This is a genomic window from Streptomyces tubbatahanensis (assembly GCF_022699385.1).
GTDB lineage: Bacteria > Actinomycetota > Actinomycetes > Streptomycetales > Streptomycetaceae > Streptomyces > Streptomyces diacarni.
Genome location: NZ_CP093846.1, coordinates 3,546,537 through 3,601,610 on the forward strand (window position 1 = coordinate 3,546,537; position 55,074 = coordinate 3,601,610).

56 protein-coding genes (2 of these 56 running past the window's edge) are annotated in these 55,074 nt (G+C 73.1%); 32 read left to right on the top strand and 24 right to left on the bottom strand.

Annotated features, from left to right (window positions below; all coding sequences use genetic code 11):
* From MMF93_RS15145 to MMF93_RS15165, 5 genes are all read right to left on the bottom strand, one after another.
* Positions 1 to 916 carry the 5' portion of an ABC transporter substrate-binding protein gene (locus MMF93_RS15145; protein WP_242751810.1) on the bottom strand. 689 nt of this gene lie to the left of the window's left edge, so only the first 916 of its 1,605 coding nucleotides appear in the window; its start codon is at positions 914 to 916; the stop codon falls past the left edge of the window.
* Between the two features lie 27 nt (positions 917 to 943).
* The gene (locus tag MMF93_RS15150; protein WP_242751812.1) at positions 944 to 1,537 is read right to left on the bottom strand and encodes a GNAT family N-acetyltransferase; all 594 of its coding nucleotides are present in this window, start codon (positions 1,535 to 1,537) and stop codon (positions 944 to 946) included.
* Positions 1,538 to 2,282: 745 nt separating this feature from the next.
* Positions 2,283 to 2,756: a 2-C-methyl-D-erythritol 2,4-cyclodiphosphate synthase gene (gene ispF / locus MMF93_RS15155; protein ID WP_242757582.1), complete on the bottom strand. Its 474-nt coding sequence runs from the start codon at positions 2,754 to 2,756 to the stop codon at positions 2,283 to 2,285.
* 55 nt (positions 2,757 to 2,811) lie between these two features.
* Complete coding sequence (gene ispD / locus MMF93_RS15160; RefSeq protein ID WP_242751814.1) at positions 2,812 to 3,591, bottom strand: 2-C-methyl-D-erythritol 4-phosphate cytidylyltransferase; 780 nt, start codon at positions 3,589 to 3,591, stop codon at positions 2,812 to 2,814.
* A 374-nt stretch (positions 3,592 to 3,965) separates the two neighbouring features.
* Positions 3,966 to 4,448, bottom strand: a complete 483-nt coding sequence (locus MMF93_RS15165) for a CarD family transcriptional regulator (protein ID WP_016472332.1) — start codon at positions 4,446 to 4,448, stop codon at positions 3,966 to 3,968.
* Positions 4,449 to 5,132: 684 nt separating this feature from the next.
* On the opposite strand from MMF93_RS15165, the gene MMF93_RS15170 reads away from it, so the two are divergent.
* Entirely contained in the window at positions 5,133 to 5,843 is a 711-nt protein-coding gene (locus MMF93_RS15170) for a copper chaperone PCu(A)C domain-containing protein (protein WP_242751816.1), read from the top strand.
* A gap of 101 nt (positions 5,844 to 5,944) precedes the next feature.
* Here MMF93_RS15170 and phoP read toward each other — a convergent pair whose 3' ends face one another.
* Positions 5,945 to 6,616: a two-component system response regulator PhoP gene (phoP, locus tag MMF93_RS15175; protein WP_479685630.1), complete on the bottom strand. Its 672-nt coding sequence runs from the start codon at positions 6,614 to 6,616 to the stop codon at positions 5,945 to 5,947.
* Positions 6,617 to 6,621: 5 nt separating this feature from the next.
* Complete coding sequence (phoR, locus tag MMF93_RS15180; protein WP_242751818.1) at positions 6,622 to 7,929, bottom strand: two-component system sensor histidine kinase PhoR; 1,308 nt, start codon at positions 7,927 to 7,929, stop codon at positions 6,622 to 6,624.
* A 221-nt stretch (positions 7,930 to 8,150) separates the two neighbouring features.
* Between phoR and phoU the strand changes: the two genes are divergently transcribed.
* From phoU to MMF93_RS15200, 4 genes are all read left to right on the top strand, one after another.
* Positions 8,151 to 8,945 carry a phosphate signaling complex protein PhoU gene (phoU, locus tag MMF93_RS15185; protein ID WP_242751820.1) on the top strand — a complete coding sequence of 265 codons (795 nt, stop codon included), beginning with the start codon at positions 8,151 to 8,153 and terminating at the stop codon, positions 8,943 to 8,945.
* A gap of 169 nt (positions 8,946 to 9,114) precedes the next feature.
* Entirely contained in the window at positions 9,115 to 9,279 is a 165-nt protein-coding gene (locus MMF93_RS15190) for a hypothetical protein (protein WP_242751822.1), read from the top strand.
* A gap of 186 nt (positions 9,280 to 9,465) precedes the next feature.
* The gene (locus tag MMF93_RS15195; RefSeq protein WP_114024327.1) at positions 9,466 to 9,663 is read left to right on the top strand and encodes a hypothetical protein; all 198 of its coding nucleotides are present in this window, start codon (positions 9,466 to 9,468) and stop codon (positions 9,661 to 9,663) included.
* A gap of 26 nt (positions 9,664 to 9,689) precedes the next feature.
* Positions 9,690 to 10,061 (top strand): type II toxin-antitoxin system death-on-curing family toxin, encoded by a 372-nt coding sequence (locus MMF93_RS15200; protein ID WP_341483329.1) that lies wholly within the window; start codon positions 9,690 to 9,692, stop codon positions 10,059 to 10,061.
* Between the two features lie 110 nt (positions 10,062 to 10,171).
* Here the strand turns inward: MMF93_RS15200 and MMF93_RS15205 are convergent, their stop codons facing one another.
* Positions 10,172 to 10,933 (bottom strand): phosphoglyceromutase, encoded by a 762-nt coding sequence (locus tag MMF93_RS15205; protein ID WP_114024329.1) that lies wholly within the window; start codon positions 10,931 to 10,933, stop codon positions 10,172 to 10,174.
* Positions 10,934 to 11,060: 127 nt separating this feature from the next.
* Between MMF93_RS15205 and MMF93_RS15210 the strand changes: the two genes are divergently transcribed.
* A complete protein-coding gene (locus MMF93_RS15210; RefSeq protein ID WP_242751824.1) occupies positions 11,061 to 12,527 on the top strand; it encodes an MFS transporter in 1,467 nt (488 codons plus the stop codon).
* Here MMF93_RS15210 and MMF93_RS15215 read toward each other — a convergent pair.
* From MMF93_RS15215 to MMF93_RS15225, 3 genes are all read right to left on the bottom strand, one after another.
* Positions 12,489 to 14,597 carry a helix-turn-helix domain-containing protein gene (locus tag MMF93_RS15215; RefSeq protein WP_242751826.1) on the bottom strand — a complete coding sequence of 703 codons (2,109 nt, stop codon included), beginning with the start codon at positions 14,595 to 14,597 and terminating at the stop codon, positions 12,489 to 12,491. The two genes, MMF93_RS15210 and MMF93_RS15215, sit on opposite strands and share 39 nt — an antisense overlap.
* Before the next feature lie 10 nt (positions 14,598 to 14,607).
* Complete coding sequence (locus MMF93_RS15220; RefSeq protein WP_242751828.1) at positions 14,608 to 15,525, bottom strand: 3-hydroxybutyrate dehydrogenase; 918 nt, start codon at positions 15,523 to 15,525, stop codon at positions 14,608 to 14,610.
* A 95-nt stretch (positions 15,526 to 15,620) separates the two neighbouring features.
* Positions 15,621 to 16,619 (bottom strand): alpha/beta fold hydrolase, encoded by a 999-nt coding sequence (locus MMF93_RS15225; protein ID WP_242751830.1) that lies wholly within the window; start codon positions 16,617 to 16,619, stop codon positions 15,621 to 15,623.
* Between the two features lie 178 nt (positions 16,620 to 16,797).
* Here MMF93_RS15225 and MMF93_RS15230 point away from each other — a divergent pair, with 178 nt between their 5' ends.
* A complete protein-coding gene (locus tag MMF93_RS15230) occupies positions 16,798 to 17,856 on the top strand; it encodes an extracellular catalytic domain type 1 short-chain-length polyhydroxyalkanoate depolymerase (protein ID WP_242751832.1) in 1,059 nt (352 codons plus the stop codon).
* Between the two features lie 157 nt (positions 17,857 to 18,013).
* On the top strand, positions 18,014 to 19,363 hold the full coding sequence (locus tag MMF93_RS15235; protein WP_242751834.1) for an MDR family MFS transporter: 1,350 nt from the start codon (positions 18,014 to 18,016) through the stop codon (positions 19,361 to 19,363).
* A gap of 104 nt (positions 19,364 to 19,467) precedes the next feature.
* Here the strand turns inward: MMF93_RS15235 and MMF93_RS15240 are convergent, their stop codons facing one another.
* Positions 19,468 to 19,671 (bottom strand): hypothetical protein, encoded by a 204-nt coding sequence (locus MMF93_RS15240; RefSeq protein ID WP_242751836.1) that lies wholly within the window; start codon positions 19,669 to 19,671, stop codon positions 19,468 to 19,470.
* 82 nt (positions 19,672 to 19,753) lie between these two features.
* Between MMF93_RS15240 and MMF93_RS15245 the strand changes: the two genes are divergently transcribed.
* The 6 genes from MMF93_RS15245 to MMF93_RS15270 all read left to right on the top strand — a co-directional run bounded on the left by MMF93_RS15245 (position 19,754) and on the right by MMF93_RS15270 (position 23,815).
* Positions 19,754 to 20,179, top strand: coding sequence for a phage holin family protein (locus MMF93_RS15245; protein WP_242757584.1), 426 nt, complete (start codon positions 19,754 to 19,756; stop codon positions 20,177 to 20,179).
* A complete protein-coding gene (locus MMF93_RS15250; protein ID WP_242751838.1) occupies positions 20,176 to 20,514 on the top strand; it encodes a DUF3618 domain-containing protein in 339 nt (112 codons plus the stop codon). Before MMF93_RS15245 ends, MMF93_RS15250 begins: the two co-directional genes overlap by 4 nt.
* Position 20,515: 1 nt before the next feature.
* Complete coding sequence (locus MMF93_RS15255) at positions 20,516 to 20,782, top strand: DUF4235 domain-containing protein (RefSeq protein ID WP_242751840.1); 267 nt, start codon at positions 20,516 to 20,518, stop codon at positions 20,780 to 20,782.
* 791 nt (positions 20,783 to 21,573) lie between these two features.
* Positions 21,574 to 22,089 carry a hypothetical protein gene (locus MMF93_RS15260; RefSeq protein ID WP_242751842.1) on the top strand — a complete coding sequence of 172 codons (516 nt, stop codon included), beginning with the start codon at positions 21,574 to 21,576 and terminating at the stop codon, positions 22,087 to 22,089.
* 17 nt (positions 22,090 to 22,106) lie between these two features.
* Complete coding sequence (locus MMF93_RS15265; protein ID WP_242751844.1) at positions 22,107 to 23,360, top strand: DUF6973 domain-containing protein; 1,254 nt, start codon at positions 22,107 to 22,109, stop codon at positions 23,358 to 23,360.
* Positions 23,357 to 23,815, top strand: a complete 459-nt coding sequence (locus tag MMF93_RS15270) for a hypothetical protein (protein WP_242751846.1) — start codon at positions 23,357 to 23,359, stop codon at positions 23,813 to 23,815. The genes MMF93_RS15265 and MMF93_RS15270 overlap by 4 nt, the downstream gene beginning before the upstream one ends.
* A 15-nt stretch (positions 23,816 to 23,830) precedes the next feature.
* On the opposite strand, the gene MMF93_RS15275 is transcribed toward MMF93_RS15270, so the two are convergent.
* Entirely contained in the window at positions 23,831 to 24,334 is a 504-nt protein-coding gene (locus tag MMF93_RS15275) for a type III secretion system chaperone family protein (RefSeq protein ID WP_242751848.1), read from the bottom strand.
* Positions 24,327 to 25,697, bottom strand: coding sequence for a D-inositol-3-phosphate glycosyltransferase (mshA, locus tag MMF93_RS15280; RefSeq protein ID WP_242751850.1), 1,371 nt, complete (start codon positions 25,695 to 25,697; stop codon positions 24,327 to 24,329). Before mshA ends, MMF93_RS15275 begins: the two co-directional genes overlap by 8 nt.
* A gap of 154 nt (positions 25,698 to 25,851) precedes the next feature.
* On the opposite strand from mshA, the gene MMF93_RS15285 reads away from it, so the two are divergent.
* Entirely contained in the window at positions 25,852 to 26,691 is an 840-nt protein-coding gene (locus MMF93_RS15285) for a class I SAM-dependent methyltransferase (RefSeq protein ID WP_242751852.1), read from the top strand.
* A 177-nt stretch (positions 26,692 to 26,868) separates the two neighbouring features.
* On the opposite strand, the gene MMF93_RS15290 is transcribed toward MMF93_RS15285, so the two are convergent.
* From MMF93_RS15290 to MMF93_RS15325, 8 genes are all read right to left on the bottom strand, one after another.
* A complete protein-coding gene (locus MMF93_RS15290; protein WP_242751854.1) occupies positions 26,869 to 28,062 on the bottom strand; it encodes a CHAD domain-containing protein in 1,194 nt (397 codons plus the stop codon).
* Between the two features lie 163 nt (positions 28,063 to 28,225).
* Positions 28,226 to 30,436 (bottom strand): RNA degradosome polyphosphate kinase, encoded by a 2,211-nt coding sequence (locus MMF93_RS15295; RefSeq protein ID WP_242751856.1) that lies wholly within the window; start codon positions 30,434 to 30,436, stop codon positions 28,226 to 28,228.
* Between the two features lie 210 nt (positions 30,437 to 30,646).
* Positions 30,647 to 31,546, bottom strand: coding sequence for a mycothiol synthase (mshD, locus tag MMF93_RS15300; protein WP_242751858.1), 900 nt, complete (start codon positions 31,544 to 31,546; stop codon positions 30,647 to 30,649).
* A gap of 10 nt (positions 31,547 to 31,556) precedes the next feature.
* On the bottom strand, positions 31,557 to 33,023 hold the full coding sequence (locus MMF93_RS15305; protein ID WP_242757585.1) for a HAMP domain-containing sensor histidine kinase: 1,467 nt from the start codon (positions 33,021 to 33,023) through the stop codon (positions 31,557 to 31,559).
* Between the two features lie 134 nt (positions 33,024 to 33,157).
* Positions 33,158 to 33,940 carry a response regulator transcription factor gene (locus MMF93_RS15310; RefSeq protein WP_242751860.1) on the bottom strand — a complete coding sequence of 261 codons (783 nt, stop codon included), beginning with the start codon at positions 33,938 to 33,940 and terminating at the stop codon, positions 33,158 to 33,160.
* Between the two features lie 248 nt (positions 33,941 to 34,188).
* Entirely contained in the window at positions 34,189 to 35,286 is a 1,098-nt protein-coding gene (locus MMF93_RS15315) for a S1C family serine protease (protein WP_274709465.1), read from the bottom strand.
* 178 nt (positions 35,287 to 35,464) lie between these two features.
* Positions 35,465 to 36,508 carry a LacI family DNA-binding transcriptional regulator gene (locus MMF93_RS15320; protein WP_242751862.1) on the bottom strand — a complete coding sequence of 348 codons (1,044 nt, stop codon included), beginning with the start codon at positions 36,506 to 36,508 and terminating at the stop codon, positions 35,465 to 35,467.
* A gap of 134 nt (positions 36,509 to 36,642) precedes the next feature.
* Positions 36,643 to 37,431 (bottom strand): winged helix-turn-helix transcriptional regulator, encoded by a 789-nt coding sequence (locus MMF93_RS15325; RefSeq protein ID WP_242751864.1) that lies wholly within the window; start codon positions 37,429 to 37,431, stop codon positions 36,643 to 36,645.
* A gap of 416 nt (positions 37,432 to 37,847) precedes the next feature.
* Here MMF93_RS15325 and MMF93_RS15330 point away from each other — a divergent pair, with 416 nt between their 5' ends.
* The 11 genes from MMF93_RS15330 (at position 37,848) to ygfZ (ending at position 47,727) form a co-directional block, all read left to right on the top strand.
* Positions 37,848 to 38,900 carry an alpha/beta hydrolase family protein gene (locus tag MMF93_RS15330; protein ID WP_242757586.1) on the top strand — a complete coding sequence of 351 codons (1,053 nt, stop codon included), beginning with the start codon at positions 37,848 to 37,850 and terminating at the stop codon, positions 38,898 to 38,900.
* Between the two features lie 12 nt (positions 38,901 to 38,912).
* Entirely contained in the window at positions 38,913 to 39,179 is a 267-nt protein-coding gene (locus MMF93_RS15335) for a MoaD/ThiS family protein (protein ID WP_114016242.1), read from the top strand.
* The gene (locus MMF93_RS15340) at positions 39,176 to 41,077 is read left to right on the top strand and encodes a hypothetical protein (RefSeq protein ID WP_242751866.1); all 1,902 of its coding nucleotides are present in this window, start codon (positions 39,176 to 39,178) and stop codon (positions 41,075 to 41,077) included. The genes MMF93_RS15335 and MMF93_RS15340 overlap by 4 nt, the downstream gene beginning before the upstream one ends.
* 118 nt (positions 41,078 to 41,195) lie before the next feature.
* Positions 41,196 to 41,912, top strand: a complete 717-nt coding sequence (locus MMF93_RS15345) for an LmeA family phospholipid-binding protein (RefSeq protein ID WP_242751868.1) — start codon at positions 41,196 to 41,198, stop codon at positions 41,910 to 41,912.
* Positions 41,913 to 42,546: 634 nt separating this feature from the next.
* Positions 42,547 to 43,389 (top strand): sulfurtransferase, encoded by an 843-nt coding sequence (locus MMF93_RS15350; protein ID WP_242751870.1) that lies wholly within the window; start codon positions 42,547 to 42,549, stop codon positions 43,387 to 43,389.
* A 38-nt stretch (positions 43,390 to 43,427) separates the two neighbouring features.
* Entirely contained in the window at positions 43,428 to 43,715 is a 288-nt protein-coding gene (locus MMF93_RS15355; protein WP_242751872.1) for a DUF1416 domain-containing protein, read from the top strand.
* An 84-nt stretch (positions 43,716 to 43,799) separates the two neighbouring features.
* Positions 43,800 to 44,171: a DsrE family protein gene (locus tag MMF93_RS15360; RefSeq protein WP_242751874.1), complete on the top strand. Its 372-nt coding sequence runs from the start codon at positions 43,800 to 43,802 to the stop codon at positions 44,169 to 44,171.
* 254 nt (positions 44,172 to 44,425) lie between these two features.
* A complete protein-coding gene (locus MMF93_RS15365; RefSeq protein ID WP_242751876.1) occupies positions 44,426 to 45,004 on the top strand; it encodes a heme-binding beta-barrel domain-containing protein in 579 nt (192 codons plus the stop codon).
* Between the two features lie 348 nt (positions 45,005 to 45,352).
* Complete coding sequence (locus MMF93_RS15370) at positions 45,353 to 46,162, top strand: PT domain-containing protein (protein ID WP_242751878.1); 810 nt, start codon at positions 45,353 to 45,355, stop codon at positions 46,160 to 46,162.
* Between the two features lie 83 nt (positions 46,163 to 46,245).
* Positions 46,246 to 46,692 carry a Fur family transcriptional regulator gene (locus MMF93_RS15375; RefSeq protein WP_242751880.1) on the top strand — a complete coding sequence of 149 codons (447 nt, stop codon included), beginning with the start codon at positions 46,246 to 46,248 and terminating at the stop codon, positions 46,690 to 46,692.
* Between the two features lie 9 nt (positions 46,693 to 46,701).
* On the top strand, positions 46,702 to 47,727 hold the full coding sequence (ygfZ, locus tag MMF93_RS15380; RefSeq protein ID WP_242751883.1) for a CAF17-like 4Fe-4S cluster assembly/insertion protein YgfZ: 1,026 nt from the start codon (positions 46,702 to 46,704) through the stop codon (positions 47,725 to 47,727).
* Positions 47,728 to 47,799: 72 nt separating this feature from the next.
* Here ygfZ and dtd read toward each other — a convergent pair whose 3' ends face one another.
* Complete coding sequence (gene dtd / locus MMF93_RS15385; RefSeq protein WP_242751885.1) at positions 47,800 to 48,225, bottom strand: D-aminoacyl-tRNA deacylase; 426 nt, start codon at positions 48,223 to 48,225, stop codon at positions 47,800 to 47,802.
* A gap of 163 nt (positions 48,226 to 48,388) precedes the next feature.
* On the opposite strand from dtd, the gene MMF93_RS15390 reads away from it, so the two are divergent.
* From MMF93_RS15390 to MMF93_RS15400, 3 genes are all read left to right on the top strand, one after another.
* Complete coding sequence (locus MMF93_RS15390; RefSeq protein ID WP_242751887.1) at positions 48,389 to 48,943, top strand: RsiG family protein; 555 nt, start codon at positions 48,389 to 48,391, stop codon at positions 48,941 to 48,943.
* A 136-nt stretch (positions 48,944 to 49,079) separates the two neighbouring features.
* Complete coding sequence (locus MMF93_RS15395) at positions 49,080 to 50,030, top strand: asparaginase (protein WP_242751889.1); 951 nt, start codon at positions 49,080 to 49,082, stop codon at positions 50,028 to 50,030.
* 220 nt (positions 50,031 to 50,250) lie between these two features.
* Entirely contained in the window at positions 50,251 to 51,537 is a 1,287-nt protein-coding gene (locus tag MMF93_RS15400; protein ID WP_242751891.1) for a GNAT family N-acetyltransferase, read from the top strand.
* Positions 51,538 to 51,688: 151 nt separating this feature from the next.
* On the opposite strand, the gene MMF93_RS15405 is transcribed toward MMF93_RS15400, so the two are convergent.
* Entirely contained in the window at positions 51,689 to 51,871 is a 183-nt protein-coding gene (locus MMF93_RS15405) for a hypothetical protein (protein WP_173871163.1), read from the bottom strand.
* A 261-nt stretch (positions 51,872 to 52,132) separates the two neighbouring features.
* Here MMF93_RS15405 and MMF93_RS15410 point away from each other — a divergent pair, with 261 nt between their 5' ends.
* The 3 genes from MMF93_RS15410 to MMF93_RS15420 all read left to right on the top strand — a co-directional run.
* Positions 52,133 to 52,999 (top strand): FadR/GntR family transcriptional regulator, encoded by an 867-nt coding sequence (locus MMF93_RS15410; RefSeq protein WP_242751893.1) that lies wholly within the window; start codon positions 52,133 to 52,135, stop codon positions 52,997 to 52,999.
* Between the two features lie 257 nt (positions 53,000 to 53,256).
* Positions 53,257 to 54,336 (top strand): aminoglycoside phosphotransferase family protein, encoded by a 1,080-nt coding sequence (locus MMF93_RS15415; RefSeq protein WP_242751895.1) that lies wholly within the window; start codon positions 53,257 to 53,259, stop codon positions 54,334 to 54,336.
* Positions 54,337 to 54,433: 97 nt separating this feature from the next.
* Positions 54,434 to 55,074, top strand: the 5' portion of a protein-coding gene (locus MMF93_RS15420; protein WP_242751897.1) for an HAD family hydrolase. The gene runs 91 nt beyond the window's last position; the window shows 641 of its 732 coding nt (coding positions 1-641); its start codon is at positions 54,434 to 54,436; its stop codon lies beyond the right edge, outside the window.

Sequence of the window (55,074 nt, forward strand, 5' to 3'; positions counted from 1 at the left end):
TGTTCATGTACAGGCTGTTGGTCCGCGCGGTGGGCACCTCGTGCACCTGGCTCTTCTCCAGCACCGACGCCTGCGAGACCGGCACGTACTCGGCGATGTCGGTGCTGCCCGCCCGCAGCGCGTTGGCGCGGGTCGTCCCGTTCGCCGTGAACGTCACGTCCACGCCGGACGCCTTCGCGCTGCCGCCCCAGTAGCCGTCGTAGCGGTCCAGCTTCGCGCGGACCGTCCCCTCGACCTTCGTCAGGGCGAACGGGCCCGTCGCGTGCCCCGCGACGGTCACCTTGTCGCCCTTGCCGTACGCCTGCGGCGACAGCACCGCCAAGGAGGGGTTGGCCAGCCGCTGGGGCAGCAGCGCGTCCGGCTCGCTGCTGGACACGGCGACCGTGTCCGCGTCCTTCGCCCGCGCGGACAGCTTGCCCGCGTCGCTGAGCACGCGCGGCTGCGGGGAGGCCTTCGTGGCCGCCGTCAGAGAGCGGGCCACCGCCTCGGCGGTCACCTTCTTCCCGTCCTGGAACCTGGCCTTCCGCAGCTGGAACGTCCACGTACGGTCCCCCCGCGAGGACTCCCACGACGTCGCCAGCGCGGGCTTCGCCTCGCCCGAGGAGTCCAGCCTGGTCAGCCCCTCGATGACCGACAGCCTGCTGAGAGTGACCGCGTCGTCCCCGTACGGGGACATCGCCTGGGCCGGCGGGAACGCCATCGAGACCCGCAGCCGGTCACCGGACGAGCCGCTGTTCCCGCCACCGCAGGCGGTGAGCGTCAGCGCGCCGACGACGGTGAGGAGTACGGCGGTCGGCGGCGCCGCCGCGACGGTACGGGGGCGCGCCTCGGCGGCACGGCGGTTCGGCCTGGCGGCACGGCGGTTCGGCCTGGCGGCGCGGCGGTTCGGCCTGGCGGCGCTGCGTATGTGGGGCATGGGTCGGACTCTATCTGGAAGCGATTTTCAACAAGCGGTGGCGGTCAACGGGACACCCGCGGGTTCGCCCGCGGGCTCGCCCGCCGAGGGCGCCGGGACGGGCAACGCGAAGTGGACGATGCCCTGCCCGCCGCCCGGCAGCTCCCGCTCGTCGCACACGACCGTCGCCAACGACCGCCAGAACGGCTCGGCCCCCGGCACCGCCGGATCCGTGTGCAGGTAGACCGCCTCGTAACCGCCCACCTCCGCGACGAACGCCGACAGCTCGCGCACCATCGCCCGGGCGATCCCGAGACGGCGGTGCGTCGGACGCACATAGATCCTGCACAGCTGCGCGGTGCTCCGCGACGGGAAACGCTCCGCCACCCACGGCGGATTCGGCGGCGCCTGCGGGCCCTGGTCACGGACCGCGCCCGTGCCCACGACCTCGCCGCTCACCTCGTCGACCGCGACGAGCAGCGTACGGCGGCGAGGGCGCAGATACGTTCCCTCGATGTCGATGATGTCCCGGTGCCAGCGCGGCACGTACCCCGACCGCAGATCGCCGTAGACGGTGTCCAGCATGACGCTGCGCGCGGCGTCGACATCCGCTGAGGCGGCGGTACGCAATACGTAAGACATCACCTCAACTGTAACTGCGACCCTGTCGCAACAACGCACCCACCGCAACGGGGGTCGCCGGGCACGCCCGGCGACCGACGGCCGGCGTCGGCCGTCCGTCGCGTACGTCCGCCGCGCCTGTGCACCCGCGCGATGGGGCGTGCACGCCCCACGACAGACGACCGGCGGCGGCCGGGCCGCGCACCCCGCGGCAGACGGCTGGCAGCGGCCGGCGCAAACCGCCGAGCACGTGCGTCGTGGCTCACCGCCGCCGCGGCGGAAAAGGCGGCCCCGCCGCAGCAGCAGGAGGGAGCGTGGCTTCCCGCCGCAGCAGCGGAAAGGAGCGTGGCTCATCACCGCTGCGGCCGAAAGGAGCGTGCCCCCTCGCCGCAACAGACAGCTGGCAGCGGCCCGTGCAAACCGCCGAGCACGCGCGTCGTGGCTCACCGCCGCCGCGGCGGAAAAGGCGGCCCCGCCGCAGCAGCAGGAGGGAGCGTGGCTTCCCGCCGCAGCAGCGGAAAGGAGCGTGGCTCATCACCGCTGCGGCGGGAAGGAGCGTGCCCCCTCGCCGCAACAGACGGCTGGCAGCGGCCCGTGCAAACCGCCGAGCACGTGCGTCGTGGCTCACCGCCGCTGCGGCGGAAAAAGGCGGCCCCGCCGCAGCCGCGGGAAGGAGCGTGGCTTCTCGCCGCAGCTGCGGGGAGAGGGCGCGTGCCCTCCGTAGCGGTGTGGGGGCGGGTCTGCCCGTCGTCGGTGGTGGGTCGGGTTAGGGGGTGGGGAGGACGAGGGCGGTGGCCAGGGCCGCGAGGCCCTCCCCGCGGCCGGTGAGGCCGAGCCCGTCCGTGGTGGTGCCCGCGAGGGAGACGGGCGCACCGGCGGCCGCGGTCAAGACCGCGGCCGCCTCCGCACGGCGCTTGCCGATCTTCGGGCGGACGCCGATGACCTGGATGGCGATGTTGCCGATCTCGAAGCCGCCGTCGCGCACGATGCGCGCGGCCTCGGCGAGGAGGGTGACGCCGGAGGCGCCGGACCACTCGGGCCTGCCGGTGCCGAAGTGGGTGCCGAGGTCTCCCAGGGACGCGGCGGAGAAGAGTGCGTCGCACGCCGCGTGGGCGGCCACGTCTCCGTCGGAGTGCCCGGCGAGACCGTACGGTTCGTCCTCCCACAGGAGGCCGCCGCACCACAGCTCGCGGCCTTCCTCGAACGCGTGCACGTCGGTGCCGATGCCGACGAGGGGCAGCGGGGGGCGCGCGGCGTGCCCGGCGGCGCGGGCGGCCGCGTGTGCGGCGGTGTGCTCAGTACTCAACGTTCGCCTTCCTGCGTGCCAGTACCGCCTCGGCCAGAACCAGGTCGAGGGGGCGGGTCACCTTGAAGGCCTCCTCGTGGCCGCGCACGACGACGACCTCGACGCCGAGCCGTTCGACCATGCCGGCGTCGTCGGTGGCGCCCTCGCCCTCGGCGGCCAGCCGGGCGTGTGCCTGGGCCAGGATCGTGCGGTCGAAGCCCTGCGGGGTCTGCACGGCGCGCAGGCGGGCGCGGTCGGGGGTGCCGGTCACGGGCTCGGGTTCCGCGTCGGTGCGGGGGTCGACCTGCTTGACGGTGTCGGTGACGGGCAGCGCGGGCACCACCGCGGGCGCGCCGTCGCGTACGGCGGCGACGACGGCGTCGACCGTCTCGTGCGGGACCAGGGGGCGGGCCGCGTCGTGGACGAGCACCGTCTCGACGGTGTCGGGCAGCGCGGCGAGGCCGAGCCGCACGGAGTCCTGGCGGGTGTCGCCGCCGGGTACGACGGCGACGCCGGTCAGCTCGTGCGCGTCCAGCAGGGAGCGGACCTCCGGGGCGCCGTCCGGCGGCGCGACGACGACGACCAGTCCGACGGTGCGGGCCCGCGCCGTCGCCCGGACCGCGTGGATGAGCATGGGCGTACCGCCCAGCTCGCGCAGCGCCTTGGGCGCTCCCGGGCCGAGCCGTACGCCCCTGCCGGCGGCGGGGATCACCACGGCCGTGCGGGGGCCGGCGTCACCCGTGGGACGCGGATCAGCGGAAGGGGCGGAGTCTGTGGATTCGATTGACATCGGTAGCGCGTTCAGGGTTTGTGTCCTCAGCCGGGGTGGGTATGGCCAGGGGGTACCCCGACCGTAGGTTGGAGGTAGTGCCGGGCGCGACCACTCGATCGGGCCCTTCCGTGAACACCGGTCGAGTGTGCAGCCCGGGCCCGGCACGCAAGAGACGGCCGTCCTTCGGACGGTGTGGGTTCTGTCGCCCCATATCACCACATATGCCGCGGCGCCCGGCGACGACTGAGGTCATCCGGGCACCGCGGCATTGTGGAACTGCGGACAGTCGCCTGCGCACAGTCGTTGCAGCACGTCAACCGTTGGAGCGTTCCGTCCGGCGGGACCGTACGTCCCTCCGGTGGGACAGTCCGTGGGTCGGGACGGTCCGTGGATCAGGAAGCGAGAACCTCGTCGAGAAGCGCCTCGGCCTTGTCCTCGTTCGTGTTCTCCGCCAGGGCGAGCTCGCTCACCAGGATCTGGCGGGCCTTGGCCAGCATCCGCTTCTCACCTGCGGAGAGGCCGCGCTCGCGCTCCCGGCGCCACAGGTCGCGTACCACCTCGGCCACCTTGATCACATCGCCGGACGCGAGCTTCTCGAGATTCGCCTTGTAGCGGCGGGACCAGTTGGTCGGCTCCTCGGCATACGGCGCGCGGAGCACCTCGAAGACCCTGTCCAGCCCGTCCGAACCGACGACGTCACGTACACCCACGAACTCCGCATTGTCCGCCGGCACGCGCACCGTCAAATCGCCCTGCGCAACCTTCAGAACCAAGTAGGTCTTGTCCACGCCTTTGATCTGGCGAGTTTCGATAGCCTCGATCAGCGCGGCCCCGTGATGGGGATAGACCACGGTGTCGCCAACCTTGAACGTCATGTGTCAGGTACCCCTTCCGTGGCTATCCAGGGTAACACGGCAACGACGTCTTCTGAATGGCGTTTTCGCAGGTCAGGGCATATCTCGGGGCTTGACAAGCGGCCCTCTATCGTGCTGCGGACGGTCAATGCAAGCGGGTATTCGCAGGTGGGAGCGGTTCTGCGCACCTTCGCAAACGAGGACGATCGACCTCCGCGAGAGACTCACGACACGTCCACAGTGACCGATTTGTCCGACTGTAGGGAGCGGCCTCTTCGTACGGTCTTCCGGCTTTCCCAAGAATTGATCAATGGCGGTGTAAGAACCTGTTGATCAATTCTTCATCAACCTTCCGCATTCCCCGGAATCCCCCGCACGGAGCCCACCCGAACACCGTCGCGCCCTGGTGGGGAGCTCGCCACGGCTATCGGCCGGCTATTCGGACCCCGGGCGGGCACCGGGCGGACCCCGGGCGGGCGCCAGGCGGCACCGAACGGGCGACGGTCCCGTGCGGCTGTCCCGTGGGGCGGTGGTCGGTGGCGGTCGGTGGTGGGTGGGTCGGAGGGTCGGGTGCGGGGCCTCCCCGGGCTGTCGGTAACCTGAGCGCGCACGCCAAGCCCATCCGTACGCGACCGGCAACGCTCCGGAGCCTCCCGTGCTCAGCAGCGTGCCGCCGCCCTGGCCCGCCAAGGAGTTGCCGCCGCCGTGAGCAGCAGCCTTCGTCGCGGCACCCTCGCCGCCACCACCCTCGCGCTCGCCGCTATCTCGCTGACCGCCTGTGGCGCGGGGAACGACGCGCAGACGCTGGAGATCAAGCCCGACAACGCGGCGACGCACGTCGGGACCATCAAGATCCAGAACGCCAACGTCGTGACCGGCACGCACGGCACCGGCGAAGCGACCGTCACGGCGCGGATCTTCAACGACGGCACCAAGGACCAGACCCTCAAGGGTGTCTCGGTCAGCGGTACCCGCGCCGAGCTCAGCCCGGCCAAGGGCGAGAGGAAACTGGTCGTCCCGGCCGGGGGCTCGCTGGAGCTCGGCGGCAAGGGCGAGGCCTCGGCGCTGCTCACCGACGCGAAGCGGGCGGGCGTCAGGGACGGCAACGCCCAGCAGGTCACCTTCGATCTCAGCAGCACCGGCGCGGTCAAGCTGAAGGCCGCGGTCTTCCCCGCCAAGGGCGCCTACAAGACGGTGGGCCCGAGCGCGTCGCCGTCCAGCCAGGGCCCGAAGCCGGGTTCCTCGGCCTCGTCCTCAAAGACCGCCGGTCCCGGTGACAAGCCGGGCGAGGGCGGAGAGGGCCAGGAGGGCGGGACCGGCTCCGGACAGCAGCAGGAGCAGGGCCGGCAGGGCGAGCAGGGCGGTCAGGGACAGCCTTCGGACTCCGCCTCGTCGCCCGCGGACGCCACCGAGTAGGGCGGCGCGCACGCCGGGCACCGAGCCGCGCCCCGACGCCGACGCGACGGGAGGCCGCGCCCCTGGTGGGGTGCGGCCTCCCGTCGCGTCACGGGGCCCGTTTACGGCTCGAACTTGTAGCCGAGTCCGCGCACCGTCACCAGGTAGCGCGGGGCGCCCGGGTCCGGTTCGATCTTGGCTCTGAGCCGCTTGACGTGGACGTCTAGGGTCTTGGTGTCCCCGACGTAGTCGGCGCCCCAGACCCGGTCGATCAGCTGCATCCTGGTCAGCACCCGGCCCGCGTTGCGCAGCAGCATCTCCAGCAGGTCGAACTCCTTGAGCGGAAGATCCACCTTGCCGCCGCCGACCGTCACCACGTGCCGGTCCACGTCCATCCGGACAGGACCGGCCTCCAGGGCCGCGGGGGTGACCTCCTCCGGCTCACCGCGGCGGCGCAGCACCGCGCGGACGCGGGCGACCAGCTCGCGGGAGGAGAACGGCTTGGTGACGTAGTCGTCCGCGCCTATCTCCAGACCGACGACCTTGTCGATCTCGCTGTCCTTGGCCGTCACCATGATCACGGGGACGTTGGAGCGGCCGCGCAGCTGGCGGCAGACCTCGGTGCCGGGCAGTCCTGGCAGCATCAGATCGAGCAGCACCAGATCGGCGCCGTTGCGTTCGAACTCGTCCAGCCCCTCCGGGCCCGTGGCCGCGATCGCGACCTCGAAGCCTTCCTTACGGAGCATGTACGACAGTGCGTCGCTGAACGATTCCTCGTCCTCGACGACGAGCACTCGGGTCACGGGAGGACCTCCGGGGCGGAAAGTTGTTCATCAGCCTGGTCGACATACGGCCGCTCCTCCTCGTCGAAGGCGGCCGGTTCCTGCAATGCGCCGGAGAGGCGGTTCCGGCCCAGCCGGTCGGCCTTCTCCAGCGCGGCCTGCTCCCGCCCACTGCCCGCCTCGGGCAGCCGCAGGGTGAAGGTGGAGCCCTGGCCCTCGGCGCTCCACACCGTGACCTCCCCGCCGTGCGAGGCGGCCACGTGTTTGACGATGGACAGGCCGAGCCCGGTGCCGCCGGTGGCACGGGACCTGGCCGGATCGACGCGGTAGAAGCGTTCGAAGATCCGCTCCTTGTCGCGCTCCGAGATCCCGATGCCCTGGTCGGTGACGGCGATCTCGATGAGGTCCTCCCCGCCCTCCTGGGTGCGGCGGCCCGCGACCTTGACGCGGGTGCGGGCCGGCGAGTAGTTGACGGCGTTCTCGACGAGGTTGCCGAGCGCGGCGGCGAGCTGCCCCCTGTTCCCCCACACGTGCAGGCCTTCGGCGCCTCCGGCCAGCAGCGTGATCTGCTTGCCCTCGGCGCTGTGCCGGCTGCGCTCGATCGCCTCGGTCACCAGTTCGTCGACGCGGACCGATTCGGAGTCCTCCAACGGGTCGTCGTTCTGCACCCGCGAGAGGTCGATCAGCTCCTGGACCAGGTTCGTCAGCCGCGTGGCCTCGTTCTGCATGCGCCCGGCGAAGCGCTGCACCGCCTCCGGCTCTTCGGAGGCGTCCAGCACCGCCTCCGAGAGGAGCGAGAGCGCCCCCACCGGGGTCTTGAGCTCGTGGCTGACGTTCGCCACGAAGTCGCGCCGCACCGCCTCGATCCTGCGGGCCTCCGTCAGGTCCTCCACCAGCAGGAGCACCAGCCGGGAGCCGAGCGGAGCGACCCGCGCGGAGACCGCCAGGGCATCACCCCTTCCGGTACCGCGCCGGGGCAGGTCCAGCTCGACCTGGCGTATCTCACCGTCCCGCCGGGTGTCCCGCGCCATCTGGAGCATCGGCTCGATACCGAGCCTGCCGCCGCGCACCAGGCCCAGCGCGTAGGCGGCCGAGCTGGCCTTGACGACGGCGTCGCTCTCGTCCAGCACGACGGCCGAGGAGCGCAGCACCGACAGAACCGTGTCGACGCCCGGGGGAAGCCCGGGGCCGGTGTGCAGCGAGGAGGAGGTACGGGTCGGGCGGGCCTGCTCCCGCTCGCTCCAGCGGAACGCCAGCATCGCGATCACGCCGGTGCACACACCGGCGATCGCTGCTGCCGCGGCGACCGCCGCATTCACGTCCATACAGCCAGGTTATGCGCCCCGCCGAACACACCCCCAGCCCAGGAGGGGCAGCCCGCAACAGCTGTCGCCCAGTGTTTACCCGCACGGCGCCTCTGGTTCACCGTGGAGGGCCGAACCGGTCGCATTTCGGGCGCACCGTGTAAGCGTGGGGGCCACCGTGAGGCCCCCGGGGGCACCGGTACCCGGGCCTCCGGTCGAAACAGTGCGAGGGAAGGACAGCCATGCGGGACGCGTACCACGAGGAGCTGGACTCGATCGGGGACAGCCTGGTCGAGATGGCCAGGCTCGTCGGCTCCGCGATCGGGCGCGCCACCACGGCGATGCTGGACGCGGACCTCAAGCTCGCCGAGAGCGTCATCGCCGCCGACGAGAAGGTCGACGACCTCCAGCGCGACCTGGAGACCCGGGCGATACAGCTGCTGGCCCGGCAGCAGCCGGTCGCCACCGACCTGCGGATCGTCGTCACCTCGCTGCGGATGAGCGCCGACCTGGAGCGCTCGGGGGACCTGGCCCAGCACGTGGCCAAGGTCGCCCGGCTGCGCTATCCGGAGTCCGCCGTGCCGCAGGACCTCCAGGCGACGCTGCTGGAGATGGGCCAGCTCGCCCAGCGGCTGATGGCCAAGGCCGCCGAGGTCCTCATCACCAAGGACGTCGACCTGGCCCTGCAGCTGGAGCAAGACGACGACGCGATGGACCTGCTGCACCGCACCCTCTTCCAGCACCTGATGGACGACCGCTGGAGGCACGGCATCGAGACCGCCGTGGACGTCACGCTGCTGGGCCGCTACTACGAGCGGTTCGCCGACCACGCGGTGTCGGTCGCGCGCCGCGTCGTCTACCTGGTGACGGGGGACTACGCCGACGAGATCGACCCGGCACTGGCCGCGGCGACGGGCGCCGCGGCAGGTTCCGCCGCGGCGGGCAGTGCGGTGAAGGGTGGTGCCGCGGCGGGTGGTGCCGCAGCCGGTGGTGCCGCGGCGGACAGCGGTGCGGCGGGTTCGGGTGAGGGCCGGTGAGGCGCTGAGCGGGGGTCCGGCGGTCGGCCGAGAGCCTGGGTGGCCGGGGGTCGGCCACGGTCCGGGGGGGGTGGGTGTGCACCCGCGCGCCCTTGATGCGCCCATGGCAGTGGGGCGTGCAATGGGCGGTGTCATGCCCGTCCATGACTGCCCTGCTGAGGAGGGAAAGATGGCTGACTCCCCGAAGCCGCTCCACACCCCGGCCGAACGGCCGCAGACCGCCCCACGGGAAGTGCGGGAGCTGCCCCTGCTGGGGGCGTGCGGATGCGGTGCCGGCTGCGGATGCGGTTGCCAGTCCGGCGGCGCCTGCTCGTGCGGCGGCTCCTGCGGCTGACCGCACCGCACACCCGCCGGCCCGGACGCGCGTGTGCGCGAGACCCCCACGGGATACGGGGCGGGGCCCTGACCGGTTCGACAGGTCAGGGCCCCGCCCTGACCGACCGCGCGGGCCGTCGAGGGCTCCGGGACGGCCTGGTAGCCTGGTACCAGAACGGGTACCTAAGGCGAGAAGGGAGGCCTCATGCCTGCTTTGAACGTGACGTTCAGCGAAGAAGAAATGGCTCAAGTCCGCGAGGCTGCGTCCCAGGAGGGCACCAGCGTGAAGTCTCTCGCGCACGACACTGTTCTCGCTGAACTGCGCCGTCGGAAGGTGCGTGCCGCCGCTCTGCGCACGGCGAGGATTTCCGCCGGCCTCAACAAGCGTCTGGCCACCAAGTAGCCCGGAGTTCCCACATCACCGAGTATCTGGATGAAGAGGACGTCCTCTCCATCGCTGAAATCACGCTCGGTAGTCGACCGGGAATTCGGGACTGGGGGCTTTTGTCCTCTGCCGTACAGCGGCCCCGCTCCAGCGCCTTCGGTCAAGACGCGTATCCCGGTCTGTTCGAGAAGGCTGCTGCTCTTCTGCACTCTGTTGCCAGCAACCACAGCCTGATCGATGGCAACAAGCGCACTGGATGGGCGACGGCCATCGTCTTCCTGGACCTCAACGGGTACGAGCTTGCCGAGCCGCTGGACGAGGACAAGGCGGAAGCCTTCGTTCTCAAGGTTTCTCAGAGTCGGCTTGAGATCGGCGAGATCGCCGAGAACCTGGCGTCCTTCGTGAAGCCCTCGTAGGTGACGCGCCGGCGCTGGCGCAGTCAGCACCATGGCCAGGGCTCCCACAGGCACAACCACGGCCCCCACTCGCGGCGACTCCGCAGGCGGGGGCCGTGGTCGCGTCTGCGTTACTTCTTCTTGCCCTGGTTCTTGACGGCTTCGATGGCGGCCTTGGCGGCGTCCGGGTCGAGGTAGGTGCCGCCCGGGTTGACGGGGTGGAAGTCGGCGTCCAGGTCGTAGGAGAGCGGGATGCCGGTGGGGATGTTGAGGCCTGAGATGTCCTCGTCGGAGATGCCGTCCAGGTGCTTGACCAGGGCGCGCAGCGAGTTGCCGTGGGCGGCGACCAGGACGGTCTTGCCGGCCATCAGGTCGGGGATGATGCCGTCGAACCAGTACGGCAGCATCCGCTGGACGACGTCCTTGAGGCACTCGGTGCGGGGCCGCAGCTCGCTGGGGACGCCCGCGTAGCGGGGGTCGTCGCTCTGCGAGAACTCGGCGCCGTCCTCCAGCGGGGGCGGCGGCACGTCGTAGGAACGGCGCCAGAGCATGAACTGCTCCTCGCCGAACTCGTCGCGGACCTGCGCCTTGTCCTTGCCCTGGAGCGCACCGTAGTGGCGCTCGTTGAGCCGCCAGGAGCGGCGGACGGGGATCCACAGGCGGTCCGCGGACTCCAGCGCGAGCTGCGCGGTGCGGATGGCGCGCTTCTGCACGGAGGTGTGCAGTACGTCGGGGAGCAGGCCGGCGTCGCTGAGCAGCTCGCCGCCGCGGACCGCCTCCTTCTCGCCCTTCTCGGTGAGGTTGACGTCCACCCAGCCGGTGAACAGGTTCTTGGCGTTCCACTCGCTCTCGCCGTGGCGGAGCAGAATCAGCTTGTACGGTGCGTCGGCCATACCCGGAAGCCTACGCGCCGGCCGGTCGGCGGGGAGCGAGGGTGGGTGCGGGCCTCACCGTCGGGCGGCGAAGTGTGGGGTGCGGCCACATGGGGAGCGGTGGCCGGTTTCCCTAGCGTGCGGCGGCATGGTTCCCCCTTCTTCGTCCCCCTCGGCGTCCTCGGACGCCGCGCCGCCCGCCGCCCGTTCGCTGCGGCGGATCGTCGCGGCGAGCCTCGTCGGCACCACGATCGAGTGGTACGACTTCTTCCTCTACGGTTCGGCCGCCGCGCTGGTCTTCAACACGCTGTTCTTCCCGGACTCCGATCCGCTGGTCGGCACGTTGCTCTCCTTCCTCACCTACGCGGTCGGCTTCGCGGCCCGCCCGGTCGGCGCCCTGGTCTTCGGTCACTACGGGGACCGGATCGGCCGCAAGAAGCTGCTGGTCATCAGTCTGCTGATGATGGGCGGCGCGACGTTCGCCATCGGGCTGCTGCCCACGCACGCCACGGTCGGCTCGTTCGCGCCCGTGCTGCTGACGACGCTGCGCCTGGTGCAGGGGTTCGCGCTGGGCGGCGAGTGGGGCGGAGCGGTGCTGCTGGTGTCCGAGCACGGGGACGCCAGGCGGCGCGGCTTTTGGGCCTCGTGGCCGCAGACGGGCGCACCGGCAGGACAGCTGCTGGCGACCGGTGTGCTGGCGGTGCTCACCGCGCTGCTGACCGACAGCGCGTTCGAGAGCTGGGGCTGGCGGGTGCCGTTCCTGCTGTCCGGGGTGCTGGTGGTGGTCGGGCTGTGGGTCCGCCTCGCGGTGGACGAGTCACCCGTCTTCAAGGAGGCCAGGGCCCGCGCCGAGGCCCGCAAACAGCAGGCCGACGCCGCGGACGAGGAGCTGCCGCTGCTCGCCGTGCTGCGGCACCACTGGCGTGACGTGCTGGTCGCGATGGGCGCCCGCATGGCGGAGAACATCAGCTTCTACGTGCTGACCGCCTTCATCCTCGTCTACCTCACCGACCACCTCGGCCTGTCGCAGCAGACAGGACTGAACGCCGTGCTGCTCGCCTCCGCCGTCCACTTCTGCGTCATCCCGCTGTGGGGCGGCCTCTCCGACCGGGTGGGCCGCCGGCCCGTCTACCTGCTGGGCGCGCTCGGCGTCGGCGCCTGGATCTTCCCGTTCTTCGCGCTGCTCGACACCGGGAAATTCCCCCTGATCGCCCTCGCCGTCACGGTCGGCCTGGTGCTGCACGGGGCGATGTACGCGCCGCAGGCGGCGTTCTTCTCCGAACTGTTCGCGACCCGGATGCGGTACTCGGGCGCCTCCATCGGGGCGCAGTTCTCCTCGGTGGCGGCCGGAGCGCCCGCGCCGATGATCGCGACCGCGCTGCTGGCCGCGTTCGACGGCTCCGCGATGGTGTCCCTGTACGTGATCGCGGCCGCGCTGCTGACCGTCGTCGCCCTGGCGTGCGCGGACGAGACACGCCACCGCGATCTGAACGAGGTGGGCGAGCCGGACGGTGCCGCGCGCCCGGGTGCGGCCGCCCGCGCCCCTGGGGGCGCGGGCGAGACGGCGCCCCCTCCCTCAGCCGCCGACGGCTCCCGCCAGCCGGTGGAGCCGTAGCGCCAGCTGCACCTCCAGCGTGCGGTGCGGCGCCTGCCAGTCGTCGCCCAGCAGCCGGGCCACCCGCTCCAGCCGCTGGGCGACGGTGTTGACGTGGACGTGCAGCACGTCCTTGGCGCGGACGGGGCTCATGCCGCACGAGAAGTACGCGTCCATGGTGGCGACCAGGCCGGTGCCGCGCTGCGCGTCGTAGTCGAGAACCGGCCCCAGGGTGCGGCGGACGAAGCCGGTGACGTCCCGGGTGTCCGTCAGCAGCAGCCCGAGGAAACCGAGGTCCGAGGCGGCCGCGCCCTCACCGCGCCGGCCGAGCAGGCTGAGCGCGTCCAGGCAGCGCCGGGCCTCCGGATAGGCGGCGGCGACCGAGCCCGGTCGGTCGGCGGGTGCGGGTACGGGCGCGGAGGCGCCGGCCGTGACCGGTCCGCCCACGGCCCGGCCCAGCTCGGCGGCGACCTGCCGTGCGATACGGGAGACGGCCTCGCCGTCTCCCGCACCGGCCGCACCCCCTGCGGGCGTGGCGCCCCCCGCGGGCGCTGCGGCTCCGGTGCGCCCCGCCCCGGCGGGTGGGGCAGGGCGGGTGGGCGGGCCGGGGAGGTCGTTGCCGTCGTCCCGGTGGTCGGCGTGGGGCTGGCGGTCGGCGTGGGGCTGGCGGTCGGAGGCCGGTGACGGGGGGAGGGGGAGCAGGAGGACGGGGCCGCCGTCGCGGGTGGCGGCCAGGCCGTGCCGGGTGGCGGCGAGGTGTCCGGCAGCCGACCACAGGCGCTGCCTGTCCCCCTCGCCCTCGTCGGGGACGAGGGGGCCGCGTCCGGTCGGGGGGTCGAGGCGCACGGCGAGCACCGTGTGGGGGACGTCCAGGTCGGCGCCCACCCGGGCGGCACGGTCGCGCAGCAGGTGGGGGTCGCGGTGTGCGGCGTCCAGCAGGTCGTCGAGGAGCTCGCCGCGCACCCGCTGCTCGGCCTCGCCCGCGGACCGGCGCGCGAGCTGGAGCAGCGAGGTGACCATCGCGGCGCGCTCCAGAGTGCGCTGGTCGACGGGCGCGAGCTCGGGGTGGCCGTGCAGCAGCAGCGCGCCGAGTGGTTCGCCGCCCGCGGTGACGGCGGCCACCCAGGTGTCGTCCTGGCGTACGGCGTGCCCGTCGCGGCGGGAGCGCGCGACAGCGGCTTCCCAGGCGGCCGGACCGCCGCTGTCCGCGAACTCGACGGCGCCGCCGAGCACTTCGGCCAGCGCCCGGGTCACATCCGAAACGCCGCCGCCGCGCAGGACGAGTTCGGTGAGGCGGTCGTGGACGTCGGAGGCGCGGCGGATGGTCGCGTTGACGGCGCGGAGTCCGGCCAGGGCCTGCGTGGTCTCGGTCAGCAGCCGGGTGTTGTCGAGGGCGACGGCGGCGTGCGCGGCGAACGAGCGCAGCAGCGCGATCTGTTCGGGCTCGAAGACGCGCTCGCGGCGGTCGGCCGCGTACAGCACGCCGATGACCTCACGGCCGCGCAGCAGCAGCGGCACCCCCAGGATGGCGACGAGGCCCTCTTCTCCGACGCCGCTGTCGATGGGGTGGGTGTGCTGGAAGCGGGCGTCGCGCGGGTAGTCCTGGGTGGCGTAGGGGCGGGCCGTCTGCGCCACGAGTCCGCCCAGCCCCTCGCCCATGCCGAGCCGCAGTTGCTGGAAGCGGGCCGAGACCGAGCCTTCGGTGACCCGCATGTAGGTGTCGCCGCGCTCGGGGTCGGTGAGCGTCATGTAGGCGACCTCGGTGGACAGCAGGCGGCGGGCGCGCTGCACGATCGCCTGGAGCACGTCGTCCACGTCGCGCAGCCCTGCCAGGTCGTGCACCGTCTCGAAGAGCGCGGTCAGTTCGGCCTCGCGCCGCCGCCTGCCCTCCAGCTCCGCGCGGATGCGCAGCGCGAGGTGCTTGCCGCGTGCGGCGGCGGAACCGCCGTGGTCCGGTGCCGCGTGCGCCGCGGGAGCGTCGTACGCCTCGGGCGGGGCGCCCCGGGTGAGGAGTTCGAGGTACCCGAGGCAGGCGTCGGCGTGGTCGTCGGGTCCGCCGTCGGCGGTTGACGGGTGGCTCGTGGGGCGCATGGGCACAGGGTCAGTGCGCGGTCCAGGCGCCGTCGAGGGGCAGGGAAGAACCCGTGAGGAAGGAGGCGGCCGGAGTGCACAGGTAGGCGACGGCCTCGGCGACCTCCTCCACCTCCAGCAGCCGCTTGAGCGCCGAGTCGGCGAGCAGGACGTCGGTGACGACGCGCTCGGGCGGAATGCCGTGCGCCTCCGCCTGGTCGGCGATCTGCCGCTCCACCAACGGGGTCCGCACGTAGGCGGGGTTGACGCAGTTGGAGGTCACCCCGTGCTCGGCTGCCTCCAGCGCCGTCGTCTTCGACAGCCCTTCGAGACCGTGCTTGGCCGCCACGTACGCCGACTTGTACGCCGAGGCGCGCAGCCCGTGGACGGAGGAGATGTGCACGATCCGGCCGAATCCCCGCGCGTACATGCCCGGCAGCGCGCCGCGCGTGGTGCGGAACGGGGCCTCCAGCATGAGAGTGAGCATCGTGCGGAACGCCTCGGGCGGGAACTGTTCGAGGGGCCGGACGAGTTGCGTGCCGGCCGCGTTGACGAGCACGTCGGCGCCGTCGGCCGCGCGTTCGGCGGCGTCCAGCCCGGCGTCCCGCGTCAGGTCGAGGGGGTGGACCTCGACGGCCTCGGCCGAGGGGCCGGCCGTCCGTGCCACCTCCTCGGCGAGTGCCGTGAGCCCCTCGGGGTCCACGTCCAGGGCCCGGATCCGGGCCCCGGCCGCCGCCAGCCGCAGGGCGCACGCCCGGCCGATACCGCCGGCCGCGCCCGTGACCAGGGCGGTACGGCCGGTCAGGTCGAGAATGACAGCACGGGAGGCGGCCTGCGGGGAGGCGGCCCGCGGGGGCTCGGCCTGCCGGGACTCGGCCTGCCGGGACTCGGCCTGCCGGGACTCGGCCTGCCGGGACTCGGCCTGCGGGGGCTCGGGCTGAGGCGTCATGGGCGCCAGCCTAGGCGCGGTCCCCGGCCGCACGGGTGTGACCCGCGCCCATACTTCGCGGGCCTCCTGTGTGCCGCGGGTACGCTCCCACCGCGTCAGGCCGCTGCCCGTCGGGTCACCTCCGCCGCCGCCTCGGCCACCGCCCGCGCCCCCTCGGCGGCCATCACGATCGAGTAGTGGTTGACGCCGTCGACGCGTCGCGACGCCACCCGTTCGGGGTGCAGTCCGAAGCCCGCCGGGTGCTCCGCCCCGTACAGCCCCCGCGGCTCGTCCAGCATTCCGCGCTCGGCCCACAGGAAGACGGCGGGCGGGCCGGGCTCGCGCAGCGCCGTGCGCAGCAGCGGCTCGACGAGCACGCCGCGCCCGTCGGCCCGTACGGCCTCCCGCACGCAACTGCTGCGCAGCTCGGGTTCGGTACCGACGAGGTCGCGGTCGACATACGCCCGCACGTCGTCGTTCCACAGCGGCCGGATGGCGGGGTGGCCGCGGAAGAACTCGGCGTAGCTGTCCCGGTCGGGGAAGGTCATCGACAGGCGCCGCATGGCCGGGCCGATGACGGCCTCGAGCTGCGCGTCGATGGCCCCCTCGTCCGCCGCGCCGGCTTCCCCGACTCCCCCGGCTTCCCCGGTTTCCCCGGCTCCGCTGTCTCCCCCGGCCGCGCCCGTACCCGGGAAGGGCGGCCCGCCGTCCACCAGCACCGTGCCGGCCACCCGGGAGGGGTGGCGGGTGGCGGCGAGCGCCGCGACGAAGCCGCCCATGGAGTGGCCGATCAGCACGGCGCGCCGCTGCCCGAGGTGGTCGAGCAGCGCCAGCACGTCGGCGACGTGCGCGGCGAGCCCGTAAGGACCGGGCAGGTCGGCGCTCGCGGCGCGTCCGCGCAGGTCGGGGGCGTAGAGCGAGGCACAGGGGAGGGCGGCGCCGAGGGCGTCGGCGACGGCGTCGAACGCTCGGCCGTTGGCGGTGATGCCGTGCAGCGCGATCAGCGCGGGGGTGTCGGCGGACGCGCTGCCGTCCGCCCCCGGCCAGTGGGTGAAGGCGAGTGCGCCGCCGCCGGGGGCGGGGGCGGTGCCGGTACGGGCCGTACGGATGCTCACGCGTACTCCTCCTGTCGGTACGGGCGGGGCCCGGCCCCCGCGTGCCGGGCAATGTGGGGACCCCACATCTGCCGCACAACGCCGGTGGCCGGCACGCACGTTCGCCCACCCGGGTTCGGCCCCTACCGTACGGAGCATCCCGCACCCCCGCTCCGACCCCACTCGGAAGGGCACCGCCATGCGATCCTCCCTGCGCTCACCCCTGCGCACCGCCTCCCTCCTGCTGGCCACCCTCGCCCTCGCCGCCGTGCACACGGGCACCGCCGTGAGTGCGGGCACCGACGCGCGCACGAGCACCGACGTACGCACGGGCGCCCACGTGCGCACGGACGCGGCGCCGGGCCGGGCGGCCGCCTCCCTCGAACCCGTCACCGACTTCGGATCCAATCCCGGTGCCCTGTCCATGTACCGCTACGTGCCCGAGGGGCTGGGCGCCGGGCGTCCCGTGGTCGTCGTCCTGCACGGCTGCACACAGGACGCGGCCACGTACTTCGACGGTGCGGGCTGGCAGCAGGCCGCCGACGCACAGGGGTTCGCCGTGGTCGCCCCGCAGCAGGAGACGGCCAACAACGGCAGCCGGTGCTTCAACTGGTTCCAGTCCTCGGACACCGCGCGGGACGGCGGAGAGGCGCTGTCCGTCCGGCAGATGGTGGAGCGCACGGTAGGGGACCTGGACGCGGACGCCTCCCGCGTCTACGTCACCGGGCTCTCGGCCGGGGGCGCCATGACGTCGGCGCTGCTGGCCGCCTACCCCGACGTGTTCGCCGGCGGCGCCGTCATCGGCGGTCTGCCGCACGGCTGTGCGACCTCGCTGCCCGGGGCGTTCACGTGCCAGAACCCCGGCGTCACCAAGTCCCCTGCCCAGTGGGGCGACCTCGTCCGCGCCGCCCACCCCGGCTACCAGGGGCGGCGGCCCACCGTCTCCGTCTGGCACGGAAGTGCCGACTACACCGTCGTACCGCGCAACGCCACCGAGTCCGTCAAGCAGTGGACGAACGTCCTCGGCGCCGACCAGACGGCCGACGCCACCCACGAACTGCCCGGATCCACCACGCAGTCGGACTACCGGGACGGCAGCGGCCAGGTCGTCGTGCGCGGCTACACCGTGAACGGAATGGGCCACGGCACACCCGTGAAGCCCGGTGAGGGATGCGGGCGGGCCGGCGCCTACTTCCTGGACACGCTCTGCTCGACGGCGTACATCACGCGCGACTGGGGGCTGGCCTCCGCCAGGTGACCCCCTTCCACGGCGTCGATTGACCGCTTCCGGTAATGCACTGGTCACCTCGCCACGCCTGTGAGTAACGTGCACTTCGCGCTGAGACGCTTACATCGGCGCGGAGCGTCGTCGCGGGCCGTCGCGTGAGGCGCGTGTGAGCCAGGGGGGAGCGGTCATGGGCGCGAAGGTGTCTTTCCGAGGTCTGAAACAAGCTGCCGCCGAGAGCGTCGGCGGACTGCCCCGCCAGTTCTGGTGGCTGTGGACCAGCACGCTCGTCAACCGGCTCGGCGCCTTCGTGGCGACCTTCCTCGCCCTCTACCTGACCGCCGAACGCGGCTTCTCCGCCTCGTACGCGGGACTCGTCGGCGCGCTCTACGGGCTCGGCGGTGTCCTCTCCTCCCTCGGCGCCGGTGTGCTCACCGACCGGCTGGGACGGCGGCCGACCATGCTGGCCGCCCAGGTCGCGACGGCCGCCTCCGTCGCCTCGCTCAGCCTGGTGACCCACCCCGTCGCGATCGCGGCCGTCGCCGGACTCGTCGGCATGGCCTCCAACGCCTCCCGCCCCGCCGTGCAGGCGATGATGGCCGACATCGTCGCCCCCGAGGACAGGGTGCGGGCGTTCAGCCTCAACTACTGGGCGATCAACCTGGGCTTCGCCGTCTCCTCCACCAGCGCGGGACTCATCGCCCAGTACAGCTACCACCTGCTGTTCCTCGGCGAGGCGGCGATGGTGCTGGTCACAGCCGTCGTCGTCTTCGCGAAACTGCCCGAGTCCCGGCCCGAAGCGCCGGCCGCCCCCGCGCACACCGCGGACGGGCGCGAGGCCGCCGCCGTCTCCCTGGCCACGGTGGTGCGGGACAAGCGCTTCATGGCCGTCGTCGCGCTCAACCTGCTGCTCGCCACCCTCATCCAGCAGGCCTTCGTCTCCCTGCCCATCTCCATGGGCGAACACGGCCTGACCAGCACCGACTTCGGCACCGTCATCGCCCTCAACGGCGTCCTCATCGTCGCGCTCCAGCTCCCCCTCACCCGCTTCATCGAGCACCGCGACCCCGCCAGGCTGCTGATCGTCTCGGCGCTGCTGACGGGGTACGGCTTCGGGCTGAACGCGTTCGCCGGGTCCGCGGCGTTCTACGCGGTGGCCGTCGCGGTGTGGACAGTCGGCGAAATGATCAACTCGCCCACCCAGATGGGCCTGGTCGTACGCCTCTCCCCCGCCCACGGACGAGGCCGCTACCAGGGCATGTACACGCTCTCCTGGTCCGTGGCCTCCCTGAGCGCCCCCCTGCTGGGCGGCACCGTCATCGACCACTTCGGCTCCGACACCCTGTGGGTGGCCAGCGCCGTCATCGGCACCCTCACCGCGGCCGGCTACGGGCTGCTGCTGCGCAGCCTGCGCGACGCCGGTCCCGCCGGCACGGAGCCGGCGGCCGCCGCCGACCCGGCAGCGGCCGAGCCGGGGACGGCCGAGCCGGGGACGGCCGAACCGGGGACGGCCGAACCGGGCACGGCACCCGTCGCATAGGGGCCTGTGCGGTGCACGTGAGGGCTCACGCAGGCCCGCCCAATCCCCGCATCATGGCCCCGCGCGCCACGCACCGGCCGCCGGCTCGTGACCACCTTGTCCGGTTACTCCCCGACCGGCACCGCGGAGGAGCGCGGCGAGGGGGCGGCGATCCGCCGCACGGCATGGGACGACGTGCGCGCGTGCTCGGCACGGGCGCCGAGCACGGCCGCATAGGCGGTCCCCACCTGGGTACGCCGGGGGACGGTGATGCCCGCGCTGGGCGCCGCTCGCACCCGGCCGAGCTGCGAAAGGCGGTTATGACCCATGAGTACGACCCTGAAGCCCCCGGCCGACCAGGACCTCCGTCAGGACGCCCGCCAGGACGTACGCCGCGAGGCCCCGCAGGACATGGCGCAGGACGTCCGCCAGGACGGCCACCGGAAGAGGACCTCCGAGGAATCCGTCGGTGAGCTGGTCAAACAGGCCTCCGCACAGATCTCCGACCTCGCCCGCCAGGAGATGCACCTCGCACAGGCGGAGATGCAGCAGAAGGGCAAACGCTTCGGCCTCGGTGGCGGCATGTTCGGCGGAGCGGCCCTGTTCGGCTTCGTCGCCCTGCTGGCCGGCACCGCCACCGGCATCGTCGCGCTGAACCTGGTCTGGCCCCTGTGGCTGGCCGCGCTCGTCGTGACCGGCGCCCTGCTGGTGCTGGCGGGCGTGCTCGCCCTCGTGGGCAAGCAGCAGATCAGCAAGGCCACCCCGGCCACGCCAGAACGGGCCGTCGAGAGCATGAAGGCCGACGTGACCGAGATCAAGGAAAGGTCGCACCGATGACCGGCAACTCCCACAGCCACGGCGCCAAACCGACCCCCGACGAGCTGCGCGCCCAGGTGGAGGAAACCCGCAGGGAACTCGGCGAGACCGTCGAGGCGCTGGCTGCCCGCGCCGACGTGCGTGCGCAGGCGCGGCAGAAGGCCACGCAGCTCAGGAGCCAGGCGACCGAGAAGGCCCACACGATGGGGGACAGGATCCAGCACCGGACACCCCAGCCGGTGCGGGACAAGGCCCACCACGCGGCCGAGATGACCCGCGCGGGCGGCGGAGCGCCGCTCGTCGCCGGCGTGGCCGTGCTCGCCGTGCTCCTCGCCGTCCGCAGCAGGAGGCACTGAGATGAACACGGCAAAGGTCGCCTACAAGCCGGTCGGCATGGCGCTCGGTGCTGCCAGCGGTGCCATGTCCGGCGCGCTGTTCAAACGGATCTGGAAGGTCACGGGCCACGACGAGGACGCCCCCGGCGCCACCGACCAGGATCGCGGCTGGCGGGAGATCCTCCTCGCCGCCGCCCTGCAGGGCGCCATCTTCGCCGCCGTGAAGGCAGCGGTGGACCGCAGTGGCGCCACCACCGTCCACCGCCTGACCGGCACCTGGCCCAGCTGAACCCTCTTGCTGAGCCCTCTTGCCTGACCAGGGCAAGAGGGCCGCTTCAAGCGGCTGTCCGCCGCCTCGTGCGCAGGCGGCGGACAGCCGTGTCAACCGGCTCCCTCAACGGGCCGGTCGCCGCCACGGCCCCGTCACACGGACACCGCACTCCGGTCCCGTCATACGGACACCGCGCTCCGGCCGGGGGCCGCCGCCCGCTGCCGTACGCCGGCCGGACGCCGGGCCCCGGAACAGTGCGCAGGGGTGCCAGCCGCGGGCGTCGGCTCGCTCGCGTGCCGGGGCCCGACCAGCGGCAGCCCTTGGTCGGGCCCCGCCTCGCCGCCCTCCGGCGCCCCGCTCTGCGCGAGGTACCTGCGCCACGAACCGATCCCCAGCACGACTCCCACGACGAGCGCGAGGGCGGAGAGCACGTCCCTCGCCGCGGCAACGGAACGACGGCCCCCACCGGGCCTTTCGCGCGCCTCGTCCGCGGCACCGCCGCCCCGACGGCCACGCCGACTCCGCTCCGCACCCTCGCTGCGAACCTCGCCCACTGCTCTCACCTGCCTCGTCACGGCTGCTCGCCGGCCGACCGTCGTCCCGCCCGCCTCCCGCGGGCCACGAGCCGTACCAGCCCGTCCGTCAGATGTGATGCGGCACCCGCCACAAAAGTTCACGGCTCTTCGCGCCTGTTTCGACGTGTTCGCCCGTCGGGGCCGAAGCAGCCGCCTGGGCACGGCAGATGACACCGCCGCCGCGCGGCCTATCATGGCGACTCGCGCCACGAACGGCGGAACTGAGGGACACGGGTGGAAACGTTCAAGGCAGAGTGGGACGCGCTGATAGCGCAGGGCCAGGCCCGGCGGGACGCGCACACGCGGCTCAACTCGGCCGCGCACACCGGCGGTGGCGGCACGGGGCCCGGTGGGGCCGACCGGCTGGCCACCGACCCCGCGGCGAAGAAGGCCGCGGCGAAGTACGTCGAGGAGCAGTTGCTGCCGCACCTGCGGGGCGCGGGCACGATGGGCGGTGAGCCGCCGCGGGACCCGGCGCCCGGAATGCTCGGCAGCGAACGTGCACAGCCCGGCGGCACGATGCAGCTGTGGCAGGCCTGGGAGGGTGTCGAGCACGTGCTGGGCGAGTGGAGCAAGCAGGTGCGCAACCTCGAACAGCGCTTGCAGGGGGAGCGGGACGCGCTGCGCGGTGCGAAGGTGCTCTTCCAGACGCGTGACGGGCTGGTGCGCAACGCCCTTCTCGCGGGCCAGGGTCCGCTGCTCACCGACCTGCCGGGCGGCCGGCCCACCGGCCTGCGGCCGCTTCAGTAGGCGGGCGGTCGCACGCGATGAGGCTCTCTTTCCGCGACATCATGTCCGCCGACCTGACCGAACTGGATGACGTCGCCGCCGCGTGGAAACGCATGAGCAAACGCTTCGGTGAGCTGCGTCGCGACTACGACACCCATGTGCGCGGCCACGTGACGCACAGCCAGTGGTCGGGGGTCGCGAAGGTGACGTTCGACGAGGTCGCCACGGTGTCCTCGGGCGAGTTCGGCAACGCCAAGAGCCAGGCCGAGGGCATCGCCACTCTGCTGACCGAGGCGTACGAGGACCTGGTGGCGCGGAAGAAGGCCCTCGGCAAGCGGGTGGCGGAGGCGGAGGACGACAAGATGAGCGTGGACGGCAGCGGCCGCGTCACGCTCGACACCACGAAGCTCAACGAGGGGGAGCGGCTGGCGAGGGGGCACGACCCCACGTTCGCGTCGGCCCTGGACGACAAGGTCGCGGACTGGCAGACGGCCGTCGAGGCGGCTGTCGAGGCCGTCAACGAGGCGGACGCCGCGATCAAGAAGGCGCTGATGGCCGCCGTCGCGCCGCCGGGCAGCCGCGCGGCGGGCATGAACGGCTTCAACCCCCGCAAGGTCGACTACACGCCCCCGGGGACGCGGGAGGACCTCGACCGCATCCTCAAGGACTACCAGGTGGGCCCCGACCCCGGCGGCATCGTCGGATACCCCCGCAACTGGATTCTGCGGGCCGCTCTCTTCAGCACGGTCACCGTGACGGAGACGGAGGCGGACATGCTCGACGAGCTGGGGCTGGCCGGCCTGCCCGCCTTCAACGGCATCAAGGAGAACGCGTTCGACACCGCCGACGCCCGGTTCTCCAGCGACGACCGGAACGACGACCACAACGACGCGTTCCGCCACTCCTACTGGAACGCGCTGATGACGAAGAAGTACGGCGCCGAGTGGACGGAGAAGTACACCCTCGCTCACGAGGCCCGCCCCGGGAACCCCGCCGAGCGGGAGGCGATGGACCTGTACAACAACGAGGTCGGCAGGCGGATCGCCCAGGCGCACCCCGACGCGTCCGAGGAGGAACTGGCCGACCTCGTCGAGAAGGCCGTACGGGGCGGTGACATGGTGGTCATACCCAAGGGCGGGGGCAGGCTGGCCTTCAGCGACCAGGTGGGCCCCGACGGGACGGGTGACCCGACGCTGGGAGCGCCCGAGGCCGAGAAGGACCAGGTCTCCGGTTACACGGACAGCGGCGGCTCGGGCAGTGGCGAGCGCAGTGGAGCGGGGAGCGGAAGTTGAGGCGGGGCGTGGTCGCCGCGGGTGCCGCGGTATTGCTGCTGTGTGCCGGGTGCGCGGATGCGGGGGAAAAGGTGAGCGAGTCGTACGAGTCCGCCGTCGGCAAGACCGGGGTGGCCTATGACGAGGGGTTGTCGAAGAAGCTGCGGAAGCTGAGCCGGGAGGGCGGCACCGCGAAGCTCGCGGATCTGACGGTCTTCAACTGGGAGAAGGTGCACGTCTTCTTCGAGGGGGCGACGGCCGAGGAGGTCGAGCGGGCGGTGGGCGAGCCGGTGCTCGACGGCAAGCGGTACTACGACGCGGGCAACCTGTTGGTGTTCGAGTACAACGGCAAGCTCTCCAGAGCCGTCTCGGTGATCCCGGACCTGTTGGCCATCGACGGCAGGCACACCTGGGGCCCCGGAGTGGTGCTCACGGCCCGCGCCCCCAGGTCCCTGCTGGCGCTGTCGGAGAAGTAGCCGACGGGCGACCTGCTACCGCTCCGGCTTCCGTGTCAGGTGCGTGAACGCGTCCAGGTTGCGGGTCGACTCGCCGCGCGCCGTACGCCACGCGTACTCCTTCTTGATGGCGGTGGCGAAGCCCATCTCCAGCAGCGTGTTGAACGAACCGTCCGCGTTCTCCAGGACGCTGCCGAGGAGGCGGTCGACCTCGTCGGGGGTGACGGAGGCCAGCGGCAGCCGTCCCGCGAGGTAGATGTCGCCGTGGCTGTCGACGGCGTAGGCGACGCCGTAGAGCCGGGTGTTGCGCTCCAGCAGCCACCGGTGGACCGCCGCGTGGTTCTCGTCGGGGTTGCGGACCACGAAGGCGTTGACCGACAGGGAGTGGGCGCCGACGGCCAGCGAGCAGGTGGTCTGGAGTTTGCGGGTGCCGGGGAGCGTGACGACGTAGGTGCCCTCCGCCGGACTCTCCCACTCCAGCTCGGCGTCCGTCAGCGTCCGCTCGATCGTCGCCCTGGCGGCGGCAGCAACCTCACCCATGCGGCGATCGTAGGCGACGGCGCCGTTCCTGCGACGCGGCGGCGTACACCTCGGCGGTCGCCTCGGCCGCCGCGCCCCAGCCGAAGTTCTGGGCATGGGCGGCCGCCGCGGCACCGAGCCTGTCGGTCAGCGCGGGGTCGTCGAGGAAGCGGCGCAGGGCCCGTGCGTAGCCGGCGGGCTCGTGCCCTTCGACGAGGAAACCGCTGTCGCCGTCCCGTACGACGACGGGCAGCCCGCCCACGGCGGCGGCCACCACGGGCGTGCCGCAGGCCTGCGCCTCGGCGGCGACGAGGCCGAAGGACTCGCTGTAGGACGGCATCACCAGCACGGACGCGGCCCGGTACCAGTCGGCGAGCTGCTCTTGGCCCACCGGCGGGCGGAAGTGCACCAGGTCGGCGATGCCGAGGCGGGCCGCCAGTTTCTGCAGCCCCTCGGGCTTGGCCAGGCCGCTGCCGCTGGGCCCGCCCACGACGGGGACGACCATGCGGCCGCGCAGCGACGGGTCCTCGTCCACCAGCAGGGCGGCGGCGCGCAGCAGCACGTCGGGGGCCTTGAGGGGCTGTATGCGTCCGGCGAACAGGGGGATGAAGGCGTCGGGAGGCAGCCCGAGGCGGGCCCGCGCCGCGCTGCGGGCGCCGGAGGGCCGGAAGCGGTCGAGGTTGACGCCGGGGTGGACGACGGCGGTCCGCTCCGCCGGCGCCTCGTAGTGGTGCATCAACTCGCCGGCCTCCTCCGCCGTGTTGGCGATGAGGCGGTCGGCGGCGCGCACGATCTGGGTCTCCCCGATGACGCGGGCGGCCGGCTCCGGGGTGTCGCCTGCGGCGAGGGCGGCGTTCTTGACCTTGGCCATGGTGTGCATGGCGTGCACCAGTGGCACGCCCCAGCGCTGCGCCGCCAGCCAGCCGACGTGCCCGGAGAGCCAGTAGTGGGAGTGCACCAGGTCGTAGTAGCCGGGCCGGTGCCCCGCCCACACCTGCATCACGCCGTGCGTGAAGGCGCACAGCTGCGCGGGCAGCTCCTCCTTGGACAGCCCCTCGTAGGGCCCCGCGTCGATGTGCCGGACGAGCACGCCTGGGACCAGCTCGACGGTGGGTTCGAGCGCGCCTGTCGTCGCCCGCGTGAAGATCTCCACCTCGGTGCCCTGCGCCGCCAGCTGCCGGGCGAGCTCCACGATGTAGACGTTCATGCCGCCCGCGTCGCCGGTGCCCGGCTGGTGCAGCGGGGAGGTGTGGACGCTGAGCATGGCCACCCTGCGGACACGGCGGGCGGCCCCGGACAACCTGAGCAGCGCGCTCCTGGACTGGTGCGTCCGGGACGGGTGACTGCCGCGCCGCTGACCGAGCCGGGACACGTAATGGCTCACGGTGCCGATGCCTCCTCCGGGTGCGGATGTGCTCACGGTGCGGAGCCGGGTGTCGCGGGCCCTCGACGGAGAACAGCGGAAAGGTTGCCTCCTCTTCCCACTTTGCCGAATCGTGACCGAAGGCGCCCGGCGCGGCCCCTCGTATGCTCGTGCCATGCCCGCACGTCCCGCCGCACCGTCCCGCCCCGTCGGCACGGTCACGCGCGGGACGACGAACCCGAACCGGCTACGGCGGATGGACCGCTGGATCGCCGCCGCGCACGGCCCGGCGCTGCGCCGCTCCCTCCTCCACCCCACCGCCGTCGACCTGGGCTACGGTGCGGCGCCCTGGACCGCCGTCGAGCTGTTGGAGCGGCTGCGGACGGTCCGCGGGGACGTGCACGTCTACGGCGTCGAGATCGACCCCGAGCGGGTCGCGGCCGCACGCCCGTACGAGCGCGACGGGCTGGCGTTCGTCCGGGGCGGCTTCGAGCTGCCCGTCGGCGGCGTCACCCGCGGCGGAAGCCGCGGCCTGAGCCTGATCCGCGCCGCGAACGTGCTCCGCCAGTACCCGGAGGCGGACGTGGCGCCCGCCTGGGCGCGGCTGTGCGCACGGCTCGCCCCTGACGGCCTGCTGGTCGAAGGCACCTGCGACGAGATCGGCCGCCGCCACGTGTGGGTCGCGCTCGGCCCCGAAGGGCCCCGCACGGTCACCTTCGCAGCCCGCCTCGCCACCCTCGGCACCCCCTCAGACCTGGCCGAACGCCTCCCCAAAGCGCTCATCCACCGCAACGTGCCCGGCGAACCCGTGCACGCGTTCCTGCGCGACTTCGACCGCGCCTGGGCCGCCGCGGCCCCCTACGGCGCACTCGGCGCCCGCCAACGCTGGATACGCGCCGCCCGCGCGCTGAGCGCCGACTGGCCACTGGCCGACGACCCCCGCCGCTGGCGCCAGGGCGAGCTGACCGTGCACTGGCACGCGCTCGCGCCACGCGGCGCGGCCGCGCCCAGCTGACCGCCACGCGGTGCGACCGCGCCAGGCTGACCGCCACGCGCCACGGCCGCGCCAGGCTGACCCCACGCTCGCGGACCGCCACGCGCCACGGCCGCGCCGAGCCGACCGCACCGCTCGCAAAGGGGCCGCCGCTCTCGTGCCGCCACCGGGTGGCGCCGGGCGGGCCGAGGAGGCGCGCTACAGGGCGTCAGGGCCGGGGGATGTCGGCAGGCCGGGCGCCCAGTGGTGGCCGAAGGCGAAGCGGGCGGCCTCGACCTCGTGGCGCTGATCGGCGTGCAGCACACCGAGCGCGTAGGCCGTGGCCGGAGCGATGCGCGGAGTCGCCGCGGCCGAGGCGGCTGCCGCCGCGGCGGCGGACGCCTGCCGGTGCCGCTCCAGCGCCTGTCCTGCGGACCGCGTCCGCGCGTCCGGCTCCCCCCGGGTCTCCAGCACCTCCTGGGCGTACCGGCACAGCCGCAGCAGCACCCGCACCTGGTCCCACGCCGCGTCCTGCCGGGCCTCGGTGGTCAGCGACCGCGCGAGCCCCTCCGCGTTGTACGGCGCGCCCGCACGGGACAGCGGGAGCGCGGCGACGGCGTCGGCCAGCCGGCGGCGCGCCTGCTCGGCCAGCGGTTCGAGAACCGCCTGGGCGGGCAGCCCGATCCGCTCCTCGTCCGCGCGGAACGGGGCCTCCGACGCCAGCAGCGCCACCGCGTCCGCGACAGCGTGGAAGCGGGCGGAGCCCAAAGCCTGAAGCGCCGCCGAGTGGGCGCGCGTCCTGGCCAGGGTCAGCTGCCTGTCCAGCAGCGCGCCCGCGCGGGCCGCACCCACCGGCAGCGCGCTGTTCGCCCGCGCCGCCGCCCCGGCCCGGTCCCCCGCCCGCACGGGAGGCCCGGCAGACCGGTCCCCGGCGTCCGGCCCCCCGGGGTCCTGCACCGACGAGGAGGGGCCCGCCAGCCGGTGCAGCGCGCCCAGCAGCCGCTCCAGTCGCGCCGCGTACGCGTGCTCGCGGCCCAGCGTGCCCGCCAGCCAGCTCAGTTCGGTACGCAGGCCGTCGGCCCACGCCGCGTCGAGCAGCGGCCGGTAGGTCAGCAGCGTGCCGCCCAGCCGGCGCGCCGCCGCCCGCAGACCGTCCACGGCCTGCGCCGTACCGTCCCGCTCCGGGCCGGCTGCGGCATCGGGGCCCGTCCCGTCGCCGGAACCGCCCGTCCCGCCGCCGGGAGCCCCTGCTCCGCCCGCTCCCCGGGCGTGCGCGCGCAGTGCGCGCAGGAACTCCGCCGCGCGCCCGTGCAGATAGCCTCCGAGCACGTCGGCGGCGCTGCCCGTCACCGCCGCAGGGACCGGCCCGTCCTCCGCCGCTTCCCGCGTACCGGCCACGGGCTCGACCACCATGTCCCGGCTCCGTCCGACCATCACGACCCCTTCCCCGCCTCACACGGAGGCCCCGCCTCGCACGGACGCGCCGGCTCGCACGAACGCGCCGGCTCGCACGGGCGCCCCGGCTCGCACGGGCGCCACGGGCCCGCGCGGCGCGAGCGCGGGCCGAGGCCGGCGCTCATGTCGCCACCGTCGGGCCGCGCTTGCGCCGCCGCCCCTCGATCAGCAGCTCCTGCACGTTCGGCAGCGGCTGCCCCTCCCCGTCGGCCGCCTGCGCGTGGCGCGTCCACGCCCCGTCGGGCCCCAGGTGCCACGACGCGGTCGTGTCCGCCATGCCCGTGGTCAGCAGCCGGTTCAAGGACGCACGGTGGGTGGGGTCGGTCACCCGCACCAGCGCCTCGATGCGCCGGTCCAGGTTGCGGTGCATCATGTCCGCGCTGCCCAGCCACACCTCGGGGTCGCCTCCTCCCGCGAAGCTGAAGACGCGGGAGTGCTCCAGGAACCGGCCCAGCACGCTGCGCACGCGGATGTTGTCGCTGAGTCCCGGCACCCCGGGGCGCAGCGCGCAGATGCCGCGCACCCACACGTCCACCGGCACGCCCGCCAGGGAAGCGCGGTAGAGCGCGTCGCACACCGCCTCGTCCACGATGGAGTTGACCTTGATCCGTACGTACGCCTCGCGCCCGGCCCTGTGGTGGGTGATCTCCTTCTTGACGCGGGAGACCAGCCCCTCCCGCACCGAGTGCGGGGCGACCAGCAGCCGCCGGTAGGTCTCGCGCCGCGAGTAGCCCGAGAGCCGGTTGAACAGGTCCGACAGGTCGGCGCCCACCTGCTGGTCCGCGGTCAGCAGCCCGAGGTCCTCGTACAGCCGCGCCGTCTTGGGGTGGTAGTTGCCGGTGCCCACGTGCGCGTACCGGCGCAGCACCTCGTCCTCCTGCCGCACCACCAGCGACAGCTTGCAGTGCGTCTTGAGCCCCACCAGGCCGTAGACGACATGGCATCCCGCCTCTTCCAGCTTCCGCGCCCACTTGATGTTGGCCTGCTCGTCGAAGCGGGCCTTGAGCTCCACCAGGACCAGCACCTGCTTGCCCGACTCGGCCGCGTCGATCAGCGCGTCCACGATCGGCGAGTCGCCCGAGGTGCGGTACAGGGTCTGCTTGATGGCCAGTACGCCCGGGTCGGCCGCGGCCTGCTCCAGGAACGCCTGCACGGAGGTGGAGAACGAGTCGTAGGGGTGGTGCAGCAGCACGTCGCGTTCGCGCAGCGCGGCGAAGATGTCGGGGGCCGACGCCGACTCCACCTCCGCCAGGTCCCGGTGCGTGCCCGCCACGAACTTCGGGTACTTCAGCTCGGGCCGGTCCATCGCCGAGGCGATGCCCGAGAGCCCCGTGAGGTCCAGCGGGCCCGGCAGCGGATACACCTCCGCCTCGCCGACCTTCAGCTCCCGCACCAGCAGGTCCAGCACGTACGGGTCGATGGACTCCTCGACCTCCAGCCGGACCGGGGGCCCGAAGCGGCGCCGCATCAGCTCCTTCTCCAGCGCCTGGAGGAGGTTCTCCGCGTCGTCCTCCTCCACCTCCAGGTCCTCGTTCCGCGTCACCCGGAACATGTGGTGCGCCAGCACCTCCATGCCGGGGAAGAGTTCCTCCAGGTGGGCGGCGATGACGTCCTCGAGCGGCACGTAACGGTGCGGGGAGGCCTCCAGGAACCGCGGCAGCAGCGGCGGCACCTTCACCCGCGCGAAGTGGTGGTGCCCGCTGACGGGGTTGCGGACGACCACCGCCAGGTTCAGCGACAGCCCCGAGATGTACGGAAAGGGGTGCGCGGGGTCCACCGCCAGCGGCGTGAGCACCGGGTAGATCTGCTGCCGGAACATGCTGAACAGCCGCGCTTGTTCCTTCTCCGTCAACGCGGCCCAGCGGATCAGGTGCAGCCCCTCCTGCGCCAGCGCCGGTGCCACGTCCTGCTGGTAGCACGCGGCGTGCCGTGCCATCAGCTCGCGGGACCGGCTCCAGATCCCCTCCAGCACCTCGCGCGGCTGGAGCCCCGACGCGCTGCGCGTCGCCACGCCCGTCGCTATCCGCCGCTTGAGCCCCGCGACCCGCACCATGAAGAACTCGTCCAGGTTGCTCGCGAAGATCGCCAGGAAGTTCGCCCGTTCGAGCAGCGGGGTACGCGGGTCCTCCGCCAGTTCGAGCACCCGCTCGTTGAACGCGAGCCAGCTGCGTTCGCGGTCCAGGAACCGGTCGGCGGGCAGGTCTGCGGCGGTGTGCGCCGGGTGGCCGCCGCCGTCCTCGAAACTGTCGACATCCGAGTCGATGTCCGGGTCAAGGCCCAGGTCGGGGCCCGCGCCGGGAACATTGCTGGGGCGGTGCGGTTGCTGGGTCATACCGCCATTGTCGATGCTCTTCACGAGGATGAGGCGGGGCATTTCGCGAGCCTCGCAAGCGAGTTTGAATCGCTGGTTACACCCACATGGCAACCCGGGGTGACCCTGGTTACCCCGGGGTTCGCCACACCTGCCGGCGCCCCGGCCGCCCCGGCGTCCCGGCCGCGCCGGGGGTGGCCGGGACGCGGGGGGGGCGGCCGCAGGCGGCTCCTACGTTTCGGTGCGGTACATCAGGTCGGTCTCGTAGGTGCTGAAGCCGAGGGCCTCGTAGACCCTGACGGCGGCCACGTTGTCGGCGTCGACGTACAGCATGGCCGTCGGCAGCCCCCGGTCCCGCGCGAGGTGGCGGAGACCGATGGTGGTGAGGGCCTTGCCGAGGCCGCCGCCCTGTTCGCCGGGGGCGACGCCCAGTACGTACACCTCGCCGAGGCCCTCCGCCGCGTGGACCTTGGTCCAGTGGAAGGCGATCAGGCGTCCGCCGCGTTCGGCGAGGAAGAAGCCCGCGGGGTCGAACCATTCCTCCGCCTTGCGGTCGTCGAGGTCGCGCTGGGTGAGTCCGCCCTGTTCCGGGTGGTGGGCGAACGCGGCGGCGTTGAGCGCCAGCCAGTCCGCGTCGTCCTCGCCGGGCCTGAAGGTCCTGACGGTGACCCCTTCGGGGAGCGTGGGCTCGGGCTGGTCCCAGCCGGCCAGCGGCCGCCGCAGCTGCCGCAGTTCGCGGAAGAGGGTGAGGCCGAGGCTCTGCGCGAGATGGCGTGCGGCGGGGTGGCCGCCGTGCGCCCACAGGCGCAGCCGCCGTCCTGACATCTCCAGCAGCGCCTGACCGAGCCGCCTGCCGTGACCGTTCCCGCGCGCCGCCGGGGCGACGACGAGTTCGGCTGCGGGCGCCTCCACCGGGTCGGTGTCCTCGAGTTGCGCGTACCCGGCCAGGGTGCCGTCGCCGGTGCGCAGCAGCAGGTGGCGGACGGCTTCGCGGGGGCCGCCGCGCAGGTGGATGCGGCCCTGTTCGGACACGGCGGCCTGGCCGTCCTGCCGCGCGGCCTCCTCGATCAGTGCCTGGACCTCGGGTACGACGCCCGCGGGTACCTCGTCCACAACTTCCACGTCACTCATGGGACCGACCCTACGGCGAAGGGGCTCCGGGGGGTGCCGTGGGCGCCCCGGGCAGCCGGAGCACCGCCTCGGTGCCGGGCCCGCCGTCCGCGGGCCGGCGCAGCCACACCTGCCCGCCGCTCTGCGCGACCGTGCGGGCGACGATGGACAGGCCGAGTCCCGAGCCCGGCAGGCTGCGCGCCGAGGGGGAGCGCCAGAAACGGTCGAAGACGTGCGGGAGGTCCTCGGTGGGCACGCCGGGCCCGTGGTCGCGCACGGTCAGCGTCCCGCCGTGCAGCGCGGTGTGCACGGTGCCGCCCCCGGGGCTGAACTTGATCGCGTTGTCCAGCAGGTTGACCACGGACCGCTCCAGTGCGGCGGGCTCGCCGCGTACGTACCAGGGCTCCAGTGCGGTCGTCAGGGTGAGCCACGGTCCGCGCGGGCGCACCCGGTCGACAGCGCGTTCGACGATCTCGTGCAGTCCGACGATGCCGCTGTGCGCCGGGTCGCCGGGCTCGCCCGGCACGCTCCCGGCGCCCGGACCGGTGCCTGCGCCTGCGCCGGGGCCTGTGCCTGTGCCGGGGCCTGTGGCGAACGTTCCGTGCGGGCGGGAGAGCTCTTGCAGGTCGCCGATGAGCGCCCCGAGTTCGGTCATCTGCGCCTGTACGGAGGCCAGCAGTTCCCTGCGGTCGTCCTCGGGCAGTGCGCGCCCCGTCTCCTCGCTGCGGACCAGCAGGTCGATGTTGGTGCGCAGCGAGGTGAGCGGGGTGCGCAGCTCGTGCCCCGCGTCGGCGATGAGCTGCTGCTGGAGTTCGCGGGAGCTGGCCAGGGCCTCGGTCATCGCGTTGAAGGAGCGGGAGAGGCGGGCGATCTCGTCGTCGCCCTCGGCGGGGATGCGCACGGCCAGGTCCTCGGTGCGGGCGATGTGTTCGACCGCTCCGGTGAGCCGGTCGACGGGGCGCAGCCCGGCGCGGGCGAGGGCCACGCCGGCGCCCGCGGCGCCCAGGACGCCGGCGCCGCCGACCAGGGCGAGGATGAGCGCGAGCTTGCGCAGCGACTCGTCGATCTCGGTCATGGGCCGGGCGAGCGAGACGGCGAGCCCGGTGCCGGGCACCTGGGTGGTGCGCACCCGGTACTCGGTGCCGTTGGAGGCGTGCGCGGTGTGCAGGGAGTGGCTGCGGTCGCGTTCGGCGACACCGACGTCGGCGGTGGTCACGTCGAGTTTGCGGCCGACGATCACGCAGCTGCCGCCGGAGGTGTCGACGACCTGCACGGTGGCGCCGAAGGGGTTGGGCGCCGGCTGGTCGGGCGGGGTGCACTGGCCGGAGCGGACGCGGTCGACGACGGCGCTGGGCGCGACGGAGTTGTCGCGCAGCGAGTCGTCGAGGGAGCTGAGCAGCTGGGCCCTCACCAGGAACCAGCAGGTGGTCGCGCAGGCGGCGACGGCGAGCGCGACCGTCGCCGCGGCCAGCATCGCCAGGCGCCCGCGCAGCGGCATGGAGACGGCGCGGGCGCCCTCGCGCCGCAGCCGGAACCAGAGCCTGCGCGGGCTCGCACCCGGGCTCGGGCTCGGAGGGGGAGGAGGGCCCGGGGTGGGAGTGGTGTGCGGGGGCGTGCCGGGGGCGCCGTGGGTCACGTGTCGTCCCGCAGGACGTAGCCGACGCCGCGCACCGTGTGCACCAGCCGGGGCTCGCCGCCCGCCTCGGTCTTGCGCCGCAGGTACATCACGTACACGTCGAGCGAGTTGGAGGACGGTTCGAAGTCGAAGCCCCAGACGGCCTTGAGGATCTGTTCGCGGGTGAGGACCTGGCGCGGGTGGGCGAGGAACATCTCCAGCAGCGTGTACTCGGTGCGGGTCAGCTCGACGGGCCGCCCGCCGCGTGTCACCTCGCGGGTGCGCAGGTCCATGCGCAGGTCGGCGAAGGAGAGCGTCTCCGGCTCCGGTGTGGCGTCGGCGTGCGCCTGTTCGCGCGCGTAGGAGCTGCGGCGCAGCAGCGCGCGGACGCGGGCGAGGAGTTCGTCGAGCTCGAAGGGTTTGACGAGGTAGTCGTCGGCGCCCGCGTCCAGCCCCGTGACGCGGTCGCCGACGGTGTCGCGGGCGGTCAGCATGAGGATCGGCACGCGCTGCCCGGTGGCGCGCAGCCGGCGCGCCGCGGTCAGTCCGTCCATCCGCGGCATCAGGACGTCGAGCACGACGAGGTCGGGACGGTGCTCGGCCACCTGGTCGAGCGCCTCGGCGCCGTCGGCGGCCAGCACGGTCGTGTACCCCTCGAAGCTCAGGCTGCGGCGCAGCGCGTCCCGGACGGCGGGCTCGTCGTCGACGACGAGGACGGTCGGCTCCTCGGCCGCCGGGGCGGGGCCCGAGGCCTGGGACGAGGACGCGGTGGGTGGGGTGGAGGGGGTGTCGGAGGGCATGGCCCCCAGCTTGGCACCGTCCGCCCTCCCCGCACCCGTCGGAACGCCAGGACCACCCGGAGCGTCGGGGGAAGCCGGGGTACCGGGAGGGGCCGGGACATCGGGACTGGCCGCAGCCACGGGAGGCGCCGGAGCCTCGGCAGCCGCCGGAGCCGCCGGAGCTACGGGAGCCGCGGGAGCTCCGGGAGCCGCGGGAGCCGCCGGAGCGGCCGAGGGCGTCCGCGGCGCCTGCCGGGGAACCGGCACCGTCACGCGCCGCCCCCGCTGTCCCCGCCGTTCCGCAGGGTGCCCAGGTCCTGCTTCAGGTCGTTGACGGGGATCGCGAAGCCGAGGCCTACGCTGCCCGCGCCGGACTGCGACGTCTGGTCCTGCCCCTGGCCCGAGCCTGCCGGGAGGATCGCCGAGTTGATGCCGATGACCTGCCCGGACATGGTGAACAGGGGGCCTCCCGAGTTGCCCGGGTTGAGGGAGGCGTCGGTCTGGATGGCCTTGTAGGTCGTCGTCTCGCCCTGGACGCCGCCGTTGTACTCGCCGCCGTCGAACTCGAACGGCCACTCGCCGTCGAGCCCGCCGCCACCGCCCTGGCCCGGGAGCTGCCCCTGATCGCCGTCCGTCCTGGGGACCTTCACCTCGCGGTTCTTGGCGGAGACGATGCCGCTGGTCACCGTGTTCGACAGGCCCTGGGGCGAGCCGATGGCGACGACCTGGTCACCCACACCGACGTCGTCCGAGTCGCCGAGCGGTGCCGGCTTGAGACCGTCACGCCCGTCCACCTTGATCAGGGCGAGGTCCTTGTCGGGGTCGGTGCCCACGACGTCGGCCTGTGCCGTCTTGCCGTCGCTGAACGTCACCTTGACGGTGTCGGCCCCCGCCACGACGTGGTTGTTGGTGACGATCTGGCCGTCCTCGGTGATGATCACGCCGGATCCCGTGGACTGGCCCGAACCGGAGTCCGCCTTGATCTCCACCACGCTGTCCTTCACGCTCCGCACCACGTCGGAGACCGTGCCCTGGGCCGCGGCGTTGGTGCCGTCGGCGGCGGGCGCGGAGGCGCTCGGCGCACCGCCGCCGCCGAGCAGTTCCTGCATCCCGAAGGCGGTGCCCCCGCCGATCACGGCCGCGCCCACGGCCACCGCCGTCAGCAGCGCGGCGGGCCGCCGCATCCGCCGCGGCTTCGCGTGCGGGTGCGCGGCGGGCGGTTCGGCGGGCGGCGGGGGTACGGCCCCGAAGGTGGCGGTGTCCGCCCACGGCGCACCCGCGCCCTGCTGCCCCGAACCCTGCTGCCCCTGCTGCCCCGAACCCTGCTGCTCCGTACCCGGCTGGGTGTTCCTCGCGAAGTTCTCCATGGCACGAGCGTCGCCCCGCAACATGAAAGCCACCTGAGGAGCCCCTGAAAAACCCCGAAGTTCTCCCCGCCGAGCCCCGAAGGGGCGCGGGGAACTGCGCGCCAAGCGATCAACAACCCGAGGACCGCACGCCCCGGACAGGGGCGCCCTCTTACCGGAGCAAGAGCCGCAGGAAAAACTAGCCGCACCCGCAGGAGCGGCGGATCACCAGCCCGGACGGGAACTGCCGCATCCGCCCCTTCCCGCCGGGAACCCCCGCGGCGCGCGTGCCCGGAATCCGCACCGAGTCGTCCAGCACCAGATCCACCGCGGCGCGCGCCATCGCCTTGCGGTCCGAGCCGACCGTGGTCAGCGGCGGATCGGTCAGGGCCGCCTCCTTCACGTCGTCGAACCCGGTGACCGCCAGCTGTCCCGGCACGTCGATGTCCAGCTCGCGTGCGGCCCGCAGCACGCCGATGGCCTGGTCGTCGGTGGCGCAGAACAGCGCGGTGGGACGGTCGGGGCGCCTGAGCAGGTCGAGCGCGAGGCGGTAGGTGTCGTACCGGTTGTAGGGCGACTGGTAGAGGCGGCCCTCGACGGACTTGCCCGCCTCCCGCATGGCCCGCTCCCAGCCGACGATGTGGTCGGTGACCGGGTCGCCGTGCTTCGGCGTCTCCTCCACCCCGCCGAGGCAGGCCACGTGTTCGTGGCCGTGTTCGAGCAGGTGCCGGGTGGCCAGTTGGGCGCCGCCCACGTCGTCGAGGACGACGGCCACGTCGTCGATGGCCTCGGGCCGCCGGTGCATCAGCACGACCCGCGCGTCCCACGCGTCGATCTCCGCCGCGGCGTGCTCGCTGGGGCCCGCGCTGATGAGGATGAGCCCCGAGACCCGCATGCCGAGGAAGGCGCGCAGGTAGTGGACCTCGCGCTCGTCGAGGTAGTCGGAGTTGCCGACCAGGACCATCTTTCCGCGCTCGGCGGCGGCACGTTCGACGGCGTGCGACATCTCCGCGAAGAAGGGCTGGCGGGCGTCCGGGACGACCAGCCCTATCAGGTCCGTACGGCGGGACGCCATCGCCTGCGCCACGCGGTCGGGCCGGTACCCCAGCTCCTTGATCGCGGCGAGCACCCGCTCCCGCGTGGCCGGGGCGACCGGCCGGGGACCGTTGTTGATCACATAGCTGACGACGGCCGTCGAGGTTCCCGCCACTCTCGCCACGTCGTCACGCGTCACCTTGGCCACGCCGCAGAGTCTACGCGGGTCCACCTGTCCGGCCACCGTCCCTTTCCCGCCGCCTGCACCCGTCCGCGCGGGGCGGGGCGGGGGCAGGCGGCGGGAAAACGGCCCGGAGGAAAGGGCTCTTCAGCGGAAAGGCCTCAGGGCTGCTCGCCGCGGCGGGCCGAGGAGGCGGCCTCACGCGTCACGCGCTCGGCCTCGTCCGCCACGGAACCGGCCGGCTTCTCCGCCTGCCCGCCCTTGCCCGCCTTGTCGTGCTTGTCCGGGGAGACGAAGCGGTAGCCGACGTTGCGGACGGTCCCGATGAGGGCCTCGTGCTCGGGCCCCAGCTTGGCGCGGAGCCGCCGCACGTGCACGTCGACGGTGCGGGTGCCGCCGAAGTAGTCGTAGCCCCACACCTCCTGCAACAGCTGGGCACGGGTGAAGACGCGTCCCGGATGCTGCGCGAGGAACTTCAGCAGCTCGAACTCCTTGAAGGTCAGGTCCAGGACCCGCCCCTTGAGCTTCGCGCTGTAGGTGGCCTCGTCCACCGACAGGTCGCCGTTGCGGATCTCCATCGGGCTGTCGTCCGCGGTGGCCTGCTGCCGGCCCGTGGCCAACCGCAGCCTGGCCTCCACCTCGGCGGGCCCCGCCACATCCAGCAGGACGTCGTCGACACCCCACTCGGCCGTGACGGCGGCGAGCCCGCCCTCCGTCACGATCAGCAGCAGCGGGCAGCCGGGCCCCGTCGAGCGCAGCAGCTGGCACAGGGAGCGCACCTGCGGCAGGTCGCGGCGCCCGTCGACGAGGATCGCGTCGGCGGACGGCGCGTCCACCAGCGCGGGCCCCTCGGCGGGCGCGACCCGCACGTTGTGCAGGAGCAGCCCCAGCGCGGGCAGCACCTCGGATGACGGTTGGAGCGCGTTGGTGAGGAGAAGAAGGGAGCTCATGCGCGCCCGCCCTCCTCCGGCGAGCAGGCCCTGCGGGGGGAGGGGTGCGGAGGAGAGAAGAGGTGTGGTGGGTCCCAGCGCGGATGGTGTGCTTTCGAACGGCCTCGGTCCCGGTCTCGGTTCTGCGCGGTTCGCTTGCCCATGACGTCGAGTTCCCTCCTGGCGCCCGGTACACCGGACGCCACCCGGGCTGCTGTGCCCGGGGGAATGTGTCGGCACTGCTTCGTACGGCACTGCCCGAGGGCTGGGCCGCGGCCTGACCACGGCCCCGGCCCCCAGAAAGCACAAAAGGACCCGGGGGCGACGCTGCCCGAGTCCTGCTTGCCCAGCAGAATACCCGCATGAAGGACGGAGCGGCATGTGACATCTCTCGCCCTCCCCGGCAACACCTCACGGAGAGTAGCCCCATGGGACCGATGTGCACGGAGCTGCGCGCGGCGGACGGCGTCCGGATCGAGGCCGCGTACACCCCCTACGCCGCCCCCCGCACCGGCGAGGACCCGCACTCCGGGACGGCGGCGCTCCCGGCCGACGGCGAGGCGGGGCCCGGCGCGCTCGTGCTCGCGCACGGCTTCACCGGCGCTCTCGACAAGCCCGCGCTGCGCCGCGCGGCCACGGCCTTCTCCCAGCACGCCGCGGTGGTCACCTTCTCCTTCCGCGGCCACGGCCGCTCCGGCGGACACTCGACGGTCGGCGACCGCGAGGTACTCGACCTGGCCGCCGCCGTCGCCTGGGCACGCTCCCTCGGGCACCGCCGGGTGGCCACGATCGGTTTCTCGATGGGCGGCTCGGTCGTCCTGCGCCACGGCGCCCTCTACCGGCCCGGCGCCCCTGACGGCTACACACCGTCAACCCCCGATCCCGTGAAGCACAGGGGGCGCACGGTCGCGCGCGAGAGCGGCGGCGCCAGGCCGGGCGACGGCGGAGAAGCGGAGCCCGGCGACGCGCACGCCGACGCGGTGGTCGCCGTGAGCGCCCCCGCCCGCTGGTACTACCGGGGTACAGCCCCCATGCGGCGGCTCCACTGGGCGATCCAGCACCCGCTCGGCCGCCTCGTCTCGCGCTACGGGCTCCGCACCCGCGTCCACCACCGCGACTGGAACCCCGTGCCGCTCTCGCCGGTGGCCGCCGCCGGGCGGATCGCGCCCGTCCCCCTGCTCGTCGTCCACGGCGACCAGGACCCCTACTTCCCCCTCGACCACCCGCTCTCCCTCGCCGAGGCGGCGGACCCCGAGGCGTGTGAGCTGTGGATCGAGGCGGGGTTCGGACACGCCGAGAACTCCGCGGAGCCCGCGCTGCTGCACCGTATCGGCGCCTGGACGGCCACCCGGATACACGCGGCCGCCGCCAGGCCCCATCATGGGAGCCGCGAGAGCGCGGCCGGCACACGGCGCACCCAGGGCACCGGGAGACCCCCGGAGCCCGGCACCACCGGCGGCACGGACCGCACCGAGGGCACGGACGGCTGAGAGGGACCCACCATGGCCAGCGGCACGATCCGCTACTGGGCGGCGGCGAAGGCCGCGGCAGGCACGGCTGAGGAGCCGTACGACGCCGGCACGCTCGCCGACGCGCTGCGGCGCGCCCGCGAGCTCCACGCGGAGCGGCCGGAGTTCGCGCGCGTACTGCTGCGCTGCTCCTTCCTGGTCGACGGCGGCGCCGTGGGCACCCGCGCCCACGAGACGGTCGATCTGAGTGAGGGCGGCACGGTCGAGGTGCTCCCCCCGTTCGCGGGAGGCGCCCGATGAGCGAGGACCGCACCCCGTACGGCGAGTCCCACGACGCCCCGGCACCCCACCCCGAGGCCGCCCAGCCGCTGCCACCGCAACAGCAGTACGCGTACCCGGAGCAGCCGCAGCCGCAGCCGCAGCCGTGGCAGGGCGCCTGGCAGCAGCAGCCGGAACAGCAGCAGCCTGAGCACGGGCGGCACGCTCAGCGGTACGACGCGCACCCGCAGTACGACCCGTCCCCGCAGTACGACCCGTCATACGGCCGTCAGCAGCACCAGCAGCAGTACGAGCAACACGAGCAGCACGGGCAGCACGGGCAGCACCGGCAGCACGGGCAGCACTGGCAACAGGGCCGGACCGAACAGCCGCGGCAGGCGGAGCAGTCGGAGCAGCCGTGGCAGCAGCCGATGCCGCCGCAGGACACGTACCCGGCATACGGCGGTGATCCGCGCGCCCACGGCGCCTGGGCCTCCCCTTACGGAACCCCGCAGGCCTGGGCGCAGCAGTCGTTCGAGCCGACGTACGAGGTGACCCGGATCACCGAGCCCGAGCCGCTCCCCGACGAGACGGCGCCACCCGCGCGGCCGCTGCCCCGCGGCGCGGACGCCACCTTCCAGCTGCCCCGCATCGTCGACGGGCCGGACGCCCGGCCTCCCTCGCCCGCGGCCGCCTCGGCCGGCGCCCCAGGCCCCCTCCCGGACGCGAATCCGCCCGCGCCTGGGGCCCAGGACCCGACGGGGCAGGGCGCGCACCAGCCGCTTCCCGATCCGTACGCGGGCCGACAGTCCGCCCCCGCTCCCTCCGCCACGGGTGCTGCGGGACCTCTTCCGCCGGAGCACCACGACCCGTCACAGCCGCTGCCCCGACCGCAGCCCGCCGCGGCGCAGCCCCAGCCGTTCGCCCAGCCCCAGCCACAGCCGCACGCCCAACAGCAGCCCTACGCGCAGCAGCAGCCCTACGCCCAGCCGCAACCACAGCCGCAACCACAACCGCAGCCGCAGCCGTTCGGCCGGCCGCCGCACGGGCAGCCGGGGTGGCCTCCCCCGCAGGCGGAGCAGAACCGCACCGGGCAGGACGGGCAGGCGCGGTCCGCCGAGGCCGGCGCAGGAGCCGCGGACCCGGCGCGGGGCCCGCGCGGGGCCCGGCCGCGTACCGGGTCGCCGATCATCGCGCCGGGCTTCCGTCCCGCGGCGGTCACCACCGTGCTGGCGGCACTGCTGGCGGCCGCGGCACCGCTGGGGCACGGTGCGCTGGCCGGCGCCGTGGTGCTGCTCCAGGCGGTGACGGCCGCGGGCTGGTACCGGCTCAACGGGATGTGGCCCGCCCGGCAGGGCATCGCGCTCGCGTTCGTGGCGGGGCTGACCGCCGACGTCGGGTTGCTGGTCACCGACGGCCTGGGGCGCCACCCGGACGGCGGCTCGGGGAACGCGCCCGCGGTGCTGCTCGCGGCCGCCGGGGTGTGGTGTCTGCTCTCCCTCGTGCTGCAGTTGCGCAACAACTCCAGCCCGGACGAACGTCTGTACGCGGTCACCATGGGGTTCGCCGCGACGGGGCTGACGGTGCTGGCCGCCGGGCTGATCCCCACAGAGCCGGAGGCGGTCACGGTGGGCGCCGCCGCCGTCGCGGGAGCCGCGCTGCTGCGCGCCGTACCGCTGCCGTGGCCCGTCTCCGTCCTCCTCGCGTCGGCCGCCGCCGCAGGTGTGGCGGCGGCACTGTCCACGCTGTCCCAGCTGAACGGCGTGGAACCGGTCACAGCCGCGCTGCTCGGCCTGGGCGCGGGGGTGTGCGCGCTGGTGGGGCTGCGGGTGGCCAGTTACGACTGGCCCTCCCGCTTCGTCCACATGACGGCGGGCGTGGCGCTGCCCCTCACGCTGGCCACCCCCGCCCTGTACCTGCTGGGCCGCACGCTGCTGTGAACCGGGCCCCGCAGCGCCGGTCACACCCCGGAACCGCCCGTTCACCACTCGGCGGACAGCGGGGGCAGCGGGTTACGCTCGCGCGTAGCCAGCCGACTCATGGGGGATACGGAACGCAATGCGCGCACTACGCATAGGGCTTGTGATCCTGGTGGTACTCGCCGGGCTCTTCGTGGCCGCCGACCGGATCGCGGTCAACCTCGCCGAGGACGAGGTGGCCAAGAAGCTCAAGGGCGAGCTGGGCTCCGCCTCCTCCGGCGACCCCGAGGTCTCCATCGAGGGGTTTCCCTTCCTCACCCAGGTCGCCGGCAAGGAGCTGGACAAGGTGACGGCCCAGGTGAAGGGCGTCACCGCGAAGGCGGGCGGGCGCGAGGTGCGGTTGAGCGAGGTCTCCATGGAGGCCACCGACGTCGCGCTGTCCGACAACTTCAACTCGGCCGTCGCCGACCACGCCACCGGCACCGTCCACCTCTCCTACAAGGACCTGTCCAACGCGGCGGACGAGGGCGTGCGCGTCAGCTACGGCGGCAAGAGCAAGTCCGGCAAGGACCAGGTCAAGGTCAGCGCGAGTGTGACCATTCCGCTGATCGGCAAGACCATCGAGCGCAGCGTCTACAGCACCGTCAGTGTGACCGGCGGCAAGACGGTGCGGTTCCACGCGGACGAGGTGCCGGGCTCCAAGATCCCCGGTATCGAGAAGACGATCCGCGAGAAGATCGACTTCGACCGGACGATAGACAAGCTCCCCGAGGGGCTGAAGCTCGAGAAGGTCGACGCCGACAAGGACGGGGTGAACCTCTCGATGGAGGGCACCGGCGTGCACCTGGCCGGCTGACCGGCTGACCGGCTGACCGGCCGGCCGCCCTGCCGGCACGGTCCCGTACGGGAGCGCACGGCACGTACGCGACCGCAGGTCCGCCGCAGGTCCGCAGCAGGTCCCGGAATGCGAGACACGCGGGTCCGCACAGTAGATGTTTCCGGCCACCCCGCAGCCACCGCATGGCCGCGCGGCGCCACGCGGAACACTCGGCATCCCGTATCGCGGACACAACCGTCTCAGAGTACGGATCAGCGGTGACACGGGCCCTCCGTCGTCCTTACGATCGAGCCATGAAGCGACAGGCGGACCTCACGAAGCGCCGGGCAGTGGACCTGTGCCGCATCGCCGCCATGCTCTGTCGCGGCTCCCGCTGACCCGCCGGCCGTCCGCTCCCAGCCGACGCCGCGCACCGCAGCGCACCAGGCGCCCCCCGCGCACGCCCGCCCCCGGCAGCAGAGCTCCCTCGGCACCTCCCGCCTCCCCGCGGGCGCCGTACCCCGCGCCCTGCTCCGGCAACGGCACCGTTCCCTCCCGCAGCCCACGGCTCCCGCGGCTCCTGCCGCGAACGGGAAAGGAACCGCGCGCTCCGCGCCCACGTACGCCCCACTCGCCCTCCGCCGCACCCCACCCACCCAAGAGGAGAGACAGCATGAGCCGCAGCGACGTACTGGTCGGCGCCGAGTGGGTCGAGGCCCACATCGACGACCCGAAGGTGGTCCTCGTCGAGGTGGACGAGGACACCTCGGCCTACGACAAGAACCACATCAAGAACGCCGTCCGCATCGACTGGAAGCAGGACCTCCAGGACCCGGTCCGCCGCGACTTCGTCGACCAGGAGGGCTTCGAGAAGCTCCTGTCCGCCAAGGGGATCGCGAACGACGACACCGTCGTCCTCTACGGCGGCAACAACAACTGGTTCGCCGCCTACGCCTACTGGTACTTCAAGCTCTACGGCCACGGCGACGTCAAGCTCCTGGACGGCGGCCGCAAGAAGTGGGAGCTGGACTCCCGCGACCTGGTCGACGGCTCCGACGTACCCGAGCGCCCGGCCACCGACTACCGGGCCAAGCCGCAGGACACCTCCATCCGCGCCTTCCGCGACGAGGTCGTCGACGCCATCGGCACCAAGAACCTGGTCGACGTGCGCTCCCCCGACGAGTTCAGCGGCAAGCTGCTGGCCCCCGCCCACCTGCCGCAGGAGCAGTCGCAGCGCGCAGGACACGTGCCCAGCGCCCGCAACATCCCCTGGTCGAAGTCGGCCAACGACGACGGCACCTTCAAGACCGACGACGAGCTCACCGAGCTCTACCAGGGCGAGGGCGTCGACCTGGGCACGGACACCATCGCCTACTGCCGCATCGGCGAGCGCTCCGCCCACACCTGGTTCGTGCTGCACGAGCTGCTGGGCCAGGAGAACGTCAAGAACTACGACGGCTCCTGGACCGAGTACGGCTCTCTCGTCGGCGTGCCCGTCGAGCTGGGCTCGAACTGACCCCGCCCTTCCGCGAACCACTCCAGGGAGAACCCACCATGTGCGGAGCACAGGCAGGCGGCCCGGACGCCGCCAGCGCCAAGCCCGGCGAGACGACGATCCAGGGCAGCGTCACCCGTGACGGCGAACCCGTGAGCGGGTACGTGCGGCTGCTCGACTCCACCGGGGAGTTCACCGCGGAGGTACCGACCTCCGCCACCGGCCAGTTCCGCTTCTACGCCGCCGAGGGCACGTGGACCGTCCGCGCCCTGGTGCCCGGCGGCACGGCCGACCGCACCGTCATCGCCCAGACGGGCAACCTGTCCGAGGTCACCATCGCGGTGTGACCTCCCCCGGTGGGCGCCCTCCGCTGGTGGGCGCCCACCGGCTGTGGGCCGCCCGTAGGCTGGAAGCCCCGTAGGCTGGCGGCCATGGCAACCCGCAGCACGCTCGTCATCAAGGTCACCGCGGGGGCTGACGCTCCCGAGAGGTGTTCGCAGGCGTTCACCGTCGCCTCCGTGGCCGCGGCCAGCGGCACCCGGGTCAGCCTGTGGCTGACCGGCGAGTCCGCCTGGTTCGCCCTGCCGGGCCGGGCCGCCGAGTTCGACCTGCCGCACGCGGCTCCGCTGCCCGACCTCATGGACGCCGTCCTGGCGAGCGGGGGAAACATCACCCTGTGCACCCAGTGCGCGGCCCGCAGGGGGATCGAGGAGAAGGACGTCGCCGAGGGCGTCCGCATCGCCGGTGCGCAGGTCTTCGTCAGCGAGATCATGCCGGAGGGCGTGCAGGCCCTCGTCTACTGAGCCCCCTCCCCCTGGGCGGCCGCAGCGGCCCCCTCGGGAGGCCGCCCCGCGCGGCGGCGACTAGACTCGGCAAGGTCCCAGAACACCGCCCAAGGAGAGCCGCCCCGTGCTTGAGGCATTCTTCACCGCCCTGATGGTCCTGGTCTGCATCGGCACCGTGGCCTTCGCCGGGCTGACCTTCAAGAAGCTGTACCAGGGTCAGCGCTGAGCGCGGCCACAGCTGACCCGGACCTTCGAGACGACTTGAGCGCATCATGATCGAGATTCCGTCCGACCTGCACCCGGACCTCGTCCCCCTCGCCTTCCTGCTCGGCAACTGGACCGGCGCGGGGGTGGCAGACCTCAGCGAGAGGCAGGGCGAGGGCGAGAAGAAGTGCAACTTCGGGCAGGAGGTCACCTTCACCCACGACGGGCGTGACTTCCTGGAGTACTTCTCGCACACCTGGGAGCTGGACGCGGAGGGCAAGAAGGTCCGCCCGCTGGAGACCGAGACGGGCTACTGGCGGGTCGACAAGGACCGCAGGGTCGAGGTCGTGATGATCCGCGACCAGGGCATCGCGGAGGTCTGGTACGGGGAGCTGGCCGACCAGAAGCCGCAGATCGACCTGGCGACGGACGCGGTGGCGCGCACCGAGGCGGCGGGCGAGTACAGCGGCGGGAAGCGGCTGTACGGCTACGTGAACGGCGACCTGATGTGGGTGGGCGAGAAGGCCACACCGCAGACGCCGCTGCACCCCTACATGTCGGCGCAGCTGAAGAAGGTCGTCGACCCCAAGGAGTGGGCGAAGGACGTCGTGGACCTGCCGGACGACGGTATCGCCTTCTTCCGCTGAGTACAGCCGGCCGCGGCCAGGAGCCGCGTCACAGTGCGGCACCAGGCGTCTCAGCGGTGTCACGATTGTGAAAGCTGTGCAAGAGCCGTTTTCCGGTCAGCAGCCGGAAAGCGGCTCTTCGGCTTCTCCGGACCCTTTTCCCGTCGCCATTCGAGCAGGTCACAGACGGTTGTCGCACGCTACCGGACGGTCGGTTCACCGTCCGCGAGCGGAGCTAATGCGTACCCCTGAGTGATAAGAATGGCGTTAATCCATTCACCGGCACGGGCCCCGGCGGCCCTCAGCGCGTGTGTTCCCGCACGCTTCCGCCGCCGCGCCCGGCCGCCCAACGGGGAAAAGGCTCTTTCTGTGAATCGTTCCCGCATCACTTCCGCCGCCGCCACCGTCGCCCTCCTCGGCGGCCTGGCCGCCACCCAGGTGGCCACCGCGGCAGGCGCGTTCGCCTACGACAGCGGCGCCGAGCTGAACGTCGGCCTCACCTCCGGCATCCTCTACGACAAGAACTCCGGCAAGGTCCTCGGCGACGGCATCGGCGGCAACTTCGGCAACCACGGGCCCGAGGCCACCACGGCCACCGTCACGGTGACCGCCGTCAAGAACGTCACCTTCACCGCCAAGCCGAAGGTCGACAAGGGCACCGTGAAGTCCTGGAGCGCCAAGAAGGTCGTCATCGTGGCCAAGCTGGCCGCCGACGGCGACGCCCTGGAGAACATGGACCTCCCGGCCAGCCTCTCCGGCACGAAGCAGACGCTGCGCGCCGAGATCAAGGGCGACAAGAACGACCCCGACACCAGCAACAACAGCGTCACCCAGACCTACAGCGTCGACGCGACCAAGCCCAAGCCGACCGAGAAGCCCACCGAGAAGCCGACGCAGAAGCCCACGGACGAGCCGAGCGAGAAGCCGTCCCAGAAGCCCACGGAGAAGCCCACCGAGAAGCCGTCGCAGAAGCCCGGCGACGACTCCTCCGACGACGCCAACACCCCGGCGCCCGCCGGTGGTACGGACAAGGGCAGCGGCTCGGGCGGCGGCGACCTGGCCGAGACCGGTGGCGGCTCCAACACCCCGCTGCTCGTCGGCGGCGCCGGCGCCCTCGTCGTGATCGGCGGCGCGGCCGTGTTCCTGGCCAAGCGGAAGAAGACCGCAGGACAGCACTGATCCCCCAGCTCGACCTCTTCCGGTAGGGCGGGTCCGGGTGCCACGGGGGCACCCGGACCCGCACCGCTTCTACACTGGACCTCGTGGCTACCACCGACTGGCAAAGCGATCTTCGAGCGCGCGGATACCGGCTCACCCCGCAGCGCCAGCTCGTGCTGGAGGCCGTGGACAAACTGGAGCACTCCACTCCGGACGACATCCTCGCCGAGGTCCGCCGCACGGCGGGCAGCGTCAACATCTCGACGGTCTACCGCACCCTGGAGCTCCTGGAGGAGCTGGGCCTGGTCTCCCACGCCCACCTCGGCCACGGCGCCCCCACCTACCACCTGGCCGACCGCCACCACCACATGCACCTGGTGTGCCGGGACTGCACGGAGGTGATCGAGGCCGATCTGTCCGAGGCCGAGCCCTTCACCGCCCGGCTGCGCGAGCGCTTCGGGTTCGACACCGACATGAAGCACTTCGCGATCTTCGGGCGGTGCGCCACGTGCCGGGCGAAGGCCGAGGAGAGCGGGGAAGGACCGTCGTAGGCTGGGCGTATGTCCTCCAGCAGTCCGAGCAACCCGAGCAGCGGCTCAGCCCCTGCCGCCACCCCCAGCCCCCTGCTCACGCTGCCGGGCGCCGTCGCCGCCGAGGCACCCGACGAGGGTGTCGCCGCCCACTACGGCGATCTGTTCAAGGAACAGCGCGCGCTCGCCGACGGCACCGGCTTCGTCGACCTCTCACACCGCGGTGTGGTCACCGTCTCCGGTGACGACCGCCTCACCTGGCTGCACCTGCTGCTCACCCAGCACGTCGAGCGGCTCCCGGCCCGGCAGGCCACCGAGGCGCTGATCCTCTCCGCCAACGGGCACATCGAACAGGAACTCCAGCTCGTCGACGACGGGGCGACGGTGTGGATGCACACCGAACCGGGCAAACAGGGCGAACTGCTGGCCTACCTGGAGAGCATGCGCTTCTTCTACCGGGTGGAGATCGCCGACCGGACGAGCGAGGTCGCCGTCGTCCACCTGCCCGCGGGATCCATCGCCGAGGTGCCCGCGAGCGTCCACGCCGTACGCGAGACCGCCCACGGGCGCGACCTGTTTCTGCCGCGCGCCGAGCTGAGCGCGTTCGCCGCCTCGCACGCGCCCGCGGTGGGCGTGCTGGCCCACGAGGCCCTGCGAGTCGAGGAGCGGCGCCCCCGCCTCGGCATGGAGACCGATCACCGGACGATCCCCCACGAGGTGGGCTGGATCGGCTCCGCCGTGCACCTGGAGAAGGGCTGCTACCGCGGCCAGGAAACCGTCGCCCGCGTCCACAACCTGGGGAAACCGCCGCGCCGCCTGGTCTTCCTCCACCTGGACGGCAGCGAGGTACGGCTGCCGGCGCACGGCGACGCGGTACGGCTGGCCGCCACCGGACTGGAGGGGCGGCAGATCGGCTTCGTCACCACCTCGGCCCGCCACCACGAGCTGGGGCCGATCGCGCTGGCCCTGGTCAAGCGGAACGTCGCCCCCGACGCGGAACTCATCGTGGGCCCCGACGCCACGGCGGCCGCCCAGGAAACCGTCGTCGCGCCCTAGCTGTCGCCGTCGCGCCCCAGAACCGGTCCGCGTGCTCTTTCCCCACCCCTCCGAGGGCGGGGAAAGGGCAGGTCAGACCTCCAGCAGCACCGTGAAAGGGCCGTCGTTCGTCAGGGACACCTTCATGTCGGCCCCGAACTCGCCGGTGGCGACCTCGGCACCCAACTCCCGCAACCTGGCGACCACTTCCTCGACGAGCGGCTCGGCGACCCCGCCCGGCGCCGCACCGTTCCACGTGGGCCTGCGGCCCTTGCGCGCGTCACCGTAGAGAGTGAACTGACTGATCACCAGCAGCGGCGCTCCGACATCCGAACACGACTTCTCCCCGTGGAGAATCCGTACGGACCACACCTTGCGCGCGAGCTGCGCCGCCTTCTCCTTCGTGTCCTCGTGCGTGACCCCGACCAGCACGCACAGGCCCTCGCCGACTATCCGACCAACGGTCCGGCCCTCCACGGTGACGCTCGCGCCGTCCACTCTTTGCACCACTGCTCGCATGCCGCCCATCATGCCGCCCCGCTCCTCCAGGCGGGACGCGGCCGCCGTGCGGGGCGGGTGACCGGTGCGAACGGGGGGCACTCAGTGGCACGATGCGCACACGCGGTGCGTTCAGCACGTGCCGCGCGAGCTACCGCGGACGGGGATGAGGGGACACAAGCCCATGAGCACAACCGGTGCGGGCCGGGCTCACACACCACGACAGCCCGGAGGCGGAGCCTCGGGACGGCTGCCGGAGGAGGACCGGCCGGACCTGCTCACGCTGAGCCTGCCCGAGCTGCGCGCCCTCAGGCGCGAGGCCCAGCAGGACGAGGCGGATCTGAGCTACGTCCGCAGACTGCTCCAGGGTCGGATCGACATCCTCCGCGCCGAGCTGGCCCGGCGCAGCTCGGCCGGCTCGCCGCTGCTGGACCTGCTGCCGCAGATCCTCACCGACAGCCCGGCGGGCCACCGCTCCGCGCGCCATGTGACTCTCGCCGCACCGCGCGGTGAGAAGTACCGGGCACTGGCCGAGACGATGCTGGCCGAGGTGGAGCTGAGCGACCTGGCGGCCCGTACGAACACCGAGCTGCACGAGGCCATGGCACGCCTGGTCGGATACGAGAGCCAAGTCTCCGGGCGCCGCCAGGAGTTGCAGCGCACCGCCGACGGATGCAGCACCGAGATCGCCCGCCGCTACCGGGAGGGAGAGGCGCAGGTGGACGACCTGCTGCCGTGACCGGCCGGCGGCCGCCCGGCCCGCTGCGCGGGCCGGGGGCGCGCGTTTCGCGGGTCGTCCGGTGCGGTTACGGTGAGGGGTCACGAATGCCGCAACCCGTACGCCGGTACGCCGAACATCACCGGAAGGTCCCGAGATGCCCGACATACTCCCCGTGCTCGCCGAGGTCGTCAGGTCCGGCTTCACCGAGGGGCGGCACCGGGGTTCGCTGGTGGTGCTGGCGGCGGACGGCAGCGTCACCTGCGCGCTGGGCGACCCGGAGGCGCCGGTCTTCCCCCGCTCGGCGAACAAGCCCTTCCAGGCCTCCGCCGTGCTGCGCTCCGGCCTCGAGCTGTCCGGTGAGCGGCTGGCACTGGCCGCCGCGAGCCACTCGGGGGAGCCCTTCCACCTCGACCTGGTGCGCACGATGCTCGCCGAGCACGGACTGGCCGAGTCCCACCTGCGGTGCCCGGCCTCCCTCCCGCTGGACGGTGAGGAGAGCGAGGCCTTCCTGGCCGCCGGACACACCCGTACCCCGCTGGCCATGGACTGCTCGGGCAAGCACACGGCCATGCTCGCCGCCTGCCAGGCCGCGGGATGGCCGCTGGAGAGCTACCTCGACCCCGGCCATCCGCTGCAGAAGCTGGTCCGCGCCACCCTGGAGGAGGCCACCGGCGACCCGGTGGCGCACGTCGGCGTCGACGGCTGCGGCGCCCCGCTGATGGCCGTCTCACTGACCGGCCTGGCCCGCGGCTTCCGCGCGCTGGCCCTGGCGCCCGAAGGCTCCCCCGAGGGACGGGTCGCCGAGGCGATGCGCGCCCACCCCGAGTACGTCGGCGGCACGCGGCGGCACGACACCTGGCTGATGCGGGAGCTGCCCGGATGCGTCAGCAAGATGGGCGCCGAAGCGGTGCAGGGGGTCGCGCTGCCGGACGGGCAAGCCCTCGCCTTCAAGGTGGAGGACGGTGCGAGCAGGGCGCTCGGCCCCGTCGTGGCACGCGCCCTGTCTCTCCACATGGGAGCGAGCGCGCCCGTACTCGAACGCCTCTCGACGGCCCCGGTCCTGGGCGGCGGCGTCCGGGTCGGCGAGGTCCGCGCCGCGTTCTGAGGTGCGCCGCGCGCTCTGGTCCGCGCCCCGCGCTCTGGTCCGCGCCGCGTTCTTTGTTCCCGCGCCGCGCACTTTGTTCCGCGCCGTGTTCTGCGAGGACGACGGCTCGCGAGGAGCCGGGGGCCGTGGGAGGCGGGCGGGTGCCGGCGCTCGGGAGGCGGGCGTCCGACGCACCGGAAACCCGGGTGCGGGCTCACGGCCGCGCGCCTAGCGTGACCGCATGGCGAACGGTCTCCAGATCCGCACCCTGGCCTCCCCCGACGACTTCCCCGAGTGGCTGCGCGCCGTCGCCACCGGCTTCTTCCGCGGCCCCGCCGTGAGCGCCGAGGAGGTCGCGGTCCGCAGGCAGGGCCTCGACACCCCGGCCGCGCTGCACCGCACCCAAGGCGCCTACGACGGGGCCAGGTGCGTGGCCACGTTCCGTACGACGCCGCAGGAGTTGACCGTGCCGGGCGGCGCCGTGCTGCCCGCGTGCGCCGTCACCGCCGTCACCGTCTCCCCCACGCACCGCAGGCGTGGCCTGTTGACGGCGATGATGGCGAACGCGCTGGACGCCGCGAAGGAGCGGGGGGACGCCTGCGCCAGCCTGATCGCCGCCGAGTACCCGATCTACGGGCGTTTCGGCTTCGGACCCGCCGCGTGGGCCACCGAGTGGGAGGTCCTCGTCGCCCGCACGGGCCTCGATCGGCGGTACGCGGGCCCCGCCGACGCGGGGGACGGCGGGCGGGTGGACCTGGAGGACGCCGCAGAGTTCCGCGCGTCGATGCCCGCGGTCCACACGCGGTTCCGCACCGGTGCGCACCGCCAGGGCGCCATCGACAGGAACGAGAAGTGGTGGCGGGTGGCCACCGGGGAGCTGCGCTACCCGGACGACGGTTTCACCGCGCCGTTCCACGCGGTCTACCGCGACGCCGAGGGCCGCCCGCAGGGCGGGGTGACCTACACCTCCGACAACGTGTGGCAGGCCAAGCAGCCCGAACAGACCCTCACGGTCAGCGACCTGTTCGCCACCTCGGCGGCTGCCGAGGCCGCGCTGTGGCGGTACGTCCTGGCGATGGACTGGGTCCAGCGGGTGCGGACGGGGCTGCGGGCCCCCGACGACGTGCTGCCCCTGCTGCTGCCCGACCCGCGTGCCACGCGCACCGTCAGCCACACCGACTGGCTGTGGATCCGCCCGCTGGACGTACCGCGCATGCTGACGGCCCGCACCTACGCGGGCGCCGGCACCTCGCTGGTCTTGGACGTGCGCGACAAGGACGGTTACGCGGCCGGCAGGTTCCGGCTGGAGACGGGTGGGCCGCGGAGCGCGGCCCAGTGCACCGCCACCCGCGAGGAACCCGACCTCACCCTCGACGTCGCACAGCTCGCCGCCCTCTACCTGGGCGACGAGTCGGCCGTGCGGCTCGCCGCCCTGGGGCTGCTGACCGGTCATCGCGAGGGAGCCGTCGAGCGGGCGGACGCGCTGTTCCGCACCGCACGGCGGCCGTGGTGCCCGGACATGTTCTGACGGTGTTCTGACGCGTGTTCGGGCCGGGGCGTGGTGCCGCCACCGCGCGGGCCGGCGTGCCGGTTTCCGTCATCAAGCCGCCTTCCCCCGTGGCGTGGGTGAGTGGGAGGGGAAGGCGGCATGACGGCGACCGCCCGCCGTGGCGGGACGGTCAGGGATGCAGCAGCAGCGTGGCGAGCACCAGCGCGCCGGCGGTGCTGCATCCGGTGTGCCTGGCCTTGAGGCCGACACTCAGCAACAGGAACCCGGCGAGGCCGAGGACCCCGAAGCGCACCTGGACGAGCTGTTCGAAGAAGACGACGGCGGCTGCGACGGCGAGCGCGAGGAGCGGCATGGCGATCCCTCCTTCTCAGGCACGGGAAGAACGGCTGTGCTGGAGGTACGGGGTGCGCCCATGCGTCGTCGAACGGGCGGATCGTGTCGTCGAACGGGCGAGCGACTCGGAGCCGGCAGGCCGAGACATGTCGTGACCAACTTGGCGTTGTGCGGGGCGAGTTGGCGACCAACTCACCTTATGCATTCCCAGTTGTCCGCCATCTGAAAACCGCTGACGGACAACTGCCGCACTTTTCGGCGAAGTTGTAGGGTCGGCGGTGTGACCAGGAAGCCCGCCTCCACCAGCGGCCGCCGCCCGCGCGACGTGGTCGCCGACGCCCTGCGCGCGCGCATCCGCAACGGCGAGTACGCGCCCGGCTCCCGGCTCCCCACCCAACGCGAACTGGAGACCGAGTTCACCGTCGGCCGCAGCGCCGTACGCGAGGCCCTCGCCGCCCTCACCCGCGAAGACCTCCTGGAGAACGTGGGCCGCGGCTCCTCACCCACCGTGGCCGAACCCGGCCACCACGCCGAAGCCCCCCGCAGCGCGGGCGTCGAACTGGCGGACAGGCTCCACGACGCCTTCCAGGCCGAACACGTCACCGTCGACGCGTTCTCCCTCACCACCGAAACCCTCAACAACGCCCTCGCCTGGCCCATACGCCAGGTCATGGAAGGGCGGCTGACCCCGCGCACCGTCACGGCCCGCGTCCTCGTCCCCAGCCTCGAAGCGCGTCTCGCACTCCCCCGCCTCATCGACGACCCCGACGACCCCAAGCCCCGCGAGCGGCTGCACCAGATGCAGACCAGCTACGTGCACGCCGTCGACAACTCGCTGACCTCACTGGCCCGGTTCGGCGTCGAGGTCTCCCTCACCGTCCGCGCCGTCCCCCTCACCCCCACCCACAAGCTCTACCTGCTCAACGGCCACGAGGCCCTCATCGGCTACTACCAGGTCGTCAGGAACGAGGAAGCCGCCTTCCAGGGTGAACAGCTGTCCCTCTACGACGTGCTGGGCCTCACCGCCAAACTCTTCCGCTCCACCGGCGGCGAGGAGGCCCGCGACGACCAGGAGGCGGCCTTCGTGGCGGAGTCCCGCCAGTTCTTCGACTCCCTGTGGGACACGATCGCGACCCGGTTCGACTGAACCGGACGGCCCTCCCGCGCCCTCCCCGCACCCTCTCCGCGCGCGGACCCGGAACCGCCGTCCCGGCCGACTGCGTTCGGGTGACCAGCGCGCTCTCGGCGGCGGCAGAGGAACGAGGGCCGGATACAGTGCCTCCACTTGTGTGGAACCCCCTGCGGGGAACACCCTCCGTACGCGGGGAACCTCCCCCGTACGCGGGGAGCTCGCCCGTGCGGCAGGGAAGCCTCCCCCGCACGACCGCCTCTAGGACAGCGCCCATGACATCCCACGCCCTCCGGCAGGCCGCAGCGCTCGGCTCGGTGGACGGCCCCCTGGCGGGTTACCACCGCGAGTGGTACGTGGTACGGCCGGACAGCGCGCTCCCCGGGCTGGGACGCGTCAAACTCGGCGCGCCACGCGGAGGCGCCCTGTGGCTGGACCGCCGCTTCTTCACCTCCGAGGACGAACTCCTCGTCGAACTCGCCTCCCTCGGCGTCCCCCGCATCCCCCCGGTGCTCCCCCTCGACACCCCGCACGGCATGGTGCTGCACGGCTTCATCGAAGGCACCCCCCTCGCCGAACACGCCCCGGCCGGCCACCGCGTGGCCGCCGAGCACCTGCGCCAGATCATGGCGCGCTTCGCCTCCCTGTGCTCTCTGCGGCCCCACCATGTCCGCGCCCGACGCTCCCCCCTTCCCCCCACCGCCCGCCCGCCGCGGCACCACCGCGACAGCGCGGGCTTCCTGCGGAGCATGCTCGCCTACACCCGCGCCCGGGCCCACCACGCCCAGCTGCCCCGCTACGGTGCGCTCTTCGCACGACTCGGCGTACCCCACGACGCGCTGGGCCCGCACTCGCGACCGGCACGAGCAGCCGAACACCTGGCCGAGCGGCCCTTCTGCCTCCTCCACGGCGACCTGCACCGCGCCAACTTCGTCGTCGACCCCGCCGGACACCTGTGGACCATCGACTGGGAACTCGCAGCCCTCGGCGACCCCCTCTACGACCTGGCGACACACCTGTACCTGATGGACTACCCCGCCGCCCAGCACGCCGAGGTCGTGGCCGACTGGCGCCGCACCGTCGGCACACTGCTGCCCGGAGCCGACGCCCAACTGGGCGAGGACCTGCCCCGCTACCTCGACTACAAGCGCGCCCAGTCCGTCTTCACCGACGCGGTACGACAGGCCGTCGCCGTCCGCGACGCGGTCGGCACCCCGCACCTCGCCGACCGCCTCGGCCACGCGGCCAAACTCCTGCACGACGTGCTGACCCGGGCGGCCCACGCCCTCGACCTCGACGACGTGCCCGACGCCGGTGCCATCGAGACCGCCTACGCCGACGTGTGCACATCCTGACCGAACCCACACCCACGCACCGGTCCCCCCTCTCCCGTACTCCTGCAACAATCGCTGCCCCACCCGCGGGCCCCGGCGACGACAGGGACGGTCAGCAATGCAGGAACTCACCTCCGCGCAGTGCGTGATATTCGACTTCGATGGCCCGCTGTGCCGCCTCTTCGCCCGCCGCCCGGCCCCCCTGATCGCCGGGCGCCTGCGCACCACCTACCAGCACGCCCTGCCGGACGCGGCTGCCCACGAGACCACGGACCCGCTGCGCCTGCTCACCCTCGCGTTCGGCACCTCGCTGCCGGGAGAAGCGGCCCGCGCGGCGGAACGCTCGACAGCCCGCGCGAGGAACCACGCGACAGCCCGGGCGATGGAGCGCTCGCTGACCGAGGAGGAGATCGCCGCCGCGGTGGGCGCCTTCCCCACCCCGTACGCGGACACCCTCGTACGCACCCTCTGCGCGACGGGACGCACCGTGGCCGCCGCCACCGACAACGCAGCGGCGGCGGTGGAGCGCTACCTGTCCGGGCGCGGCCTGCTCGGCCTGTTCGCGGGCCGCGTCTGCGGGCGGACCCTCGACCGGGACGGCCCCCGGCTCAAACCCGACCCCGACTGCGTGGAACGCGCCCTTCACGCCTGTGGCGCCGCCCCCGCGGACGCGGTGATGATCGGCGACTCCGCCCGCGACGTGCTCGCCGCCCGAGCCGCCGGCGTCGCCTTCATCGGCTACGCCCGCAACGAGCGCAA

What these genes read in the sequence shown, in the direction of transcription:
- MMF93_RS15415 (WP_242751895.1), top strand. Translation starts at nt 53,257, where the DNA reads ATGACATCCCACGCCCTCCGGCAGGCCGCAGCGCTCGGCTCGGTGGAC.
- MMF93_RS15310 (WP_242751860.1), bottom strand. Translation starts at nt 33,940, where the DNA reads ATGCCCTCCGACACCCCCTCCACCCCACCCACCGCGTCCTCGTCCCAG.
- MMF93_RS15340 (WP_242751866.1), top strand. Translation starts at nt 39,176, where the DNA reads ATGAGCGAGGACCGCACCCCGTACGGCGAGTCCCACGACGCCCCGGCA.
- MMF93_RS15390 (WP_242751887.1), top strand. Translation starts at nt 48,389, where the DNA reads ATGAGCACAACCGGTGCGGGCCGGGCTCACACACCACGACAGCCCGGA.
- MMF93_RS15325 (WP_242751864.1), bottom strand. Translation starts at nt 37,431, where the DNA reads ATGAGCTCCCTTCTTCTCCTCACCAACGCGCTCCAACCGTCATCCGAG.
- MMF93_RS15315 (WP_274709465.1), bottom strand. Translation starts at nt 35,286, where the DNA reads ATGGAGAACTTCGCGAGGAACACCCAGCCGGGTACGGAGCAGCAGGGT.
- MMF93_RS15365 (WP_242751876.1), top strand. Translation starts at nt 44,426, where the DNA reads ATGATCGAGATTCCGTCCGACCTGCACCCGGACCTCGTCCCCCTCGCC.
- MMF93_RS15330 (WP_242757586.1), top strand. Translation starts at nt 37,848, where the DNA reads ATGTGCACGGAGCTGCGCGCGGCGGACGGCGTCCGGATCGAGGCCGCG.
- MMF93_RS15360 (WP_242751874.1), top strand. Translation starts at nt 43,800, where the DNA reads ATGGCAACCCGCAGCACGCTCGTCATCAAGGTCACCGCGGGGGCTGAC.
- MMF93_RS15220 (WP_242751828.1), bottom strand. Translation starts at nt 15,525, where the DNA reads ATGACGCCTCAGCCCGAGCCCCCGCAGGCCGAGTCCCGGCAGGCCGAG.
- MMF93_RS15355 (WP_242751872.1), top strand. Translation starts at nt 43,428, where the DNA reads ATGTGCGGAGCACAGGCAGGCGGCCCGGACGCCGCCAGCGCCAAGCCC.
- ygfZ (WP_242751883.1), top strand. Translation starts at nt 46,702, where the DNA reads ATGTCCTCCAGCAGTCCGAGCAACCCGAGCAGCGGCTCAGCCCCTGCC.
- MMF93_RS15275 (WP_242751848.1), bottom strand. Translation starts at nt 24,334, where the DNA reads ATGGGTGAGGTTGCTGCCGCCGCCAGGGCGACGATCGAGCGGACGCTG.
- ispD (WP_242751814.1), bottom strand. Translation starts at nt 3,591, where the DNA reads ATGTCAATCGAATCCACAGACTCCGCCCCTTCCGCTGATCCGCGTCCC.
- MMF93_RS15245 (WP_242757584.1), top strand. Translation starts at nt 19,754, where the DNA reads ATGGCGCAGGACGTCCGCCAGGACGGCCACCGGAAGAGGACCTCCGAG.
- MMF93_RS15295 (WP_242751856.1), bottom strand. Translation starts at nt 30,436, where the DNA reads ATGACCCAGCAACCGCACCGCCCCAGCAATGTTCCCGGCGCGGGCCCC.
- MMF93_RS15195 (WP_114024327.1), top strand. Translation starts at nt 9,466, where the DNA reads ATGCCTGCTTTGAACGTGACGTTCAGCGAAGAAGAAATGGCTCAAGTC.
- MMF93_RS15335 (WP_114016242.1), top strand. Translation starts at nt 38,913, where the DNA reads ATGGCCAGCGGCACGATCCGCTACTGGGCGGCGGCGAAGGCCGCGGCA.
- MMF93_RS15150 (WP_242751812.1), bottom strand. Translation starts at nt 1,537, where the DNA reads ATGTCTTACGTATTGCGTACCGCCGCCTCAGCGGATGTCGACGCCGCG.
- MMF93_RS15345 (WP_242751868.1), top strand. Translation starts at nt 41,196, where the DNA reads ATGCGCGCACTACGCATAGGGCTTGTGATCCTGGTGGTACTCGCCGGG.
- dtd (WP_242751885.1), bottom strand. Translation starts at nt 48,225, where the DNA reads ATGCGAGCAGTGGTGCAAAGAGTGGACGGCGCGAGCGTCACCGTGGAG.
- MMF93_RS15285 (WP_242751852.1), top strand. Translation starts at nt 25,852, where the DNA reads ATGCCCGCACGTCCCGCCGCACCGTCCCGCCCCGTCGGCACGGTCACG.
- MMF93_RS15250 (WP_242751838.1), top strand. Translation starts at nt 20,176, where the DNA reads ATGACCGGCAACTCCCACAGCCACGGCGCCAAACCGACCCCCGACGAG.
- MMF93_RS15400 (WP_242751891.1), top strand. Translation starts at nt 50,251, where the DNA reads ATGGCGAACGGTCTCCAGATCCGCACCCTGGCCTCCCCCGACGACTTC.
- MMF93_RS15240 (WP_242751836.1), bottom strand. Translation starts at nt 19,671, where the DNA reads ATGGGTCATAACCGCCTTTCGCAGCTCGGCCGGGTGCGAGCGGCGCCC.
- mshD (WP_242751858.1), bottom strand. Translation starts at nt 31,546, where the DNA reads ATGAGTGACGTGGAAGTTGTGGACGAGGTACCCGCGGGCGTCGTACCC.
- MMF93_RS15255 (WP_242751840.1), top strand. Translation starts at nt 20,516, where the DNA reads ATGAACACGGCAAAGGTCGCCTACAAGCCGGTCGGCATGGCGCTCGGT.
- phoU (WP_242751820.1), top strand. Translation starts at nt 8,151, where the DNA reads ATGCGGGACGCGTACCACGAGGAGCTGGACTCGATCGGGGACAGCCTG.
- MMF93_RS15350 (WP_242751870.1), top strand. Translation starts at nt 42,547, where the DNA reads ATGAGCCGCAGCGACGTACTGGTCGGCGCCGAGTGGGTCGAGGCCCAC.
- MMF93_RS15235 (WP_242751834.1), top strand. Translation starts at nt 18,014, where the DNA reads ATGGGCGCGAAGGTGTCTTTCCGAGGTCTGAAACAAGCTGCCGCCGAG.
- MMF93_RS15215 (WP_242751826.1), bottom strand. Translation starts at nt 14,597, where the DNA reads ATGCGCCCCACGAGCCACCCGTCAACCGCCGACGGCGGACCCGACGAC.
- MMF93_RS15230 (WP_242751832.1), top strand. Translation starts at nt 16,798, where the DNA reads ATGCGATCCTCCCTGCGCTCACCCCTGCGCACCGCCTCCCTCCTGCTG.
- MMF93_RS15205 (WP_114024329.1), bottom strand. Translation starts at nt 10,933, where the DNA reads ATGGCCGACGCACCGTACAAGCTGATTCTGCTCCGCCACGGCGAGAGC.
- phoR (WP_242751818.1), bottom strand. Translation starts at nt 7,929, where the DNA reads ATGGACGTGAATGCGGCGGTCGCCGCGGCAGCAGCGATCGCCGGTGTG.
- MMF93_RS15165 (WP_016472332.1), bottom strand. Translation starts at nt 4,448, where the DNA reads ATGACGTTCAAGGTTGGCGACACCGTGGTCTATCCCCATCACGGGGCC.
- MMF93_RS15265 (WP_242751844.1), top strand. Translation starts at nt 22,107, where the DNA reads ATGAGGCTCTCTTTCCGCGACATCATGTCCGCCGACCTGACCGAACTG.
- MMF93_RS15210 (WP_242751824.1), top strand. Translation starts at nt 11,061, where the DNA reads ATGGTTCCCCCTTCTTCGTCCCCCTCGGCGTCCTCGGACGCCGCGCCG.
- MMF93_RS15405 (WP_173871163.1), bottom strand. Translation starts at nt 51,871, where the DNA reads ATGCCGCTCCTCGCGCTCGCCGTCGCAGCCGCCGTCGTCTTCTTCGAA.
- MMF93_RS15395 (WP_242751889.1), top strand. Translation starts at nt 49,080, where the DNA reads ATGCCCGACATACTCCCCGTGCTCGCCGAGGTCGTCAGGTCCGGCTTC.
- MMF93_RS15190 (WP_242751822.1), top strand. Translation starts at nt 9,115, where the DNA reads ATGGCTGACTCCCCGAAGCCGCTCCACACCCCGGCCGAACGGCCGCAG.
- MMF93_RS15305 (WP_242757585.1), bottom strand. Translation starts at nt 33,023, where the DNA reads ATGCCGCTGCGCGGGCGCCTGGCGATGCTGGCCGCGGCGACGGTCGCG.
- MMF93_RS15290 (WP_242751854.1), bottom strand. Translation starts at nt 28,062, where the DNA reads ATGGTGGTCGAGCCCGTGGCCGGTACGCGGGAAGCGGCGGAGGACGGG.